This window comes from Halalkalibacter oceani (assembly GCF_040544555.1).
Lineage (GTDB): Bacteria > Bacillota > Bacilli > Bacillales > Bacillaceae_D > Halalkalibacter > Halalkalibacter oceani.
Genome location: NZ_JBEPKD010000018.1, coordinates 1 through 56,244, shown reverse-complemented (window position 1 = coordinate 56,244; position 56,244 = coordinate 1). Strand labels below are relative to the sequence as shown.

The 56,244-nt window shown below is 45.7% G+C and carries 63 protein-coding genes and 1 tRNA gene (1 of these 64 only partly in view); 19 read left to right on the top strand and 45 right to left on the bottom strand.

Annotated elements, in window-relative coordinates; genetic code table 11:
• The 5 genes from ABMB67_RS16970 to ABMB67_RS16950 all read right to left on the bottom strand — a co-directional run.
• On the bottom strand, positions 1–422 hold the 5' portion of the coding sequence (locus ABMB67_RS16970) for a M15 family metallopeptidase (protein ID WP_354572804.1). It extends 361 nt beyond the left edge of the window; 422 of the gene's 783 nt are visible here — the first part of the coding sequence; its start codon is at positions 420–422; its stop codon lies off the left edge, out of view.
• 159 nt (positions 423–581) lie between these two features.
• Positions 582–2,048, bottom strand: a complete 1,467-nt coding sequence (locus ABMB67_RS16965) for an MDR family MFS transporter (RefSeq protein WP_251221811.1) — start codon at positions 2,046–2,048, stop codon at positions 582–584.
• Between the two features lie 15 nt (positions 2,049–2,063).
• On the bottom strand, positions 2,064–2,945 hold the full coding sequence (locus ABMB67_RS16960; RefSeq protein ID WP_354572803.1) for a TetR/AcrR family transcriptional regulator: 882 nt from the start codon (positions 2,943–2,945) through the stop codon (positions 2,064–2,066).
• Between the two features lie 305 nt (positions 2,946–3,250).
• Positions 3,251–4,333 carry a calcium/proton exchanger gene (gene cax, locus ABMB67_RS16955; RefSeq protein WP_354572802.1) on the bottom strand — a complete coding sequence of 361 codons (1,083 nt, stop codon included), beginning with the start codon at positions 4,331–4,333 and terminating at the stop codon, positions 3,251–3,253.
• Between the two features lie 192 nt (positions 4,334–4,525).
• Positions 4,526–5,416 carry a DMT family transporter gene (locus tag ABMB67_RS16950; RefSeq protein WP_354572801.1) on the bottom strand — a complete coding sequence of 297 codons (891 nt, stop codon included), beginning with the start codon at positions 5,414–5,416 and terminating at the stop codon, positions 4,526–4,528.
• A 184-nt stretch (positions 5,417–5,600) separates the two neighbouring features.
• On the opposite strand from ABMB67_RS16950, the gene ABMB67_RS16945 reads away from it, so the two are divergent.
• Positions 5,601–6,497 (top strand): LysR family transcriptional regulator, encoded by an 897-nt coding sequence (locus ABMB67_RS16945; protein ID WP_354572800.1) that lies wholly within the window; start codon positions 5,601–5,603, stop codon positions 6,495–6,497.
• Between the two features lie 119 nt (positions 6,498–6,616).
• Here the strand turns inward: ABMB67_RS16945 and ABMB67_RS16940 are convergent, their stop codons facing one another.
• The 5 genes from ABMB67_RS16940 to cypC all read right to left on the bottom strand — a co-directional run bounded on the left by ABMB67_RS16940 (position 6,617) and on the right by cypC (position 12,851).
• A complete protein-coding gene (locus tag ABMB67_RS16940) occupies positions 6,617–7,813 on the bottom strand; it encodes an S-layer homology domain-containing protein (RefSeq protein ID WP_354572799.1) in 1,197 nt (398 codons plus the stop codon).
• Positions 7,814–8,649: 836 nt separating this feature from the next.
• Positions 8,650–9,042: an NAD(P)-binding domain-containing protein gene (locus tag ABMB67_RS16935; protein WP_354572798.1), complete on the bottom strand. Its 393-nt coding sequence runs from the start codon at positions 9,040–9,042 to the stop codon at positions 8,650–8,652.
• Between the two features lie 157 nt (positions 9,043–9,199).
• Complete coding sequence (locus tag ABMB67_RS16930; protein WP_354572797.1) at positions 9,200–10,669, bottom strand: aldehyde dehydrogenase family protein; 1,470 nt, start codon at positions 10,667–10,669, stop codon at positions 9,200–9,202.
• A 98-nt stretch (positions 10,670–10,767) separates the two neighbouring features.
• Positions 10,768–11,427 (bottom strand): GntR family transcriptional regulator, encoded by a 660-nt coding sequence (locus ABMB67_RS16925; RefSeq protein WP_354572796.1) that lies wholly within the window; start codon positions 11,425–11,427, stop codon positions 10,768–10,770.
• Positions 11,428–11,612: 185 nt separating this feature from the next.
• On the bottom strand, positions 11,613–12,851 hold the full coding sequence (gene cypC, locus ABMB67_RS16920; protein ID WP_354572795.1) for a CYP152 family fatty-acid peroxygenase CypC: 1,239 nt from the start codon (positions 12,849–12,851) through the stop codon (positions 11,613–11,615).
• A 392-nt stretch (positions 12,852–13,243) separates the two neighbouring features.
• Here cypC and ABMB67_RS16915 point away from each other — a divergent pair, with 392 nt between their 5' ends.
• A complete protein-coding gene (locus tag ABMB67_RS16915; protein WP_354572794.1) occupies positions 13,244–14,119 on the top strand; it encodes a cation diffusion facilitator family transporter in 876 nt (291 codons plus the stop codon).
• An 87-nt stretch (positions 14,120–14,206) separates the two neighbouring features.
• Here the strand turns inward: ABMB67_RS16915 and ABMB67_RS16910 are convergent, their stop codons facing one another.
• On the bottom strand, positions 14,207–14,527 hold the full coding sequence (locus ABMB67_RS16910; protein ID WP_354572793.1) for an ArsR/SmtB family transcription factor: 321 nt from the start codon (positions 14,525–14,527) through the stop codon (positions 14,207–14,209).
• A gap of 318 nt (positions 14,528–14,845) precedes the next feature.
• Between ABMB67_RS16910 and ABMB67_RS16905 the strand changes: the two genes are divergently transcribed.
• Positions 14,846–15,067 (top strand): hypothetical protein, encoded by a 222-nt coding sequence (locus tag ABMB67_RS16905; RefSeq protein ID WP_251224986.1) that lies wholly within the window; start codon positions 14,846–14,848, stop codon positions 15,065–15,067.
• Positions 15,068–15,167: 100 nt separating this feature from the next.
• Here the strand turns inward: ABMB67_RS16905 and ABMB67_RS16900 are convergent, their stop codons facing one another.
• The 5 genes from ABMB67_RS16900 to ABMB67_RS16880 form a co-directional block, all read right to left on the bottom strand.
• Positions 15,168–17,300, bottom strand: coding sequence for a serine hydrolase domain-containing protein (locus ABMB67_RS16900; RefSeq protein ID WP_354572792.1), 2,133 nt, complete (start codon positions 17,298–17,300; stop codon positions 15,168–15,170).
• Between the two features lie 322 nt (positions 17,301–17,622).
• Positions 17,623–18,306: a hypothetical protein gene (locus ABMB67_RS16895; RefSeq protein ID WP_354572791.1), complete on the bottom strand. Its 684-nt coding sequence runs from the start codon at positions 18,304–18,306 to the stop codon at positions 17,623–17,625.
• A 104-nt stretch (positions 18,307–18,410) separates the two neighbouring features.
• Positions 18,411–19,280, bottom strand: a complete 870-nt coding sequence (locus ABMB67_RS16890) for a YitT family protein (RefSeq protein WP_390189247.1) — start codon at positions 19,278–19,280, stop codon at positions 18,411–18,413.
• Positions 19,281–19,310: 30 nt separating this feature from the next.
• On the bottom strand, positions 19,311–19,736 hold the full coding sequence (locus tag ABMB67_RS16885) for a DUF4181 domain-containing protein (RefSeq protein ID WP_354572790.1): 426 nt from the start codon (positions 19,734–19,736) through the stop codon (positions 19,311–19,313).
• A gap of 86 nt (positions 19,737–19,822) precedes the next feature.
• Positions 19,823–20,656, bottom strand: a complete 834-nt coding sequence (locus ABMB67_RS16880) for an SDR family NAD(P)-dependent oxidoreductase (protein ID WP_354572789.1) — start codon at positions 20,654–20,656, stop codon at positions 19,823–19,825.
• Positions 20,657–20,767: 111 nt separating this feature from the next.
• On the opposite strand from ABMB67_RS16880, the gene ABMB67_RS16875 reads away from it, so the two are divergent.
• Entirely contained in the window at positions 20,768–21,733 is a 966-nt protein-coding gene (locus ABMB67_RS16875; RefSeq protein WP_354572823.1) for a helix-turn-helix transcriptional regulator, read from the top strand.
• Between the two features lie 57 nt (positions 21,734–21,790).
• Here ABMB67_RS16875 and fabF read toward each other — a convergent pair whose 3' ends face one another.
• Positions 21,791–23,026: a beta-ketoacyl-ACP synthase II gene (gene fabF, locus ABMB67_RS16870; RefSeq protein WP_354572788.1), complete on the bottom strand. Its 1,236-nt coding sequence runs from the start codon at positions 23,024–23,026 to the stop codon at positions 21,791–21,793.
• A gap of 114 nt (positions 23,027–23,140) precedes the next feature.
• Here fabF and ABMB67_RS16865 point away from each other — a divergent pair, with 114 nt between their 5' ends.
• Entirely contained in the window at positions 23,141–23,998 is an 858-nt protein-coding gene (locus ABMB67_RS16865; protein ID WP_354572787.1) for a helix-turn-helix transcriptional regulator, read from the top strand.
• A gap of 31 nt (positions 23,999–24,029) precedes the next feature.
• On the opposite strand, the gene ABMB67_RS16860 is transcribed toward ABMB67_RS16865, so the two are convergent.
• The 10 genes from ABMB67_RS16860 to ABMB67_RS16820 form a co-directional block, all read right to left on the bottom strand.
• Positions 24,030–24,998, bottom strand: coding sequence for an AraC family transcriptional regulator (locus tag ABMB67_RS16860; protein ID WP_354572786.1), 969 nt, complete (start codon positions 24,996–24,998; stop codon positions 24,030–24,032).
• A 14-nt stretch (positions 24,999–25,012) separates the two neighbouring features.
• Positions 25,013–25,825 carry an oxidoreductase gene (locus ABMB67_RS16855; protein WP_354572785.1) on the bottom strand — a complete coding sequence of 271 codons (813 nt, stop codon included), beginning with the start codon at positions 25,823–25,825 and terminating at the stop codon, positions 25,013–25,015.
• 228 nt (positions 25,826–26,053) lie between these two features.
• On the bottom strand, positions 26,054–26,659 hold the full coding sequence (locus tag ABMB67_RS16850) for an alpha/beta hydrolase (RefSeq protein ID WP_251225197.1): 606 nt from the start codon (positions 26,657–26,659) through the stop codon (positions 26,054–26,056).
• A 91-nt stretch (positions 26,660–26,750) separates the two neighbouring features.
• The gene (locus tag ABMB67_RS23460; protein WP_390189243.1) at positions 26,751–26,987 is read right to left on the bottom strand and encodes a VOC family protein; all 237 of its coding nucleotides are present in this window, start codon (positions 26,985–26,987) and stop codon (positions 26,751–26,753) included.
• Between the two features lies 1 nt (position 26,988).
• Positions 26,989–27,180, bottom strand: coding sequence for a VOC family protein (locus ABMB67_RS23455; protein WP_390189240.1), 192 nt, complete (start codon positions 27,178–27,180; stop codon positions 26,989–26,991).
• Between the two features lie 31 nt (positions 27,181–27,211).
• Positions 27,212–27,823 (bottom strand): flavin reductase family protein, encoded by a 612-nt coding sequence (locus tag ABMB67_RS16840; RefSeq protein WP_354572784.1) that lies wholly within the window; start codon positions 27,821–27,823, stop codon positions 27,212–27,214.
• A 5-nt stretch (positions 27,824–27,828) separates the two neighbouring features.
• Complete coding sequence (locus ABMB67_RS16835) at positions 27,829–28,785, bottom strand: ring-cleaving dioxygenase (protein ID WP_354572783.1); 957 nt, start codon at positions 28,783–28,785, stop codon at positions 27,829–27,831.
• Between the two features lie 33 nt (positions 28,786–28,818).
• A complete protein-coding gene (locus ABMB67_RS16830) occupies positions 28,819–29,439 on the bottom strand; it encodes a nitroreductase family protein (protein WP_354572782.1) in 621 nt (206 codons plus the stop codon).
• 239 nt (positions 29,440–29,678) lie between these two features.
• Positions 29,679–30,092, bottom strand: a complete 414-nt coding sequence (locus ABMB67_RS16825; RefSeq protein ID WP_251225193.1) for a hypothetical protein — start codon at positions 30,090–30,092, stop codon at positions 29,679–29,681.
• Between the two features lie 110 nt (positions 30,093–30,202).
• Entirely contained in the window at positions 30,203–30,406 is a 204-nt protein-coding gene (locus ABMB67_RS16820; protein WP_251225192.1) for an XtrA/YqaO family protein, read from the bottom strand.
• 213 nt (positions 30,407–30,619) lie between these two features.
• On the opposite strand from ABMB67_RS16820, the gene ABMB67_RS16815 reads away from it, so the two are divergent.
• Both ABMB67_RS16815 and ABMB67_RS16810 read left to right on the top strand, forming a co-directional pair.
• Positions 30,620–30,970 carry a helix-turn-helix domain-containing protein gene (locus tag ABMB67_RS16815; protein ID WP_251225191.1) on the top strand — a complete coding sequence of 117 codons (351 nt, stop codon included), beginning with the start codon at positions 30,620–30,622 and terminating at the stop codon, positions 30,968–30,970.
• A 156-nt stretch (positions 30,971–31,126) separates the two neighbouring features.
• A complete protein-coding gene (locus ABMB67_RS16810) occupies positions 31,127–31,633 on the top strand; it encodes an ImmA/IrrE family metallo-endopeptidase (RefSeq protein WP_251225190.1) in 507 nt (168 codons plus the stop codon).
• Between the two features lie 29 nt (positions 31,634–31,662).
• On the opposite strand, the gene ABMB67_RS16805 is transcribed toward ABMB67_RS16810, so the two are convergent.
• The 9 genes from ABMB67_RS16805 to ABMB67_RS16765 all read right to left on the bottom strand — a co-directional run bounded on the left by ABMB67_RS16805 (position 31,663) and on the right by ABMB67_RS16765 (position 39,801).
• The gene (locus tag ABMB67_RS16805) at positions 31,663–32,631 is read right to left on the bottom strand and encodes a beta-ketoacyl-ACP synthase III (RefSeq protein ID WP_251225189.1); all 969 of its coding nucleotides are present in this window, start codon (positions 32,629–32,631) and stop codon (positions 31,663–31,665) included.
• Positions 32,632–32,653: 22 nt separating this feature from the next.
• Positions 32,654–33,205, bottom strand: a complete 552-nt coding sequence (locus tag ABMB67_RS16800) for an NADPH-dependent FMN reductase (RefSeq protein ID WP_354572781.1) — start codon at positions 33,203–33,205, stop codon at positions 32,654–32,656.
• On the bottom strand, positions 33,202–34,746 hold the full coding sequence (locus tag ABMB67_RS16795) for a nitrilase-related carbon-nitrogen hydrolase (protein ID WP_354572780.1): 1,545 nt from the start codon (positions 34,744–34,746) through the stop codon (positions 33,202–33,204). Before ABMB67_RS16795 ends, ABMB67_RS16800 begins: the two co-directional genes overlap by 4 nt.
• Positions 34,743–35,705, bottom strand: coding sequence for an AIR synthase related protein (locus tag ABMB67_RS16790; RefSeq protein WP_354572779.1), 963 nt, complete (start codon positions 35,703–35,705; stop codon positions 34,743–34,745). The genes ABMB67_RS16795 and ABMB67_RS16790 overlap by 4 nt, the downstream gene beginning before the upstream one ends.
• A gap of 91 nt (positions 35,706–35,796) precedes the next feature.
• Entirely contained in the window at positions 35,797–36,720 is a 924-nt protein-coding gene (locus tag ABMB67_RS16785) for a methylenetetrahydrofolate reductase (protein WP_354572778.1), read from the bottom strand.
• A 19-nt stretch (positions 36,721–36,739) separates the two neighbouring features.
• Entirely contained in the window at positions 36,740–37,252 is a 513-nt protein-coding gene (locus ABMB67_RS16780) for an MSMEG_0572/Sll0783 family nitrogen starvation response protein (protein ID WP_251225185.1), read from the bottom strand.
• A 60-nt stretch (positions 37,253–37,312) separates the two neighbouring features.
• Positions 37,313–38,212, bottom strand: a complete 900-nt coding sequence (locus tag ABMB67_RS16775; RefSeq protein WP_354572777.1) for an amidohydrolase family protein — start codon at positions 38,210–38,212, stop codon at positions 37,313–37,315.
• Entirely contained in the window at positions 38,190–38,660 is a 471-nt protein-coding gene (locus ABMB67_RS16770) for an MSMEG_0567/Sll0786 family nitrogen starvation N-acetyltransferase (RefSeq protein WP_251225183.1), read from the bottom strand. Before ABMB67_RS16770 ends, ABMB67_RS16775 begins: the two co-directional genes overlap by 23 nt.
• 1 nt (position 38,661) lies before the next feature.
• Complete coding sequence (locus ABMB67_RS16765; protein WP_354572776.1) at positions 38,662–39,801, bottom strand: MSMEG_0568 family radical SAM protein; 1,140 nt, start codon at positions 39,799–39,801, stop codon at positions 38,662–38,664.
• A gap of 294 nt (positions 39,802–40,095) precedes the next feature.
• Between ABMB67_RS16765 and pdxR the strand changes: the two genes are divergently transcribed.
• Together pdxR and ABMB67_RS16755 are read left to right on the top strand one after the other, a co-directional pair.
• Positions 40,096–41,544, top strand: coding sequence for a MocR-like pyridoxine biosynthesis transcription factor PdxR (gene pdxR, locus ABMB67_RS16760; RefSeq protein WP_354572775.1), 1,449 nt, complete (start codon positions 40,096–40,098; stop codon positions 41,542–41,544).
• 115 nt (positions 41,545–41,659) lie between these two features.
• Positions 41,660–41,740, top strand: coding sequence for a putative holin-like toxin (locus ABMB67_RS16755; protein ID WP_354572822.1), 81 nt, complete (start codon positions 41,660–41,662; stop codon positions 41,738–41,740).
• 289 nt (positions 41,741–42,029) lie between these two features.
• On the opposite strand, the gene ABMB67_RS16750 is transcribed toward ABMB67_RS16755, so the two are convergent.
• The 3 genes from ABMB67_RS16750 to ABMB67_RS16740 all read right to left on the bottom strand — a co-directional run bounded on the left by ABMB67_RS16750 (position 42,030) and on the right by ABMB67_RS16740 (position 43,679).
• Entirely contained in the window at positions 42,030–42,524 is a 495-nt protein-coding gene (locus ABMB67_RS16750) for a GNAT family N-acetyltransferase (protein WP_354572774.1), read from the bottom strand.
• Positions 42,525–42,559: 35 nt separating this feature from the next.
• Complete coding sequence (locus tag ABMB67_RS16745; RefSeq protein ID WP_354572773.1) at positions 42,560–43,426, bottom strand: alpha/beta fold hydrolase; 867 nt, start codon at positions 43,424–43,426, stop codon at positions 42,560–42,562.
• Positions 43,427–43,547: 121 nt separating this feature from the next.
• Positions 43,548–43,679 (bottom strand): hypothetical protein, encoded by a 132-nt coding sequence (locus ABMB67_RS16740; protein ID WP_354572772.1) that lies wholly within the window; start codon positions 43,677–43,679, stop codon positions 43,548–43,550.
• 226 nt (positions 43,680–43,905) lie between these two features.
• On the opposite strand from ABMB67_RS16740, the gene ABMB67_RS16735 reads away from it, so the two are divergent.
• Complete coding sequence (locus ABMB67_RS16735; protein WP_354572771.1) at positions 43,906–44,403, top strand: spore coat protein; 498 nt, start codon at positions 43,906–43,908, stop codon at positions 44,401–44,403.
• A 287-nt stretch (positions 44,404–44,690) separates the two neighbouring features.
• A complete protein-coding gene (locus ABMB67_RS16730; protein ID WP_354572770.1) occupies positions 44,691–45,464 on the top strand; it encodes a hypothetical protein in 774 nt (257 codons plus the stop codon).
• Between the two features lie 374 nt (positions 45,465–45,838).
• Here ABMB67_RS16730 and ABMB67_RS16725 read toward each other — a convergent pair whose 3' ends face one another.
• The gene (locus tag ABMB67_RS16725) at positions 45,839–46,699 is read right to left on the bottom strand and encodes a manganese catalase (protein WP_354572769.1); all 861 of its coding nucleotides are present in this window, start codon (positions 46,697–46,699) and stop codon (positions 45,839–45,841) included.
• Positions 46,700–46,941: 242 nt separating this feature from the next.
• On the opposite strand from ABMB67_RS16725, the gene ABMB67_RS16720 reads away from it, so the two are divergent.
• The 6 genes from ABMB67_RS16720 (at position 46,942) to ABMB67_RS16695 (ending at position 50,005) form a co-directional block, all read left to right on the top strand.
• Positions 46,942–47,448, top strand: a complete 507-nt coding sequence (locus ABMB67_RS16720) for a DUF3231 family protein (protein ID WP_251224056.1) — start codon at positions 46,942–46,944, stop codon at positions 47,446–47,448.
• A 194-nt stretch (positions 47,449–47,642) separates the two neighbouring features.
• Positions 47,643–47,783, top strand: a complete 141-nt coding sequence (locus ABMB67_RS16715; RefSeq protein WP_251223945.1) for a hypothetical protein — start codon at positions 47,643–47,645, stop codon at positions 47,781–47,783.
• A 56-nt stretch (positions 47,784–47,839) separates the two neighbouring features.
• Positions 47,840–48,241, top strand: coding sequence for a DUF1259 domain-containing protein (locus ABMB67_RS16710; protein ID WP_251223946.1), 402 nt, complete (start codon positions 47,840–47,842; stop codon positions 48,239–48,241).
• A gap of 246 nt (positions 48,242–48,487) precedes the next feature.
• Positions 48,488–48,964: an immunoglobulin-like domain-containing protein gene (locus ABMB67_RS16705; RefSeq protein ID WP_354572768.1), complete on the top strand. Its 477-nt coding sequence runs from the start codon at positions 48,488–48,490 to the stop codon at positions 48,962–48,964.
• A 47-nt stretch (positions 48,965–49,011) separates the two neighbouring features.
• The gene (locus ABMB67_RS16700) at positions 49,012–49,311 is read left to right on the top strand and encodes a hypothetical protein (RefSeq protein ID WP_354572767.1); all 300 of its coding nucleotides are present in this window, start codon (positions 49,012–49,014) and stop codon (positions 49,309–49,311) included.
• Between the two features lie 556 nt (positions 49,312–49,867).
• Positions 49,868–50,005 (top strand): hypothetical protein, encoded by a 138-nt coding sequence (locus tag ABMB67_RS16695; protein ID WP_251223949.1) that lies wholly within the window; start codon positions 49,868–49,870, stop codon positions 50,003–50,005.
• Positions 50,006–50,993: 988 nt separating this feature from the next.
• On the opposite strand, the gene ABMB67_RS16685 is transcribed toward ABMB67_RS16695, so the two are convergent.
• Positions 50,994–51,536, bottom strand: coding sequence for an ATP-binding protein (locus ABMB67_RS16685; protein WP_354572765.1), 543 nt, complete (start codon positions 51,534–51,536; stop codon positions 50,994–50,996).
• A 268-nt stretch (positions 51,537–51,804) separates the two neighbouring features.
• On the opposite strand from ABMB67_RS16685, the gene ABMB67_RS16680 reads away from it, so the two are divergent.
• Together ABMB67_RS16680 and ABMB67_RS16675 are read left to right on the top strand one after the other, a co-directional pair.
• Positions 51,805–52,173: an ArsR/SmtB family transcription factor gene (locus ABMB67_RS16680; RefSeq protein WP_354572764.1), complete on the top strand. Its 369-nt coding sequence runs from the start codon at positions 51,805–51,807 to the stop codon at positions 52,171–52,173.
• Between the two features lie 86 nt (positions 52,174–52,259).
• The gene (locus ABMB67_RS16675; RefSeq protein WP_354572763.1) at positions 52,260–53,045 is read left to right on the top strand and encodes an SDR family NAD(P)-dependent oxidoreductase; all 786 of its coding nucleotides are present in this window, start codon (positions 52,260–52,262) and stop codon (positions 53,043–53,045) included.
• Between the two features lie 247 nt (positions 53,046–53,292).
• Here the strand turns inward: ABMB67_RS16675 and ABMB67_RS16670 are convergent.
• From ABMB67_RS16670 to ABMB67_RS16655, 4 genes are all read right to left on the bottom strand, one after another.
• Positions 53,293–53,365 (bottom strand) — tRNA-Val (locus tag ABMB67_RS16670).
• 106 nt (positions 53,366–53,471) lie between these two features.
• Positions 53,472–53,897 carry a PH domain-containing protein gene (locus tag ABMB67_RS16665; protein ID WP_354572762.1) on the bottom strand — a complete coding sequence of 142 codons (426 nt, stop codon included), beginning with the start codon at positions 53,895–53,897 and terminating at the stop codon, positions 53,472–53,474.
• 20 nt (positions 53,898–53,917) lie between these two features.
• A complete protein-coding gene (locus ABMB67_RS16660) occupies positions 53,918–54,589 on the bottom strand; it encodes a GTP pyrophosphokinase (protein WP_251224057.1) in 672 nt (223 codons plus the stop codon).
• A 446-nt stretch (positions 54,590–55,035) separates the two neighbouring features.
• A complete protein-coding gene (locus tag ABMB67_RS16655) occupies positions 55,036–55,581 on the bottom strand; it encodes a tyrosine-type recombinase/integrase (RefSeq protein ID WP_354572761.1) in 546 nt (181 codons plus the stop codon).
• Positions 55,582–56,244: the final 663 nt, after the last annotated feature.

Here is a 56,244-nt window from a genome sequence, read left to right as displayed (position 1 = left end):
TCATATGAACGGTAGGCCGAAACGCCAAGCAAGTTCATCCCATCTTCTTTTGCCGCGGCGAATAATTGCTCAATCGCTTCAGCTGCTTCCTCCCGCATTAAGCGCTTTTCCACTTTATCTTCAAATATAAATGGGATATCAGGATAAACCAAGTCATCCGGTTCATAGCCTTCCATCAGCTCATATTCCTCATTAACAAGCACCTCAACACTTTGCGGATCCGTCACTACCTCGATTCCCTGCTCCTCGTTCGACTCGGAATCCTGCTCCGCTGAGGCTTCTGCTTCCTTACTTCCCTCTGCTTGCTCAGTATGAGAGGAGAGCATCGAGGAATCTTGATCAGTCGTTGATTGCTGCTGATCGCAGGCTTGTCCGACAACCAAGCTGATAATCCCTATTATTACGATCATTGCCTTTTTCATAAGATCCTCCCTCACAATTTAAACTATATTCTATACTACCTCTTTTTTGCCTGATTTTAAACTCTCTATTCAAAACTCGTCCTAACAACCTAAAAAAAAGGTTATGCCAAAAGGTTTGTTTTCCGTTTGGCATAACCTCGAAACAGACTGCCTGTGCTTTTACCCTTCAGGAATCGGACTTTTCTTCTGACTTCTTTTCACTTGAACCGGTTTCCCCTTCGGCTGTTCTTCATCATGTTTTTTAATGAAAAAGGCAAGGATTAAACCGATTAGCGACAGCACCGTCGCTGCCATAAATGAGACATTAACTCCATGGATCATCGCCATGTCGACATCACCAGTTACTTGCGGATCAAGCGCCGACATCGTCATAATCGTAATCAGAACCGCCGTTCCGATCGACCCTGAAATTTGCCGCATCGTATTATTCATCGCTGTCCCATGCGGAATCAGTCTACGCGGCAAAACATTAATCCCCGCTGTAGTGACCGGCATCATTACCATCGCCAGCCCGATCATTCGCAGCGCATAAATGATCGTGAGGTAGGTAAAGCTTGTCGTCGTTGTTAAGTTTGAAAATAAAGCCGTGGTGACGAAAATGATCGCCAAGCCGCCAATCGACAACGCTCTTGCCCCGATCTTATCAAAAATCCTTCCGGTGATCGGTGACATCAGCCCCATCAAAACCGCACCCGGCAAGATCATCAACCCCGTATCCAATGCAGTGAAATGATGCATGTTTTGCATATAGATCGGCAGAATCGTCGAGCCGCCAATCAATGACATAAACACAACCATGCCGATGACCGTCGTCAAGGTGAAAACACTGTATTTAAATACACGAAACTCTAATATCGGCTGCTCCAGCTTCAGCTGTCTGAAAATAAACCAAACAAGCGAAATCACACCGATGACGGTTGGCAAAACGACGGAGGCACTCGTCCAGCTATGTGCTCCGGCATAACTAAAACCAAACAACAAGCCGCCGAATCCGAATGTTGACAAAATAATCGAAAGCATATCAACTTTCGGGTTGTGGAGCGTTGTTACATTTCTTAAAACGAAATACGCCGCGATCATATCGATCACAATTACCGGTAACACAATCCAGAACAGGATAGACCAGTGATAATGTTCTACGAGCCAGCCTGAAAGCGTCGGTCCTAAGGCTGGCGCAAATGAAATGACGAGACCGACCATTCCCATAGCGGCCCCTCTTTTTTCAACTGGAAAAATGAGCAAAAATACAGTCTGCATCAAAGGCATCATAATACCCGCCCCGGCAGCCTGAAGGACTCTTCCGATCATTAAAAAGGAGAAAGTAGGCGAAAGGGCGCAGACAAGCGTTCCTAACGCAAACAGGAACATCGATGTCATAAATAACTTTCTCGTTGTATACTTTTCAATTAAAAAAGCCGTAATCGGGATCATAATTCCATTTACAAGCATAAAGATTGTTGTCAGCCACTGGCCTGTATTGGCTGTAATCTGCAAGTCATTCATAAAATGAGGCAAGGCCGTTGTCAGCAAGGTCTGATTTAAGATTGCTAGAAACGAACCAACTAATAGGACAATAACTAATGGTTTTCTATTTATATTTTCCACTGATACTTGGGCTGTATCCATTCTTCTACACCTTCTTTAATTAAATCTCCGCTCTTCCACTAGCGCAAGAATCATTGGTATTTCCTGCTTAATCGCTACGCGGCTGTTAATAAACAGACAAAGCGCCTCGATTAAATACGGCTCAGGTTGCTCCACCGTCATTTTCTTTCTCAGCGAATCATACGCCGCTCTAACCTTTTCCATTTCCGTTCGATTCATCTCTGCCTTTGCGATCTTATCCTGCACGCTAATTAGCGCTTCGGCGATTTGCTGATCCGTTGATTTTGACTGCGCGCCGAGATGAATTCCTTCATAATCATACATAAGTTCCTGCGACAACGCCGGCTGCGGCTTTTCTTTATTTCTAATAATCTGATCAAGATTAGACGCGAGCAATGTCGCGACATCTTCTTTGTTAACCGGCTTTTGTTCATCCTCAAGCAAATGGATATACTCGCGAATGGCTCCTTGTAAAAGCATCACAAGGTCCCAAAGATACGGTTCCACCTCTTCCCCATAGGCTTCAAGCAGATATTCCCGGTGAAGATGAAAAAAAGTAGCTTTTGTCCGCTTCATTAAAGCCATGACACGCGGGTTTTGCTGGATCGGCATGACCTTGAAGATCAAATTTAAAAAAGCACGATACTGTTTGTTTTCTTGCAGCTCCACGAGAATTCTCTGTCGCAAACGCTCTTTTTTCGGCAACGAATGATCCAGTTGAATACTTTTAGCTCTTTCCACCATTTGAAGCAAGGTAAATTCAAACACTTGCATTAAAAGGTCTTCTTTCGACTGAAAGTATTTATATAGTGTTGCTTTCGACATCCCGCATTCCTCTGCAATCCGTTGCATTGATGTCGAGAAAAAGCCTTCATTGGAAAAACACTCAATCGCCGTTAAAATGATTTTCTTTTTCATTTTTTTACCTTCCTTGCTGTTGATCCTAAGAAAACCGTGCAACCAACGCTCCTCCTCGAATCCCTTTGAAAAGCAGGGTAACTTTCTCATCTCTCCAGCAAAAAACTGAACGGTTCCCAAAAAACCTTTTGGTTTTAACATGCTGATTATATAGGGAACCTCTCTTCTTGTAAAGCAATTGCATTCAAATTTTTATCGGCGACGACAAGAGAGCGCCGTTTATATACGGCTCTGTTTTCACCAGCTTTTTTCTTCGAGTTATGAAAAAGGAAGTTTTTCAGTGGCCTCCTGTTTTCCGGCCTGCATCAGAGCAAATAAAAGCCAATCCCCATAATGACGTACGCCGCGAGCAAGGTGGCTCCCTCAAACCAGTTCGTCTCCCCATCATTGGATATCACGGTCATTAATAATACAGACGAAGTCATCGCGATCAGCTCAGGCAGCGTGAAAACAAGCGGCATTTTTTCAGGCAAAAACAAAGAAATCAGGACGAGGACCGGTGCAACAAACATCGCGATCTGCAAAGTAGAGCCAATCGCAATCTCAACGGCGATATCCATTTTATTTTTGAAAGCAAAAATAATCGCGGAAGCATGCTCGGCCGCATTCCCGACAATCGCGACAATAATCACACCGATAAACAGCTCCGTCCAGCCGAATGTTTCCGCTACTTCTTCAAACGTATGAACAAGTGCTTCGGAGACATAAGCTACAGCGGCCGTCGCAAAGGCGAGAACAATAATCGCCTTCCATTTTTTCCACTCCGGCTCTTCATGCTCAATATTCCCTGACTCCTTTGGCTGATAAACCCCGCGATGGGTCACTAAGCGAAACATCAGGGCGGCCAAGTATAACATAATTAAAATAATGGAAATTCCGATACTTAAAGACAACGTTTTTGCCGGACTCATCGTCATCGAAAAAACCTCAGGAATGACAAACGCCACAATGACGGCAAACATTAGGAGACCTGAATTATGACGGGCGTCATACACATTGAAGTTCTGACGTTTGAACTTCAATCCGCCGATAAAAAAGGAAAGCCCGGCCACTAACAGAAGATTGCCAAGCACCGATCCGGTTAACGAAGCGAGGACAACACCAATTAAACCGGCCTTCAAGGCAAAGATCGAAATAATCAGTTCAACCGCATTACCAAATGTCGCATTAAGCAGTCCGCCAATTTGCGGACCTGATACAATCGCGAGGCTTTCCGTTGCCCTCCCCATATAACCTGCCAAGGCGACAATTGTAATACAATAGACGACAAACATCAGCACTGTTGGCCAGTGAAGGATATTCCCAATTATCGATAGTGGCAGGCCGACGAGTAGAATCAAGAAAAACACTTTATTAACCAAACCATTCCCTCCCTTTCGTCTCCTCATCTCAATTAGTATATAACCTGTACCCGCTTTTTTATCCGTTCGTGCAAGCTCCTCTCAAGAAATAAAAAAAAGACGCCTCAAAGGTCTGTTCACCTTAGAAGACATCTCCAAATAAAGAGTGTGAAGTCCGCTTTAAACGCAGCAAATTCTCCAGCAGTGTCCGGCTGTCTTGATGGACGGACACAGTGTCTGCTAGAGAGCTTTATCGATATTGGGGGGTGACACATTCAGTCGGTTTTCTTCAGGACTTTTCCGATTCACAACCCATATCCCGGCAAGTACGAGCAAAATTCCAGCTAATGTAACGATGCTTATCTGTTCATCTAAAAATATGGAGCCAGAGATGACGCCAACAATCGGGACGAGCAGTAAAGAAACGGATGCCTTGCTCGCTTCAGTCCGGCTTAATGCATGATTCCACATAACGAATGCAAGCGCCGAGGCCACTACGCCGGAAAACAGAATATACACAACCGGCATGACGCCCCAGTGCGATTCACCTTGCTCAAATAAAAGAGTGTACAGCAGTAATCCGACAGCTCCAATTGTCATTTGCCATGTCGTATATTGAACCGTATCACAATGCTTTAATTTCAATTTGAAAAGTAAGTTAGCGACAGCCCAGGAAATAGCTGAGCTTAACGCCAGCAACATAATCAAAAATGATCCCCCTGCATGAACATTCATTGCAAGAAATAAACCGGCTATCCCGATCATGATGCCAAATGTCTTGGCCGCAGTTAATCGTTCACCGGGAAGCCACTTATGCGCCATGATTGATAAAAAAAGTGGCATGCTGTAGGTCATGACTGACGTCAGGCCGGCACTAATATGGGTAAGCGATATTTGGATCGCAATATTAAAATAAGCAGTCTGAAACAGGCCGCATAAGACGAGCCACTTAACATCCGCTTTCTTCGGCAGCGCTATTTTTTTCAGTAAACAAATGCCGATCAGTACGAGAGAGCCGGTCAAAAATCGCAGCGCGGCAAACTCCCCGGGGGGAAAGGCGCCATTTCCCAACTTCATCACAACAAAATTAAACCCCCATATGAGACATAGCATAACCATCGTGGCATTCATTTGTGTGATCCTCTCCCCTCTCTCAATTTTTTTTGGAATTCCGAAGATGATCCTATCGCAAATTCTCAACTTGGCCGTCTTCCAGCTTTATAAAAAACTTTACATTGAGAACGAACTGGTGTCTAATATATAAAAAATGTGTTTTTAAGACGATAAACGACTTAATAAAAAGGAGGGGAATGGTGTGGAATTGCGTCAGCTTATCTATTTCACAGTTGTCGCCGAGGAGCTGAATTTTGGCCGTGCGGCAATACGCCTGCAGATGACACAGCCACCGCTGAGTCAACAGATTTTACAGCTTGAAAAAGAACTTGGTGTCAAGCTGTTTGAACGATCGAAAAGACATGTAGAGCTGACAAATGCCGGAACCGTGTTCCTGCAGGAAGTGCGTCACGTACTCACCAAATTAGATGAAGCGAAAGCAGCAGCGATTAGAGCCCAAAACGGGATGGCCGGTCGTTTAGTAATTGGGTTTATTGGTTCTGCTACGTTTGATATTTTGCCGACCATTGTTCGCGGTTTTCAGGAACAGTTTCCCGCGATCGACTTAATCCTTCACGAGATGCACACCCCAAGGCAAATTGAGGCCTTTCATAATAAGGAAATTGACATAGGCTTTGTCAGACCGCCCATTTTCGATCCACTTTTATCCCTTTTGCCCATCTACCAGGAGACCGGAATCGCCGTCGTGCCAAAATCACATCCTTTTGCCCAGCGGGACTCCCTTTCGATGAAAGAGCTGAGTTTGGAGCAATTTATTATGGTAGAGAGAGAGATTTGGCCGAGCTGGTACGATGATATTATCGCAAAATGTCACGCCGCCGGCTTTGAACCGATCACGCGTCAAGTCGTCAAGGAAATCCAAACAGTAATAGGCCTGGTCGCCTCAGGACTAGGAATCAGCATCGTCCCGCGATCCACCTCGAACTTTCACACGCATGATGTCACCTATGTAACGATTGAACAAGAAGCACCACGCGTAGACATGAGCCTGGCATGGCGCACAGATAACAATTCAACGATTGTAAAACAATTTCTCGATACGTCCACAAAGCTGATTAAAGTTAATGAGTTGCAATAAAAAAAGCCCTAATCGGGAAGCTGCTGAAAACGTACGATTTACTCTTTTTCAGCAGCTTTTAGAAAGGACTTTTTCCTGTTAGCTAATTATCCGTCAAAACTCACCAACTGCAGTTCAAGTTACTTTTTCACGCCGAACTGTTCCCAGCTGATTGTAAAAGACGGCATACCAACTGCATATGGAGCAATTTCATATTCGCTGAAATATATTGTCACCCCTTGATCGGATACATAAAACTGTTTTGTATCCGGGTCAATCCCATCAAAATCAAAAACATCATTAAATTCAAGCTGAAAGCCTGCATCCGTCACGCCTGCAGACACGGTTTCGTTAATAATCGCCAAATAGTCTGTACCTTCAGGGAACAGATCCTTTAATGCTACCAATTCTCCGCTTGCAGGAGTAAATGTATAAGCGGTTTGCCAGCTCCCACCATGCGCGCCTCCTGTATAGTGATAGCCCTCAAAGACAATGCTCAAGTAATCGGCATCATTCTGTTCAATCCGGTAGCTCTCACCAAACGCGTAACGCTCAGCGATCATTTGATCTTCTTCGGCTTCCGCACGCGCAAACAGCTCTTCTCTCGCCTCCACTGACCGACCTGCATGCTCGGCGAGCGTCTGATTGACTCGACCTTGACTTTCTTGATCAAGACCGGTCACGCGAGGAAAGTAGACATTTTCAGCGGCCCGCTGTGGAAGAACAGCGACCTCCTCACGAAAGGATTCCTCTTTTGCCCGCGCCAAGAAAACAGCGAATTCAGCCCGGGTCACAGGTTCTCCTGGACGAAAAGTCAAATCGTGATAACCGGTTGTCAGGCGATTTTCCGCGAGCTTGCTGATGCTCTCATACGCCCAATGCCCGGATGCCACATCGCGAAAATCAACAGGCTGGCTGCTCGTTAGCTGCGAAGAACGCGAAAGAATTGTAGCCATCTCAGCCCGCGTTAACGTATCATTCGGGCGAAACTCATTTCCATCAGCAAAAAATCCTGCTCCCACCGCTGCGGCAATGCCGGAATAAGCATAGTTCGTCGTCTCCGCTACATCCGTGAACGAGACAGGCTCCGGCTGTTCCATATCCAGCCCGTGCAGTCGCGCCAGCGTTACCGCGGCCTGCGCTCTTGTCACATCATCGCCAATCCCGAAAGCTCCATCCTGATACCCTAGCATCACGCCCTGCTCAGCCAAAAAGTGAATCTCCTCCACTCCCCAAAACCCATTTGAAACATCCGAAAATGCGACCTCAGCTTGTACGGGGCTGGCCACAACCAATAAAGCTGATATCCCGACCGCTGCCATGATCCTTCTCTTCATTGTAACCCTTCTTTCTTTCTATATTTATTATGTAACGTCCCCACCCAGTATAAAGTAACAAAGCGTCTCCTGAACAGCTTTTTACGAGCAGCTATTTCATGAAAAGAGAATTCCCGGCTAAAGTACCACATCTCGCTTTCAGCTTAGGTTCACGAAACGCTGATAAGGTAAAGTAACATTAATATTCGTATAATAATCAAGGCTTTGTATCCATGTACAGGTATTTGTTTATATTGTCCATAATGGGTAACCCGAATAGATAAAGTAGTCCCTCTAATCCGTCTGTTATCACTAAATTGCTATGAAAAGAAGGGAATCCCGCTGCTGAAATATAATTCCGCTTTCCACGGGAAGCTGGGGTGAGAAAGCAGGGAAAGTGGGAAGAAAAATGACGAAGAAAATGATATAACTAAAGGAAGCAAATTGAATAGAGTAGAGTGGTTGGTTGAGCCTCCGTTAATGGGAGGAGGTGATACTGACATGGTTACTTACAATGCAGCAATATTGACAGTCGGATTTGCAACACTATTGCTAACATTTATCATGGTTGTAATCATGATTGTACAAATAAAAAAGTAACTCACACTCTGCTTTTGGTGGGCTCAGTGTGAGTTACTTTAAACAATACTGCCGACCGCCATCTACGGAAGCAATTTGCTAAAAAGAAAAGTCTCGTGCGACCAACACGGGGCTTTTCTACATTAGTATGCGTACTTTATTTAACTCTTATCAGTATTATAACCAAGGATAATTTTTAAATCAAGCTTCGAAAGTAAACGTGTTAGCTATCATGGAGACGGTTATGCCTGCTCACAATAAATTGGGCAGGAATAAAATCAAGCCAGGGATGCACCACTTGGCCCCCCGCTAACTGGAGCTTCGATATAACGCAGTCCCTTCCTCTTACATCTCTTACTGGCGTCGATCGCTGTTTGAGGGTCTATTGTGCTCAAATCGATGACCAAAGGCTGATGAGCTTGATTAAATGGAACCATTTTTTCTGTCATCTCTTTTACTTGAACGGGTCCCGGTAAGCTCATAATTATCACGTTATGATCAGTAAGAGATTGATTACTATCTTCAATCGCTTCTGCTCCAATATGCTTCGCCCGATTGACTGCTTCATCAGATGGATCACTCACCGATACTTGATAGCCTTTTCTGATCAACGTTTGTATCACACCGAATCCCATTCTACCAGCACCAACAACAAGTACTTTATCTTTCATCACAACCACTCCCTATCATCATTTGATGTAACATTTTTTTCATTTTATTCAAATTAAAGCACTTTCAAAAGAAGTGAGATTTAATGTAAAGGCTGTAACTTACTCAATGCTGGATTTGCTACAGCCTTTACATAGTTAGCGATTCATTCTGAAAAAATTAATCATTGAAATCAATCATAATACTTTTCACTTGGGTGTAGCTGTCGAGCATTCCCTCTAAGGAAAATTCACGCCCGATTCCACTTTGTTTGTAGCCTCCATAGGAAAGGCCAGGCATTTGCGCGCCTCCCCGATTTACTTGAATCCAGCCTGATTCAATTTTGCCTGCTGTTCTTAACGCTTTCTTCGTGTCATTCGTCCAGACAAAAGCAGCTAACCCATATGAACTGTCATTAGCGGCCTTGATGACCTCTTCCTCGTCACTCCAGGACATAATTAAAAGCACCGGGCCAAAAATTTCCTCTTTGGCAAGTCTCGTCTTGTTATTTTGACAAGCAAACAAGGTTGGCTGATGATAATATCCTTCCGCCAACGGTCCTTCCTGAGGAGGGAGACCGCCGATGAGAAGCTCTAAATTGTCATCATTTATTCCTTCCTCTATAAACTTGGTCACTTTATCAAACTGCTTCTTATTTATCAGAGAGCCCATATCTGATTCCTCATCAAGTGGATGACCTACTTTAAGCTCTCCTAAGCGATTGACCAGCTTTTTCACAAATGAATGAAAAATAGATTCGTGTAAAAACAACCGAGTACCCGCGGAGCAGGATTGTCCTTGGCGGGCGAAGCGCATCGCAGAAATAATTCCTTCCACCACTTTGTCGTTATTTGCATCGGGAAAAACAATTTGCGGGCTTTTTCCGCCCAATTCCAAAGAGACTGGCACAATTCGTTCGGCTGCCTTTCGCATAATTGTTTTCCCTACGGCTGTTGATCCGGTAAATGTTAATTTATTGACTAGCGGATGACCCGTTAATGCTTCGCCGCATTCCTGACCAAAGCCTGTAATTACGTTAACGACGCCAGCTGGCAAGTACTCCGCACAAATTTTTGCGAGCTTCAGTACTCCTAATGGGGCATCCTCAGCTGTTTTTAATACGATTGTATTTCCTGCCGCCACCGCGGGCGCAATTTTTAGTGATGAGAGCTGAACCGGCGCATTCCAGGGAACGATCGCCCCGACGACACCATATGGTTCACGCTGCGTGTATGCCATTAAATTGTTGTCAACCGGGCATGTACTGCCCCGGATTTCACTGACAACACCGGCGAAGTAACGAAAAATCTCGATGACACTCTTCACTTCACCTCTCGCTTGCGTACGAATCGCATTTCCCGTTTCAGTCGCGATTGTTCTTGCGATATCCTCTGCCTGCTCTTCAACGGCATCGGCAATTCTCCATAATAGCTTCCCCCTTTCCTTTGCGGGAACCTCTCTCCAGGAGGCAAAGGCTGCATGTGCTGCTTTTACGGCAATATCCACATCTTCAGCCGAAGACCTTGGCACTTCCGCTATGACAGAACCTCTCTCAGCCGGGCTTTCAATTGAAAAAAACTCTGAGCTGACACTGGCTCGCCCTTCCCCATTAATAAGCATGAGTTGTTGTTCAACAGATACTTGTTTCATGCAAACACCTTCCTTTTCTTCATTATCTATAAATTCTTAGCGGGTCCATTGCTAGAAATGAGAAATAAACTCGCTAAGTCATTTACAAAAAGTCCTTCTTATGTGAATTTTGTTATGATGTTGTGGATCTCAATATAGCGCTGCAATGCATCCTCTACATGGGCTGCTGCTTTTTTGCCGGCGCTTTCTTTATCCTTCAGCAGGATATATTTCAGAATATCCCGATGCTCTTCGATCGACCTTTCCATTTGTCCCGGCAATGTCAGTGTTCTCACCCTCGACAAGTATGATTTTTGATTTAATAATTCAATAAATTTTTCTAATTCTTTATTCGTCGAGGCTTTCACGATCGCATGATGAAACTCCTGATCGAGATGGGTGTATTCTTTCACATCTTTTTTATCAATTGCTTTTTGCTGATTGCTGATGATATGTTCCAGCTGTTCACCCACTGTTTTATCAGTCGATTCACAGCATATTTCAACAGCAAGCTTTTCCAGTACCGCTCTAAGCTGTGTAATATCTTTAAAATCTTCAATCGTTAAATCTTTTATAAAAGCTCCTTTATAAGGAATAAATTCCACTAACCCTTCCATCGACAGTTGCTGTAGCACCTGCCTGATTGGCGTGCGGCTAACATTGTATCTTTCAGCAAGCTCCCGTTCAGGTAAACGTTGGCCCGGTTTAAGATCCTGATCGATAATATCCTGCTTGATGATCGTATATAAAGTTTGCATACTGCTCGACTGATCAGTCATATATGTACCCCCAGAATGGTATACCAAATTTATAAATTTAGAATACCATACTGTATTATCTTTGTATACCACTTTTATATAAAAATTCTGAAAATAAAATCTTCATTTCAATTTTGTGGCATTTTCAGCTCAGGCGAAAAAAGCTGCCCCCATGAATGGAAAGCAGCCTTCCTACTGAAACTCATTTAATGCAAAGGCTTTATCACAAATCCACTATTCGGTAGTGTCGGCATTCTGTTCATACTGTATTGTACGTCCTGCTCAGGGACTTCATAGCGCAAGTGTACGAGAAAGTCTACAGTTGCTTTCATGACTTCGATCGTAATTCCTTCACCCGGGCAGCGATGACCTTTTTCCGGTTCGCCCCCTCCTTGCGGAATGAAAGCAAAAGGATCCCCTGACCAATTGCGGAACCGCTCCGGATTGAACTCCTCAGGCCGCTCCCAAAGTCGCGGATCATGATTGGTTCCGTACATATCAAGCAGCACCAGCTGTCCTTCTTTAAAATCACACTGCTTCCATGTAAACGGCTTTTTCACCCGCGCCCCAAGAAAGGGTCCGAACGGATAATAGCGTCTGACCTCCTGAACAAACATTTCCCGGAAAGCTTCATCATCTTTCAGCTTCTCCCGATAAGCCGGATATTCATATAAAGCCAGGGCAGCAAACGTAATAAATGTCGCAATCGCAACAATCGGACGAAGCACGTTGATTAGTTCAACCGCGGCCATGTGAGCATCAAGCTGGTTCCCTTCATCATCTTTGTAAAACGCCAGCTGATAAAGAGCGGTATCTTTTTCAACGACTATCTTTTCGCCTCGCACCTTTTCAATAATGTCTTTGATCCATTCCTCTGCCCTCGTTCGCGCCCTTCTTCCTTTCCAATGACGCGGTCCGACCGCGCCAAAGGCGTCAACCATCGCAGTAAAGTCTTGCGCCCGCTCATCCAGCTCCGATTCTGCCAGCGGAATGACGGCCCAATCACAGGCGGCCCGGCACAGCACTCTTTCCGCTTCTTCAAAAAGGACGACCTTTTCTTTATCTTTCCACCGTTTCTGGGCGTGACGCCACTCTGTTGCGACCATGTCTGCCAGCTGCTTCTCATGGTCAGGCGTCATCAATGACATAAAGAGCAGCTTGCGATGAAGATGCTTTTGACCGTCCATTGTCTGAATCGCGTTGACGCCAAACAACGATTTCTGAATCCGCTTCGGGGCGGCTCCCTTCCGCTGAAAAAGCTCTGGATCATAAAAAAGCTGCGCCGCCTCTCTTCCGCTCATGCAGATGACCTTTTGCCCTAAGAGGCGCGCTTCAAACAAGTCGGACTGATAGCGGCTCACCCGATTTTTAATAAACAAATAGCCTTCCTGCATTAAGGCCAGGCTATTGTCAAGCGCTTTGTCCTGCGGGATGTTTGCATTCATCTTATCTTCTCCTTTGTCGCTCTCACTATGTTTTCTTTTCTACCTCTATTAACGAAAAACGTTCAAACGAAACCTGTATAAGATAAAGTATGGACAACACGGAAATAATTATGAAACACCAGCAGGAAATTCCTGAACGAACGCGCAGAAACACTCCTGAGGTCGATAGCCGCAGCAATCACCCTTCCAGCAGCACAACCTCATTATGTCCAGGCGTCCTGTGAAAATGGACGATTATCTTCAGAGACGACCAGACTCCCTCGCCACGCTGTCCTTTCTTAGCATCTCCCCCTGCAGGACAAAAACATTCATTAAAAGGCTTGCACTCCGACAATATTTTTGAAATAATCAATATATGAACATATAATCATATATTGAAGGAGGATGTTTTTATGGGACATTCACATCACAGCAAAAATAAAAAAGCCTTAAAGCTGTCATTTATGTTGATTGCGTCCTACATGATTGTTGAAGCTGTCGGCGGATTGTTGACGAACAGCCTTGCCCTTTTGTCAGACGCCGGTCACATGCTGAGTGATGCCGGCGCGCTCGGACTTAGCTTTCTTGCTTTGAAATTTGGTGAAAAAAAGGCGACCTTATCAAAAACGTTTGGCTACAGACGATTTGAAATTCTCGCGGCTTTTATTAACGGACTAACGTTGATCATCATCTCGCTTTATATTTTTTGGGAGGCTTACCGCCGGATTCTCGCTCCTCCTGACGTGATCAGCTCCGGGATGCTCATCATTGCTTTTATTGGGTTAGTGGTCAATATCGTCGCCGCCTATTTGCTTATGCGCGGAGACAAAGATGAAAACTTAAATGTCCGCAGCGCCTTTCTCCATGTCCTCGGAGACCTTCTTGGTTCCGTCGGAGCGATTGTCGCAGCGCTCCTAATTCTCTTCTTCGGCTGGAATCTTGCCGATCCAATTGCCAGTGTCTTCGTTGCCCTGCTCATTACAATTGCAGGCTTTCGCGTCATTAAGGATGCCGTGCATATTCTGATGGAAGGCGCGCCGCCGCAGATTGATGTCGCAGAAGTAAAGGAATCACTACTCGCGCTGAACGGTGTCCATCACGTCCACGATCTGCACGTCTGGTCGATCACGTCTGATTTTCCGGCCTTGAGCTGTCATCTTGTCATGAAACCCGCTTTCTCACAGCAGCAACTGTTAGCCGAGGCGAAAAAGAAGCTGCTTAACTTTCATATTCACCATACAACCATCCAGATTGAAACGGATAAATGTCAAGAAGACGCCTGCAATTAGAGGGACACTGAAACGCTTCGAAGAAAAAAGCTGCTAAAAAAGTGACACCGTACTTTTTCAGCAGCTTCGCAATTTGTCTTTTTCAGTTCATGTATGCCGGGCATGGTCAATCGTTTGCTTTAACAAATCGATGACATGCTTATCGTCATGGGAATAATAAATCGTCGTGCCCTCTCTCCGAAATTTCACCAGGCGGGTATTCTTTAATAAACGAAGCTGATGGGATACAGTTGATTGTAATAACGAGAGCTTTTCAGCGATTTCGTTGACAGAATGTTCGCCTTTTAATAATAAGTGAAGAATACGTAACCTTGTCGGATCCGAAAGAGCTTTAAAAGTTTGTGACACGATAAAAAGCGTTTCCTCGTCAAGCGACATGTTATGAATGTCGTTCTCTTTTTCTTCCATTCGCGAAAATCCCTTCTTTCCTGCTCCTCAAAGCTTATTTCGCTCACAACCAGCAAATTGGCCATTATACATTAGGATAACCGATGTTAATCTTTTTTTCGATCTTTTTATCCTGCGATCGATTTTCCTTTTATTCCGCTAAATTCCCTTCTCAGGGCATGACTTTATGCCATTGAGTTTTTCGCTCAACTTAAGACTTTTCGATCTCCCAGAGCACCAGGTTCCCTAAGGAATTAAACACCTGTCCTAATTGATTCGCCGTTTCAATGAGACAACCAGCAGCATTTAATGTATAAGCTTTCCAAGGAGGTGATCAACATGGGCAGATGTCCTCGACCAATTGTTTGTCCTACGCAGTATGTAGTCAACGATCAATTTCTTCGTCGTGAAGTTCCTGTTATCCATCCGGTTGTATTTGTCAACCGTCTCAATATCTTTGATGTACCACGTCATATTACTGCACCAGTGCGTAAAGATGTTGTAATTAACCACGGTTTCAGACCTTATGGCCCCGGAGCTTTTGGACCTTATGGTCGGTAAAGAATCGTTATCTCAGCGTCAAAATAGTTAATCATTTTGGCGCTGGCAAAAGAGAAGGCTGGAAAAAAGGTTGTTTTCACCTTTTGCCCAGCCCCTCGAATCAATCAACAATTGTTAATGACAACGCCCGCATTGCCGCTTCTGTCACAGGATCAAGCTCTGCTTGCTCGTCGCTTTGATCCGGGGCCAGTTCATCGGCAATCATGTAAGCCGGCACGGTTAAAAGCGACCATAAAATTGCCGCCTCTTCCTCATTTGTTAATGGTTTGGTTGCGAGATAATCCGCTCCGCTGTCCCCGACAACGACTTCGGGACCGTGATAGCCAAAGGCGACCATCATTTTAATAGCCGGGAGCGCCCATTCACTCACTTCCCCCGTTACGACAATATCAGTAAAAAGCTGATCCGGAAATTGCTCCCGGTAGCTTCTCCATAGCATCACGGCCGCTTCTTGCCGTGTAATTGCCTCATCAGGTCTGAAATTTCCTTGCCCATCCCCGTTGATTAACCCTAATTCAAAGGCCATCTGAATATAGGCGGCGCTTGGATGTCCAGCAATGTCGTTGAAAGCGAGCTGGTCTGTTTCACTGCCCGGCAGGTTGCTGATGACAAGAATGTTTTCGATGAACGAGGCTCTCGTCACCGGGCGTTGCGGGTCAAAGGTTCGAACCGCGTCATTTGGATAATAGGCTAATGACTGGAGCGGGAAAATATAGTCGGCATACGGATGATCTTCAGAAATATCACTGAATCCAACTGGCTGTTCCCCTTTTTGCGCATAGCCTAGCGGATTCAAGTTCGGTTCACTCAAATAGCTGACATCTCCAGCCTCATTTCCTTCAAAGCCAATCAATTGATTGGTTAATGAATCGACGAACAAGCGCTCCTCGACTTGAATAAGCGGTCTTGGACCGAGGAAGCTGTCGGAAATCGTTAATGCCCCATCCTCTCCCAGAGCGACTGTCGAGATCAAGATATTCAGGCGCAAGTCCTGATAAACGCCGGTAAACGCTTCAAGCTCATCTTGCGGCAGCGGCTCAAAGTCATCGAAATCGGCCGGCGCCACATATTGCGGGAAAAATGTACTCATGAATTGGCTATAAAACAACTCCCGTAATGCGCCGTTTTGATTGTAGGTCAAAAAGACACCGGTCTCCTCATCCGGAAGCATGAACAAATAGGAGCTAAAGCCAGTTAGATCCCCTGCTTTCGTAATGATGCGGCTGCTGCTGCCGGCTCCAGGAAGCTGCATCGGCGCTTCAAATCCGTATGTCGTATTCGGGATCAGCGGGTGAATGGCAGATTGATAGGTTTCCATCAGATTGATAGACTTTTCCGATAAAAATTCACCTTCGTCTGTCTTTCCGCCTTCAAGAAAACCAATCATAAACTTCCCAATATCCTCTGCAGTTGAAAGCATTCCGCCGTGTGGCATGATCGTCGGTGTCACGGTGTAAAGCGGGATTTCTCCACCGAGCTGGTCATAGCCTGTTGCCAGCTGCCCGATCATCCGGTCACTTAATTCATAGCTGCTGTTTTCCATCCCAAGCGGTTCAAACAGATGCGTTTGCATATACCGCTCAAATGGCTCTCCACTTACCTTTTCGACAAGCAGTCCTGCCAGGAGGGAGGCGAAATTATCATACATATACGAAGTGCCAGGCTCCCTGACAACAGAAGGCATATGCTCGTGAACATAGTCTTCCATTTCTACGATTCTTGTAAAATCCTCGTGTAAATCACTTGCCTGTGGATCACGAATTTCAAATCCTGTCGTATGAGTCAGCAAATGCGCCACAGTGACAGGGGTGGCATATGGATTCGCAAACTGTAGTTCCGGTAAATATGTACGAATATCCTCTTGAAGGTCAATTTTCCCCTGCTCGACAAGCTGCATCACCGCAACGGCCGTAAATGATTTCGAAACAGACGCGACTCTAAAGACCGTCTCTTCCGGATCAACAGCTGTTTCCGTCGCTTGATCAGCATAGCCGTATCCTTTCTGTCCAATCACCTCGCCGTCTTTCACAACAACGACCGAGGCGCCAATATAATGGGGCTGAACTTGTTCAGCGGCAAAAAATTGCTCAAGAAATTCATTCAAGCTTTCCTCTGTTAATTCGCTTCCTTCCGTTGATGTTTGTGCCGCTGCACCTGGTGCTACGCTAAGCGACAGCAAAGCCAAAACGAGCAGCACCCTCAGGTAAACTGCAGCAGTGTAGCTTTTTTTCATCGTCATTCCTCCTTATTCCATCATATACCAGAATATACGGACGAGATGACGAAAGGTTGCAGGTTAAAAGGTTTTTTTTCATCTTTTTCCTAGCGCCTAAGCTCTGTACGGAACCACCACGAGAGTTAAAGCCCGTTGTGTGTCGGATTCTCACAACGGGCTTATGGTGTATGATATGCTGACAGGTTTTGTCTGCCCCTTCCTTCTTTGAAGCATGAGTGGAGTCAATACCTTCCTCAATTCTTCCTTTCCTTACTGCTGAGAATGTTTATCCTTTCTTATAATCCGGTGGCGGACTCTCAGTTCAAGAGATCTGAGCGTGCTAAATCGTCCATTGATCCTGAATCATTCCGACGAGATACCATTGACCGTTCCACTTTTCAAACGCCATAATCAGGCTCGCCCAATCCATTCCCGCCAGCTCCTCCGAGCCAGGGAGATGAAATTCAACAAAATGAGCGTCAGGATACACCTCATCGGCATTGTGAAGCGTATTTCCCCTCTCGGTAAGCTGATCGAAATGGATGTCCTCAGCCCGGGCGAAATCTTTTTGATAAAGGAACCGTTCGTAGTATTCCGCCGGCGTTAATTCAATTGCGTGCCCGCTGCCGTCATACGTCCCCCAGAAATACACTGTTGAATCGTTCATCATTTTACTAACGCATTCCGGTGTGAAACTTCGATGAGCCTTTTTTACATAAGCATAGGGAGAAAAGCGGACACCCTTTTTCGGATGGACATAATCCGCCACAGTGGCGAAGTCTTTCTCAGCTAAAGCGTCCACGACCGTTTTGGCGTGCTTTGTAATCAATTGTTCTTCTGTTTCACGCGGCAGTGAGACCGATTGACGCGCTTCCTCGTCTCCCGCCATGCTTTGCCGGGCAAGAAAGCCAGATGCAGCCGGCGCGTACTCTGCAGCGATCACCGTCAGACCCGGTCCAACGATGAACAGGCAGGCGATGCCAAGACTCATCATTTTGCACAAAATTGGATTGACGTTTTTCACCGTAACCACCCTTTCAAAAGCTCGATTCATTAGTTTTCCTGTTTCCATATAAGACGCCGGAAGCAGGGAAAAGGTGGCAGCCAACGTGCGGATCGCTGTTTTTCCTAATGAATATTCCGCTTTTTGAAATTTCCACCCTTTACTTCAGCGACGTCATACACCATGACGAAAGCACGTTCATCAATTTCATGAATAATCTCTTTCATTTTGCTGTCTTCCAAGCGATTAATGACGCATGTAATTTCTTTAAACTGTTCATTTGAATAGCCGCCTTGCACGATATTGTACGTGGCGCTGCGGCCAAGGCGGTCACGAATCGTTTCGACCATTCGTTCAGGCTGACTTGTAATAATTTTAAACGTTTTTGAACCGCTCAATCCTTCTTCGACGATATGGATCACCTTTGAGGCGATATAATAGGCGATCGCCGAGAGAAATGCTCCCTGCAGACCAAAAACAGTCGAAACGAAAATAAAGACAAACATATTTAAAAACAAAATTAAATCACTTGTCCCAAAAGGCAATTTCCGCGAAAGCAGAACGGCCAGCATATCAATCCCGTCTAACGCCCCGCCGTTTCTGAGGGCCAGTCCCATGCCAAAGCCAATAATTATCCCGCCAACAACGGTAACCAAAAGGGTGTCGCCTTCAACGATCGGCGGAATATGATGCATCATCGTCGTTCCGGCGGCAAGCGAAACAATTCCGATCACGGAATAAATGGCAAAGCTTTTCCCCATCTGTTTATAGCCTAAAAACACAAAAGGGGTGTTAAGCACGGCGATTAACATTCCGAGGGGGGCTCCGCTTAGCTGTGAGCCGACGATGCTTACTCCCGTCACCCCTCCATCCGATACGCTGTTTGGAATTAATACTGCTTCCAATCCGTAAGCCGTAATAAAGGCACCAAGAATTACCGCCACGGCCCGTAATACTCTTTTTAGTCTGCGTTGCTGCTTTTGTTTGCTGCTCACCATTCTCTCCCCATTTCTTATTTTAACCATCTAGCCAAACCAGCCGAAGAACTCCGTTGAAATTAACACAGTAAATAAAAGAGCGAAAAAGACGAGTTCCCCGGCCGTAGCCAGATAAGCGTTGCGATTTTCGGCATACTTCCATTCCATAATCACCTGCACGACACCAGGGATAAAGATAACGAGAAGAAAGGGAAAGGAAGGCCCGAACAACAAGCCATTTTCCATAGTAAGCGTGATGATAAGCCAGATAATAGTCAAAACGACCGTGATCCCCCTGGTTATCCAATCTACTTTTTTATGCTTTTCATTCACATGCTGGTAGGAAAACCATTTTGGCTTTTCAACGTTCAACCATTTTCTCAGCAATGTTTGAAACAAAAAAATGAAAATAACAGTAACAGCAAGCAAGACGAGCAGTTTGATAACAAAACTCGCGTCAATCCCACTATACATCAATGGTCCCCCTTTCCGAAAAAGGTAGCATGACTCTGCTTCATGTCATGTAATCATAACATTTATTTCCTTTTCATCGAGAACCATTATAGTATAAACGGAGGAATATAGCGACCGTCAATATCGGTAAACTGGTACTCTTTCGCCAAGTCACCGACTTTCACGACCCGCCCGCTTTTTTTCATCACATCAGGATCCATCGCCAACGCTTTAATGCCCCGCCCAACATAGTATGGTGTTTCCGATGCCTGCAATTCTTTTATTTCCTGCCAATGCGCTTCGTCAGTCTGGAAATGCTGCAACACAAGCTCGGTTCGCATAAACCCCGGAGATACAGCGACCACGGCAATGTTATCCGCTTTTACTTCAAGCGATAATCCATATGCCATGCGAATCAGGGCGTTTTTCGCCAAATCGTAATAAAACTGCCCGGTGTATTTATCATTATCCCAAAAAGTCGTATGAACAATCAGCGCTTGATTATTCTCACGCAGCAATGGAAGCGCAAAATGATTTGTCGCCAGCTGGGCCCGGACACCTGCGTTAAACATCGTATCCCAATGCTTCAGCGGCAATTCCCAGAACGCCCCAGGCTCCACACCAAGGTCATGAGCGCCCCAGACGTTATTGACGACGATGTCAAGCTTTCCTTGCTCACGTCGAATTTGTGCAATCGCTGCTTCCGTTTCCGCATCGTTCGTATGATCGCAACGAATTGCGCTCGCTTTGCCTCCGGATGCTTCAATCTCAGAGACGGTTTCATCAATCGTCCCCGGCCACTGATTCGTTGTATTCCCGCTCGTACTGCGCCCCGTCACATATACGGTCGCTCCGGCTTTCCCCAACTCAATCGCGATCCCGCGGCCTGCTCCTCTGCTTCCCCCTGTGACGAGCGCTACTTTTCCGGTTAATTGTTTCATTTGTTTCATCCTTTCCTCGTTGAAGTTCTTTCATTATAATGACCCATTGTTGACATCTATTGTCATCTTTCCTTAAATTAAATGTAGCGAAAATCAGAAAGGGTGAGTACAATCAGAGCGGACCGTTTACTATCGATCCTTTTACTATTGCAATCTCAGCGCCAACTAACCGCAAAAGACCTCGCGGAGAAACTCGAAGTTTCCAAGCGGACAATTTACAGGGATATGGAAGCGTTAAGTGGCATTGGCATTCCGGTATTTTCTGAGCGCGGACAAAACGGCGGCTGGTCATTAGTAGACGGCTTTCAAACCAGCTTAACAGGGATGACGGAAACAGAACTACGTACGCTGCTTGTTTCTCCTTCTGTTCAGTTGCTTGATGACCTCGGGCTGACTCGCTCTTCCGAGGAAGCGAGGCAGAAACTGCTCGCTTCCCTGCCCTCGGCCAATCGGGAAAAGGCGAAGGATGTCTGGAACCGTATTCATATTGACACGAGTGGCTGGCGTCAACGAAAGGAAAAGGTCACAGCGTTTGATGTCTTGAAAGAAGCCATCTGGAGCGATTACAAATTAAACATCATTTACGAGCAGGCAGACGGGAAAACAGCTGAACGGGTTGTTTCTCCACTTGGACTCGTGGCGAAGGGAGAGCGCTGGTACTTAATTGCACAAAAAGATAATGGCGCCATCCGCAATTACAGAGCCTCGCGCATTCATTCCGCGGCCTTGGCTAACGAATCATGTAAACGGCCGGAGAACTTTGACCTCGCCAACTACTGGAAAGCATCGACAGCCGCCTTTCTGGCAACATTGCCGACATATGAAGTCACCGTTGAGGTGACAGCGGCGATATGGCCCAGGCTGCGTTACAGCGGGCGGTTCGTTCGCGTCGTCGAGCTTGGAACAGAACGAGAGCAGGATTGGATTCCCGTCAAGCTCTCTTTCGATACGAAAGAAGAAGCAAGAGGATATATTCTCGGATTCGCCGATCAAATAAAAGTAATTGAGCCAAAAGAACTGATCTGTGACATTCTTCAGCAGGCCGAAGCTGCCGTCGCCTTTTATAAACAATTATAAAAAAGCGGCTGAAAAAGTGAAACTCATCCTTTTTCAGCCGCTTCCTCTTTGGACTCTCTACTCAAATTTTTTTAAAATAATCGTGGAATTATGACCGCCAAATCCAAATGAATTGGATAGGCCAATGGAGAGCGCCGCCTGCCGCGCTCCTTCTGCGACATAATCTAAATCACAGCTTGGATCCGGATTTTGCAAATTAATCGTTGGGGGAATGAGATTTTCCTGCAGACTTTTGACGAGGGCAATTGCCTCGACTCCTCCTGCCGCGCCGAGCATGTGGCCGAGCATCGACTTATTGGCTGTGACCGGGATTTGATAGGCTGCATCGCCGAACATCTGCTTGATCGCCTTCGTTTCCGCCAAATCACCCGCCGCTGTACTTGTCGCATGAGCGCTAATCAGATCAATATCAGCCATGGCTACCTTCGCTTTTTTCAGCGCGCGCTTCATCGCTAAATAAGCGCCCTTTCCTTCAGGATGCGGCGCGACCATATGATGAGCATCCGAGCTGGCTCCGTAGCCGATCACTTCAGCCAAAATCGGCGCCTGGCGTTTCAACGCATGCTCATAGGATTCCAGCAGCAAAATGCCTGCTCCCTCGCTCATCACAAAGCCGTCTCTGTTCGCATCAAACGGCCGGCTGGCGGCCTCCGGCTCCTCGTTTCTCGTTGATAGCGCCTTCGCATTTCCGAAACTGGCCAACGATAAATTCGTAATCGCCGCTTCCGTCCCACCGGCAAGCATCATATCCGCATCATCGTTTTGAATCGTATGATAGGCTTCTCCGATTGCTGTATTGCCGATTGAGCACGCGGTTACCGGCGACATGGACGGCCCATGCGCGCCAAACCTCATGCTGATTTGCGCCGCAGCCGCGTTGGCGATCATCATCGGCACAAGCTGCGGACTGACCCGTCCGGCCCCACGTTCATTTAATAGATTGACATTGTCTATAAACGTCTGAATCCCGCCAATTCCTGAGCCAACAAAAACGCCAAAACGCTCACGGTCAACCTCTTCCGGCTCGAACCGTCCCGCCTCCAAAGCGGATTCAGCTGCTGCGAGGGCAAACTGCACAAACCGGTCGAGCCGCCGCGCTTCTTTTCTTCCCCAGCGTGCTTCCGGATTGAAGTCACGCACAAGGCCGGCAATTTTTGTTTTCAAGTCAGCCACATCAAACGTATCAATCGGTGAAATGCCCGATTTCCCTTCCACTAAGTGCTTCCAAAACGTATCGACATCATGACCAAGGGGCGAGATGACCCCCATCCCGGTAATCACAACTCTTTTCATTTCCCAGCCTCCCATTGCGTTTTCTTTAGTTTAACGTGCTCTCATCCTATTACAAGTTGTTATTTATCATAGTATAATAAGTACTATCATAAGCAAATGGGGGAGGGAGCGACGATGAATCGTGAAACGAGACTCCAAGCATTATCTGATTTTTTAAAAGGAAAACGGGCAAAGCTGAATCCGCAAATGGTCGGACTGCCAACAGGCATTCGCCGCAGAACTCCAGGATTGCGGAGGGAAGAGGTTGCCCAACTGGCAGGCGTTAGCACGACGTGGTACACATGGCTTGAGCAGGGACGGGACATTCATGTCTCCACCTCTGTATTAGAAGGTATTTCAGCGGCATTGCAACTGAATAAAGACGAAAAAAAATATTTGTACGGCTTGGCCCTGGATGAAGGAACGGAGCGCCCCGCTCCCGCCCCGGAAGAGATTCAGATCAGCCCCCCGCTGCAAAAGATTCTACAGGAGCTTAGAAACTGCCCTTCGATCATCACCGACCGCCGTTGCTTTATCGTCGGCTGGAATGAGGCTGCGGCCAATGTGTTCCTCGATTTCGCCCAAATTCCACCAGCGGAAAGAAACTTGATCCGGCTGCTTTTTGCACGCAAGGAATTCAGAAGCCTGGCAGTCAACTGGGTCGAATTCGTCAGAGGGTTTATCGCGATTTTCCGGACGTATTACGGGCAATATGTTGCTGATCACTGGTACATTGATTTCATTGAAGAAATGGAAAACGACTATCCGGAGTTCCGGCAATTGTGGAATGAAAGCGAAGTCAGCTCGGCCCCGGACATTCAAATTGAATTCCGTCATGCCAAGGCCGGGAAAATGGTTTTCAATCTGACCTCTTTGCAAGTCCAGGGCCATCATGATGTACGATGCAGTGTCTACACCCCTGTTGAAAACACGGGAACCGAGAAGAAGCTGAAGCGCTTGATGAATGGAAATGACCTTGCCGCAAAAGGCTGAGAATGGCCTTTGCGGGACAAGCTTGTTACGACTAGCGAGGCAATCGGTATTCAGAAAGTGTTTTTCCCGTCCATCTTTTGAAAGCACGGACAAATGAATTCGTGTCCGCATACCCAAGCAAGTAGGAGATGTCATCTGTCGTCAAGTCGGATCGCTGCAAATAATGAAAAGCTAATTGCTGCTGCACTATTTGAAGCTGCTTCTGGAATGTCGTATTTTCCGCCGCCAAATTCCGCTGCAGCGTCCGGACGCTGATTCCCATTGATTTGGCGACATCTTTGACTGTAAAACTCCCGGTCGGAATCGCTGAGAATAATTTCGCCTGAACGTTTTGCGAGAACGTTTTTTCCGTGGAAACCTGATAAAGTCTTTTCGTAAATTCCGGCTCTAAATACCCCCACATCACATTGTTTTCCGTAAGAAAAGGCTGCATCACATCCTCTTTCTTAAACACGAGCCGGTTTTTCACGTTTTTCGTTCCACTTACCCCGAGCCACTCTTCGATTTTCGCTCCATATGAATACGGACCTTCAATCATAAGCGGCATCACGTTTTCTCCCGTCCCCGTCCGTACTAAACTAACGAGCAATAATTGCTCTGCCAACAGAGCGAACCGGGGGAGCTCCTGATTTACTCGGACAAATGAAAACGTAATGCTCAGTGTTTGTCCGGTCTCGATGACATTCATTTCCATTGGACCGATCAAACGTTTATATTTCTGGAGCCGCTGAATGCCTTCATATCCATTTTTTGCTGTCAGTGCCGCAAACAGTGGCGGGATAAACATGTTGAGGTTTTCAATTTGACTAAAGACGACGAGCTGCTCATCTGTTAACAGCTGATCAAGCTCCTGAAGCAAATTGACATAGTCAAGATCACTGATCGTCAGCGTATGCTGCCAGCGTGCATCGGCGATATTCGCTTTTTTCTGCAGAGCATCGATTGAAATTCCCAATGATTCAATAAACAGTTGCATTTGTTTTGTCATCGTTATTTTCACAGCTACGCCCGCCCTCACAACATATTTTTCACCAGTTTATCATAAACGTGGTCAGGGAGAAGTCTTTTCATCAAAAGAATCGGCTTAGCGCCAAATCCGATTAAATAGCGTGTTTTAGGACGTTTTCGGTCAACAGCCTTCGCGATTACTTTTGCAATCCTTTCCGGCTTTGAAAGCAGGTTAGACGTGTATTGCTTCCTTATACTTTCCGCTGTTTTGACCGCCATTTCCTCATAGGCGCCGCCTTTGCCGCTTGCTAATAGATGATCGGCGGCGATGCTCCCCCATTCTGTTTTGATCGCTCCTGGTTCAATTAATACAACGTCAATCCCAAATTCCGCCACTTCCATCCGCAAGCAGTCGTTGAACCCTTCCAATGCAAATTTCGTAGCGTGATACCAGGCTCCAAATAATGTCGTGATTTTTCCGCCGACAGAGGAAATCGAAATAATTTTTCCCGCTTGTTGTTTTCTCATCACCGGTAAAACGAGCTGTGTTAAACGGGCAACGCCAAATAAATTCACCTCAAACTGTTTGCGTCCTTCTTCAAGAGAAACATCCTCGACTGCGCCATACGACCCGTACCCTGCATTGTTGATGAGCACATCTATTTTCCCTTCATTTTCGATGATCATTTTGACACAGCTTTCCATCGATTTCTCGTCCGTCATATCAAGCTCAACAGGAATGACGCCCCACTTTTGCAATGGCTTCATCCTTTTCACTTGGCGGGCGGCGCCGTATACTTTGCACCCTCGCTGCGCTAAAAGCTGCGCTGTCTGATACCCGATCCCGCTGCTTGCTCCTGTTAGTAAAACGACTTTCATTGTTCATTCCTCCTTTTACTATCTCAAAGTGTAATGGAATTCGGCAGCGTTCACGACAGCTTTTCGTGCCAAATGACAGGCAATTGGCGCCATCTCCTGCTGGAATAAAAGTAACTAGAAAAAGGGGAACTCGTACTTTTTCAGCAGCTTTCAGAGAAAAGCGGGGGTGACAAACATAAAGGCGGGCCAAAAGGTAGAAAAAACAACCTTTCGCCCAGCCCTAGCTCCCTACGATAATTGCTGATACCACTGAGCGGCGGCTTCCACTTCAGCGGCGGTTAATTGATGACCGCGATCCTCCCAATGAAGCTTGACCGACGCATTGGCTTTCTCCAACAATGCCTGCAGTTCAGTCGATTCTTCCGACGCACAAATCGGATCATTTGTCCCGGCGGCGATGAAGATCGACGTTCCGCTCAAGTCGGGCAGCTCGATTCCTCTTCGCGGCACCATCGGATGGTGAAGGATCGCCGCTTTCAACGCATTTTGATAGTGAAACAGTAAGCTCGCGGCGATATTCGCTCCGTTCGAGTACCCGATCGCGATCACATTTTGCCGGTCAAAGCGATACTGCTCCGCTGAATCATCAAGAAATTGCTTTAGCTCCGCCGTACGGAAAATCAAATCTTCCTCATCAAAAACGCCCTCTGCCAATCTGCGAAAAAAACGCGGCATGCCGTTTTCCAGCACATTCCCCCGTACGCTTAGCACAGACGCATCCTCATCAACCATTCCGGCTAGCGGCAGCAAATCCTTTTCAGTTCCACCTGTTCCGTGCAGCAAAAGCAGTGTCGGCTTTGACGGATCTTTTCCTTTTTGAAAAATATGTTTCATCCTGTTTAGCTCCCTTCCCATTTCCGAATCGTAAGCGGAGGTAATCTTTGTTCCAGTTCTTCTCGTTTTTCTTCCAGTCATGCAGGCAGCATCAGCCTCTCACCAAGCTTATCCATTTGCTCATCAACAGCAAAACCCGGGGATAGTCAGTGGCGATTTCGAACAAAATGCCACCATCCTCATGAAAATAAAGGGATGTAAAATAAGTGCGGTCATGAACCTCCGTCGGATGATAGCCTCTGTCGTCAAGTAGCGTCCGCCAGTCATTCAGCGCATCTTCATCCCAGGCAAGATGATGAATCGTGCCGGCGCCCATCAGTCCACGCACTTCAGGCGTCAGCTTGATGGAAAAAATGTGAGAATGCTGCCGGGATCTCCTGTCTCATTTCCAAAATAAAGATGATAGCCGTCCGGCCGGGCATAACAAGCCTTACTCCTACTATCCCCGCATAAAAGGTGACCGTCCGCTGTGCATCGTTGACCATTGCTGATATGTGATGAAGTCCCGCCATTTCTAGCATCATACCCACTCCCGCTCCATTCAGACGACGATTATTGCGGTCGTTTCAGCGAAAACATCTCGCCAATCTTCGCATAATCATGCCCGGCCAAGCGGCTAACAGCGCCCAAGCCGTGCGGATCAATTCGGCCGTTTTCATAAATTTCTTCCGCTATATGAAAGTGGACAACCTTGCCGATGATGAAGTCACAGCCTGTCGTCCCCGCCTCTCCTTCAAGCTCCAGCCGATGTTCCAGCACACACTCCAGCCTCATTTTTGCTTCTTTCACGCCCGGAACGGCAAGCTTTACGCTATTTACCGGTGTCAGCTTTGCCAGCTCAATTTCACTTTGATCGGACGGCAGACTTGCCGCTGTTTGATTTACTTGCCCAACATTTTGCTGATCAACAAGATGGACGACAAATTCACCAACAGCTTCTATGTTTCTTGCTGTATCCTTCTGCTTCCCTGCCATCCGCTGAATCGCCAATGAAATCCGCGGCGGGCTTGATGAGACAACATTAAAGAAACTAAACGGCGCCCCATTGACCGTCCCCTTCGGCGATCGTGTCGTCACAAAGGCGATCGGCCGCGGAACAACACCGCCTGTTAACAGCTTATAATTGTCTTTCTCACTATTTCCTGCTGGATCAATTGAAAGCAAAACGATCAGTCCTTTCGAAAAATGAAATCTACCTGCCTCACGTTAAATGGTAGCACAGTTTGTTCGATTTTCTCCCGGTCGGGCTCATACTGGGCAGGCAGCATTAATTTCTCGCCCATCGTCTCGAAAGACTCGTCATGGGCAAAGCCCGGCGGATCAGTGGCCATTTCAAATAAAATGCCGCCATACTCCTTGAAATAAATCGCGTTGAAATAATGACGGTCCCGTACCGGCGTGACCCGATATCCGGCGCGTTCCAGCTGCTTCTTCCACTCAAACTGATCCTCGTCATTAACGGCCCTCCAGGCAATATGGTGGACCATCCCTACTCCGATTTGTCCCACAGGGGCGACGCTCTTTCTCAGATCAATGATATTGCCAATTTCAGCAGTTGAGCGGAAACGAATGAATTCTCCCTCTTCAGCTGCTTTTTCCAGTCCCATCTCACACTCAAGCAATTCGGCTGTCCGCTCCGGCTGCTTCGACAATAACGTCGCGCCGGCAAATCCTTTAATCGCGACCTCCGGAGTGACGTCGCCAAACTGCCACGTATTGCTCGCACCTCCTTCTCTTTCCACTAATTCTAATTGAAGTCCATGCGGGTCTTCAAACTGTAAATACAGTTCGCCAAAGCGTACCACTTTAGAAAAAGCAATGTTGAACGCCTCAAGTCTCTTTTCCCAAAATGCGAGCGCGCCCTGCGGCACGGCAAACGCCGTGACACCAACCTGTCCCGCGCCAATTTTTCCTCGACGGGCATTCGGCCACGGAAAAAAGGTCATAATCGTTCCCGGATTCCCACCTTCATCGCCAAAGTACAAATGATACGTCGCCGGATCATCGAAGTTCACTGTTTTCTTTACTAAACGCAGCGCTAACACGCCCGCATAAAAATCAACATTTTCTTGTGGATGGCCGACAATCGCCGTGATGTGATGAATCCCTTTTGTTTTTTTCGGCATACCTGCTCACTCCAATTTCAATTTATGATTTTGCTATATGTAACTCACGAATTCACTGACCGGCTTACGGTAGCCGCGGGGTCTGCGGCTTTCTGTTTTTTCTTTTCCTATTGTAACCAGCATGACTACCTCGTATTGATCGTCAATGTTCAGTACGTCTTTCACTTGCTTGGGGTCAAAGCCAATCATCGGACATGTATCCCAGCCTTTTTCCTTCGCCGCCAGCATGAACAGCATTGCGGATAACGAGGCATTGCGGATCGCTTCATCCCGCAAGAACGTTGTTCCTCTCGTTTCATAAAACGAAACTGTATCCTGAACCATATGCTCGTATTCCTGCTTGCTGACAATGCCTAGCAGCTTCAAGCCTTCGTAAATTTCCGACGCCTGACGGAACGCCTGCTTATCACCAAGAACAGCAATCACAGCAGAGGAACTGATCACTTTATGTTGCCCATACGCCGCCTGTTGCAGCCTCTCTTTCGTCGTCGGATCAATCACGGCGACATAATTTGTATGCTGAAGATTAAACGCGGAAGGTGCCAGCTTCACTCCATCAAAAATCGCGTCCAATTCCTGCCTTGTAATCGGATGCCCCGGCAAAAAATTACCCGCAGAACGTCTTTCCTTGACCAACTGAAGAAAATCTGTCATTTTTCCCCTCATCCTTTCATCTGCCTCATCTGCCTCATCTGCAATTTATAACAAATTAATATATTATCAATTCGAGATATATAGCTTTAAAAATGCTTTTTAGTTGGAATGCTCTAAACTCCTCTTTATCTCGAATTCGAGATAAGTATATAACAGATAGATTTCTGCTGTCAACTTTTTTATTCCTCTAAAGGGGGATTGCTCAGGGGCGAGGGCTAAACACCCTTTTGCCCCTGTCCTTAACGGTTAAGCAAGCTCTCAATCAATAAATAGATGACCCCTCCGCTCCTTAAGAGAATGCCAATCAGCTTTAAGGTCTGCTGTTGGGAGAATCGTTTATGCTCACGCTCGCTCAGGTCATTTTTTACCAGGTCATACAGCAACCGTTGAGGAAGCTCCTGCCGAGTACTGCTTTCCTTGACCCTTGCTACCTCCTGCTTCAACTCCCTGTTTAATCGCTTCTGCTCCTGTCTGTCTTGTTCAAGGAACCTCAGGCGAGATTCATGAACACGGATGACCTTTTTCAGCTTCTCTCTTTCTTTTTTCTCCAGCGAGGTTGGCGTCCTGCCTCGCAGCAGCAACGGACAAACCTGCCGATCCAAAAGCCAAAGACAGCTGCGGCAATACTCAATGGATCGTTTCTGCTTCTTCATCATTACTCCTCCTTTTAAAAATAAAAGAGGACACCATGTGATGAATGCTTCACCACATGATGTCCTCCAGTGTACTGGTAGAACAAATGATAGAAATAAATCTGCTTTATTTAAAAGTCTTCCCCTTCATCAAACTTGACTCTTTTCACCTTGCCTTGATAGGTTACAACCTTCGTTTCCCCGTGATCCGGAAGCACGGTCATCCGCGCGCGTCCCTCTGAAACAACAATTACGAACGGCTTGTCCTGCTCCTCAACATTGATCAGCAGCTGGCCGCCAGACAATGAATCCGTTTCAACCGGTTTCAGCCTCATTTTCTTCCCTCCCATGCTTATTTTCACTGAAATTAACCTGGTGTTAACAATAAGTATAGTTAACGTCCAGTTAACTGTCAATCAGAAATTTCCTGTAATGCTAAACGAATCCCTTTTCACGCTGAAAATTATCCTTTTCCCTGATTCCCTTTACGTTAACAGTAAGTTAATTTATAATAAGAATGAGATTATTGAGTGAGAGGAAGAATCCAGATGATTCCGCAGAGGTTAAAAGCATTGCGTAAAAGCAAACAGCTGACCCAAGAGCAATTAGGAAAGGAAATCAACGTCACAAAAGTATCTGTGTCTGGCTACGAAAATGGCAACAGAACTCCCGACACGGCGACCTTGCAGCGAATTGCCGACTTTTTTGCAGTCTCGGTCGATTACTTGCTTGGCCGCACCGACAAGCCGACAAGTATTCTGACTCCGGCCTCAAGCCAGGAAAATTTATTTTTTTTGGATGAGGAGAGCATTACACCAGAAGAAGCTGAAGAGCTGAAAAAGCATCTCGAATTTTTACGCTATAAGGCAAAAGAAGTGAATAGAGAAGAAATGGAATAAGCGTTTACCTACAGAGAGCGTGTGACAAATGAGTCTTAGCCTAAAGGCTAGTAAGCCAGAACGCAGCCACTCTTTTTCTATGAGTAGCTGCCCGTTCTCTTTTTTTATTTACAACACGAACATATGTTTGTATAATTGGCACAAGAGGTGACGTTGATGAACTACTATCCAACGCCGTTAGAAAGCTGGATCTCCAAGCTCTATCTCTCGCTTGGTGTTAATGAACCGGCTGATATTGAGGTGAAAAGGCTGGCCCGCTTTTTCCGTGTCTTTCTTTACTATAAAGAGGTAAAAACGATGTCCTATGAATTAGGCCGGTTTCGCTCGATTACGATCGATTCCCGTCTGTCCGCCCCGGAGCAGCATGAGGCGTTTTTTCATGAGCTATGCCATCTGATTCGCCATGCCGGCTGGCAGGCGGGGATGATGCCGGCAGCCTTCCAGGAGCTGCAGGAATTTGATTCTCGCAATTTCACCCGCTATGCGGCGATTCCTTATCATATGCTGCCGGCATTTGATCTGCGTGATCCTGATATTATCGTCAATCTCGCTGACACGTTTCGCGTAACCCGAAAGCTGGCACAGGATCGGCTGGAGCGGATCAGCTACAGCTCAGTTGCAAGAATTAGAGAGAGGGGCCCGGAGTTTGACTATCTTGACTAGCACACCTTTCTCCAAACGATTGAGTACCTTTAGAATTCCACAATCGCCGCCCCCCAGATGAGTCCTGCACCGAACGACAGCATTGCCAGCCTGTCTCCGCGTTTGATCCGGCCGTCTTTCACCGCGGTATCAAGCGCAATCGGAATCGTCGCGGAGCAGCTGTTGCCGTAGCGGCTTACTGTGTTAATCACTTTTTCCATCGGGATGGCGGCCTGGCGGGCGACAGCTTCCATAATCCTCAAATTAGCCTGGTGCGGGATAACCCAGTCGATTTCCTCCTTGCTTAGTCCAGTGGTAGTAAGGCTTTCAATCAGCGCGCTGCTCATCGATTTCACTGCTAATTTAAAAATTTTCTGCCCGTCCATCACCATTTTATTTTTATGCTCTGCTGAAGCTGGCCGCCTGCTTCCTCCGCCGGGAACATATAAAGATTGAAAGTGCCGGCCGTCTGAATGAAGAACGGTCGCCACGATCCCTTGCCGCTCCTCCGCTCTCGAAAGAACGACCGCCCCCGCCCCGTCGCCAAACAGAATCGCGGTTGATTTATCGGTATAGTCGGTAAGCCTTGTCAGCGTATCGGCGCCGATCACGAGCACATGCTTATGCGCACCGGTTTTAATATATTGCTCTGCGATTTGCAGCGCCGAAAGAAAACCGACGCATGTGTTATGAAGATCGAGCGCCGGAATCGGTCTGCAGCCGAGACGATGTTGAAGTTGACAGGAGAGAGGAGGCAGGATGTGATCGGGCGTTTCCGTCGCTGCCAAAATCAAATCAATCTCCTCAGGTAAAAGTGAGGCATCTTGAAGTGCCCGCAAAGCAGCGGCGTAGGCGAAGTCAGATGTCGCTTCATCCTCTGCGGCCACCCTTCGTTCTTCAATTCCGGTACGGCTCACGATCCACTCTTCTTCCACGTCGAGCATCTCCGCCAGCTGACGACTGGAGAGCTTTCCTTCAGGTACACAGGAGCCAACACCGCTTATTTTTGCCGGATACATGACGCGCCCCCTCCTTCTCTGCTTATTTAACCTGAGCTTTGCGTAACGCTTTTGTCATCTGCACAAGCTGGGTACCTAATCCCTCGATTCTGTCCTGGACATCCTTGTCGATCACCTCATTATGCTCATTAAAATGATCGCGATGAGCATACACGAATTCCGGTGCGACATAGCCTTTAAAATAGCTGATAATCGGCTTCATCTGGTTTTCAACGACTAAAAAATGCTGATACGTTCCCCCTGTCGCCACAAGTCCGACGACTTTTTCGCGCAGAGCGGTAACAGGCAATAAATCAAATAAATTTTTTAACACTCCTGTTAAGGAAGCTTGAAAAATCGGCGTGGCGATCAAGCAGCTGTCGGCAGACTCGACCGTTTTAATGACATGCTGTGTATTGCCGTTATAATGCGCAACGGGGCGCCCGTCACAAAACTCAAGTTCGTATTGACGCAAATCAATCAGCTCAATCTCAATTGTCGGATCAGCTGCTTTCGCCGCTTTCAATATTTGTTCAACGAGGACGGCTGGTTTTGCTCCGATCACCGTTCCTGAAATCCCTACTATTTTCATCATACACCGGCTTTCTCTGTAATTTTTGTTACAAGTCGTTCATATAAATGTGGTTTTAATCGTCTTAAAAAGGGCCGCCCGCCCGCTTTTCTGAGCTTTTCCACCGTAAAGGTTTCCGTCATTGTTTTCATATCCCCCGCGCTTTGCTCAACCTGACTGTGCAAAAACAGGACAGTTTCTTTTAAGCCAGGAGGCGTGCTGACAGCGAGGATACTATCATTTTCATAGGCCCATATTTTATACATCCAGCTTTCTGCCTGACTTTTCCCACCTGCCGACAGCGCAATCAGATCCGCTCCCTGCTTCGCGAGCACGCGGTATGATTCCGGCAAATCGCCATCGTGATCCGTTAACAGCCCGACTCTGGCGAACGGCAGCTCAACAGTTTGAAAAGCTCCCTTCACCCTTTGCACCGCTTTCTCTGGATGAACCTCGTCGTACGAAGCGACCACGCCTTGCGGGCCAAATAAATAGCATGTTTTTCTGTCTGTCTTGATTGTCACGACAAGATAAAGCTCGTAACAAGCTGTTATTTCCGCGAAAGCCGCAATGGTCGACGAACGATCTTCAGCCTGCACTTCTGAGACGACGACTAACCGGTGCTTCGATGTGAACGCGTTAGACTGTATGTGCCTATGCAGGTGCGCCTGAATCGCGCCGCCATCCGTCAGCCTGACTGTCATGACATCAAACGCCTCTTTAACGGCCACTGCTCTTGTTTCCCCTTCCTTCCACAAGTATGGATGGAGCAGAAGATCGTGGTATGCTCCGACCTCCCTCTTCTGCAAGTACGTCTCTCTCCGGCTTCTGTCCACTTGCCACTTGCCATACACGATGCCATCCCCCGCTACGAGCTGATCAAGCACCTCTCCCAGCGGACTGATAATTGCCGTTCCCCCGGTAAATTGCGCTCCTTTTTCTGTTCCCCAGCGGTTCGACGCCAGCCATAGCACACCATTTTCCTTTGCACGCAAGCGCCATGTTTTACTTGGCGGTTTATTGCCCGCTCCTACCCAATTCGTCGGAAAGGCAACGATATCGGCTCCCTTTAACGCGGTAAGCCGTGCCGGTTCAAAATACATCGCATCCATGCAGATCAGCATCGCGATATTGCCAATTGGCGTCGGGAAAACAGGGATATCTTCATTGCCTTCACGGGCCCACTTTGGATCGGCCGCAAACAGATGCGTTTTCCGATAGCGACCGATGACTCCGTCAGGACCAATTAAAACAGCTGTATTATAATAACAATCTGTCTCCTCATCCTTTTCCGGCAATCCGATGACGAGATAGCAGTCGTATTGTGCCGTTATCGCTGACAGAATCGTTGTCGTCTCACCCGGCACCGTTTCGGTAAAGGGAGCAATCTCCGCCCGGCTCTCCCAAATATAGCCGCTCGTTGCCATTTCCGGGAACACAATCAGCCGGGCGCCCTGCTCCGCCGCTTGAATGGCGAAGCGGATAATCTCGCTCCTGTTCCGCTCGACTTCGTTCCACCTTGGCTCAAACTGGACTGCCGCCACTTTTATTATTCTGTCATTCATTTCGTTTCCACCACCAAATTGTTCTCTCTGAAATCCCAGAAAACCGAGCTTTCTTCGTCTGCTGTGACGATCACATATGCTTCATTTGTCAGCTTGCCAACGACGTTTGCCTGAATCCCTTCCCATTCAAACGCCCGGATAACCTCGCTCTCTTTCGATGGGTCAACCGCCAATACAAATCCATAACCAGGGTACATTTGCAGCCATCTTTCCCACTCAATCCCGGGAGGCTTCGGAATCTTGCCGAGATTGACTTCCGCCCCGCACCGCCCGTTTTCAGCAAGCATCACGATCGTTCCGAGAACACCCGCGTTGCTGATATCCCTTGCAGCATGCGCCAGACCGGAACTGGCCAAAGCCGGTAAAACATTGAATTTCCGCTGCAGTTCCTCAGCTGACAAAAAGCTTGTGCTGTTCCATTGAAGGTAGTCTTTGTACGGCTTTCCGACAAGATCGAGCGCGACGATTAAGGAGTGCCCTGCTTGCCCTTTTGTCGCATCAAGTACTTTATCCGCTCTGCCGATAATGGCTGTCGCCACCCCCTCTGTTTCATGAGGGAAAAAATGCCCGCCGACCATCGGAACAGCCAGTTTCCGGCACCCCTCGGCCATCCCTTCGGCAATTAAAGAAGAAAGCTGCTCATCCGGCGCGCTCAGCATATTGACAAGCGCGAGCGGCTTCCCACCCATCGCGTATATGTCACTTGCGCTGACAAGGACCGCGCAAAAACCGGCCCAATACGGCTCCTGCTTGACTAAGGCTGGAATAATGCCGTCACAGGAAAATAGCAGATAGTCTTCCCCCACTTTCATAATCGCTGCATCATCGCCAATCGGCGCTTCCGTATGACCAAAGTTCCAAACATGCTCAAACGCTTGGAGCGGCGCTGAAATTGCTTTTTTCCGTTCCAATGCCTGAGAGCGCTTCAGCCGTTTCATTAATGAGTGAAACCCTTCCATCGCACGCCTCCCATTTCTTGACTAAAACGAGCTTAGGGGCTGGGCAAAAGGGGGAAATAACCTTTTGCCCGACCGAACGAAGCACGCTCCGTTAAACGCCGATTACCGTTTTCTTCAATGGCGCCAGATTCGCTTTCGCGACAATCTTGCCGACACTGTCATCATTGCCGCCGATCGGCCGAATATGGACGCCTTTCATCCCTTCAATCGTTTGCAGTTTTTCAATAATATCTGTGGCGATTTGGAGGGCTTCCTCTTCGGTATCATTTTCTGAAAGCCTGTTCGTAACCCATTCCGGAATCACGATGCCCGGTATTTGCAATGCTTTCTCGACATGATCCAAATTTTTCAGCGGCAAAATACTGGCCATGATCGAAATACGTTCATGCAGGCCGCGGCGACGGGCTTCCGCCATCCACTCTTCAATTAAATCAATATCGAAAACGAGCTGGGTGCGGACAAAGTTAGCCCCGGCCTCGACCTTAGCTTCAAGACTGTCAATCAATTCCTTAATTGGCTTGCCGGCAATATTCTCGACAATCCCAATCGTCATTTGCGGCGGCTCCTCCATCATCGTGCCGTCAAACAGCTTTCCTTCCTTAATAAACCTGCACACATATTTGACCAGTTCCATCGTCCGCAGATCATATACTTCTTTCGCTTCCGGTTCTGTTCCGACACGGGCCGGGTAGCCGCCGAGAATCGTAATATTTCGAATACTTAACGCCGCAAGTCCTAATAAATCACTTTGAATGCCCATCCGGTTGCGATCCCGTAAATTAATCTGCACAATCGGATTTATCCCGATCTGCCTGAGAAAAAAAGCACAGACGGTTGGCGACATTCTAGCGACGGCCAGCAGGTTGTCACTTATATCAACCGCATCGACCAAGCCGCGATAGCCCGCAGCCTGTTCAATTATCGGATATGGATTCCAGTCACGTGGCGGAACGAGTTCCGACGTCACCGTAAAATGGTTGCTTGGATCAACATCATTGCCAAGATAGATAGACATCTGTTTCTCTCCTCGTTTTTTAGATTTGGAACGTGCTTAAAATAAACGCCCCGCTGTTATGGTACTCAATCAAACAATCTTGAAGATCCAACGGGTGACAAGGAATCGTTCCTTCAATTAAATCCTCCTCACGCATGCCGTGCAGGCCGAGTCCAAAGCGGCAGACGTACACTTTCCCGCCTTCCTTAATGAACTTTTCAATCCCTTCATTCATATTCAGTTCTCCGCCAAACGCCGCTTTTCCCGTCGTCGGAAACCCTCTCGTTGCCATCGCGTTAATCGCCCCAGTGCCGTAAAAATAAATGGCTGCATCGAAGCCTTTTCTTTGGGCGCGAATCGCCTGGAGAACCGCGACATAAGAGAGCGACGATTCATGGGCAATCCCGTGTACAAGAGCAAGAAACTTGTCTCCTTCATTCGCCTTGTAATCCGGGAAAACTTTCGTCTCGCCATACAGCTTGCTGCCGGCAGGAAGAGAAGGATGCGCGATTTCATTCATTGATTTGATTTCATTTTCCGTAAAGTTAGCCATTGTAAACCCTCCAAAAAATTTATTTTTTATCGTGAAAAGAGCATCTGCTCTTCAGCACCCTTAATGAAAATACTGCTCCTCGGCATTGAGCCAAAAAACGCGCTCTTTGATTTCATCGGAGACAGCCACTCCTTGAATTTTCCAAAACTCGCTTTCAAAGTCACTCCACGGCTCATCGCAGCCAAACAAAAACCGGTCGACGCCGATGCCTGTTTTGTCGATTTCCTGCAGAAGCCGGCGCGGGCCAAAGCCGATCGCCCAGCTAGAATCGACATAGATTTGATAGCCGCCTTCCATTAATTCCTGCCAATGGGTGATTAAACGGATATGACCACTCGTTCCTCCACCCATATGAACGAGATGGATTTTGTTTTCTTTTCCGTATCGTTTAATCAGCTCAAAGTATTCGGTAATATCTGAGCTGCCGCCGGATCCGGTATGAAAATGAATCGGAAAATTCCGTTCGCGCGCCTCTGCAAAGATTCTTTCATGAAGCACGGTCGTTTCCTGATCCCACTTTTTCGGATTTGGAGTTCCGCCAAGTAAGTAGCTCATTTTCAGCGCGCGTATGCCCGGTTCATCCAGCAGCGTAAAAGCTTCCTCGTTTCGCTGCTTGTTTTGCGAAAGACCGGAAACCCATAAGGCTCCCGCCACCCTGCCCCCTCCTTCCTTAGCCATTTTTACGACAAGCTGATTATGGGAAAATGGCTGCTCCTGCTTCGGCACGCCGTAATTCGGCATCACGAGGCTCTTTTCAATTCCTTTGCAATCCATAAACGCAAGCAATTCTTCTGTCGTCTGTGGTGCAGGATCCATTGGTGAAATCGGCTCTGCCGCTTCATAGAATGGCCAAGGCTCGAGGTAACCGACATGGCTGTGAATACTGCTCACTTTCCGGCCGAAGTTGACTTTATTCATCGGCTTCTTCCCACCCGCTTCAGGTTGCTTTTGCCTGTTCATATAACTTCATCTCCATTGTTTGATGGGGGACACCGTACATCAGCAGTCCTTCTCCACAGGGCACCCATCCTAATTTACTGAATAATCTGATATTTTCTTTTTGAACGGTAGCAAGAAAGCGCGCTGCCTTCTGTTTCGTCACCTCGTCAACAGCGGCGCGAATCAGATAAACACCGACCCCCTTTATCCGAAACTGCTCTTCGACCGCCAGCCTTCCCCCCCACCAAATTCCGCTTTTCTCCGGGTCCTCGTAACAGCGGACGGTCCCTGCCAGCCGATCGGCTTTTTTCGACCAGGCATTAATGAAAATGGCTTTCTCATCGTGCTCATCTTGATCCGATTGGGGAAACAGCTTTTGTTCCTTTACGAACACATCATTCCGTAAGCGAAGGGCTTCGCGAATTTCCTCAGCTGTTTCTGCTACTTTAATCTCATAATTTTTTCGCATATCAGTTCGCTCCCGATGCCAGCTTTTCAAAGAATGGCAGGGCTGAGCAGGCTCCGCATTTCGCACAGCCGGCCGAACTTTTCGCGGAAGATAGCTTTTCCTGAGCGAGAATCTGTGACACGCGCTGATACATCTCATTCATCACTTCACTTGTCGGTGGATTTGCGTCGGCGAGCATTGTCCCACTCAGTGGTCGGAGTGGGACAACGAATGGATAAACGCCAAGCTTCGCTGCTTTCGCGCAGCCTGCGACAGTTGTTTCCATATCCTCTCCGAGACCGATGATGACATAGGTGCTCACTTGATTTCTGCCGAAGACAGCGACTGCTTTTTCAAATGCCTGAAAATAAGTCTCAAGTGAAATACTCGATTTCGACGGCATCATTTCCTTCCGCACCGTCTCATCAAACGATTCAACGTGGAGGCCGATTGTATCAGCCCCTGCCTTCTTTAACATTTGATAGAAACGGTCATCTTCCGGAGGCTCGCATTGCACTTGGATCGGCAGCTCGCTTACTTTTCTAATTTCCTTTACACATTCCGTTAAATACAGTGCTCCACGATCAACCTCATTTGGTGTTCCGGTTGTCAATGTAATATGTTTGATTCCATCTAACTGCTCAGCTGCTTGAACGACCTCGGCCAGCTGTTTTGGCTGTTTGCGGGCAATCGTATTCCCACTTTCCAATGAATGACCAATCGCACAAAACTTACATCTGTTTTCCGGTGACCAGCGGATACAGCTTTGAATGACCGTGCTCGCCAGCACATCGGCTCCATGTAAAACAGCGATCTTATTGTAGGGTATCCCGTCTTCTGTTTGCAGATCGTAGAACTTCGGCCGCTTCACTTCCTGCAAAAAAGCGGCGACAGGTGAAGGCATTCCTTCATTTTTCAGCGCATAACCTGAATCGTTTTTTTCCAATGAATACGGTGAATACTTGGCAGGTTCATTGAGCGTCGGCAGCATCACCGCTTGACCATTTAACAAAAATGCCTTGTCATCTGTCGGACCGGCTCCCCCTCTTCTGCCACTCAGCTCCACACCATTTGTCCGGATTCCCCGATTATGCAAATCAACAAGAAGCGCTTCTAATGATGCTTGTGCCGCTGTATGTTTGACCTCCTTGCTTCCACTCATTGATTTTCCCTCCTATTTGTTTGTGTCAGATTTTCTTCCGTCTTTCATCCTTTCAGATCGTTTTTTTTATAGACTTAGCGTAACCCCTCTTTACAACTCGAATAGTACACCTGTTTATTTGGAATGTAACCGACCACTCACCGGGAATTTTTTCAACCACCCATTACACCGCATTGTATAAATTGCAAAAAACGCTTTCGTATCAACGGTTTGCCGAACTATCAATAAACAGCAAAAACCATGTTAGATATCCTGACATATTTTCTGTTTTGTTCCAAAAAGGAGGAATGTTCAATGGAGTGGAAGCCGGACAAAAGCAATGAATTTCCGCTATATAAACAGATTTCTAACTTCTTTGAAGCGCGGATTTTAAATGGAGAACTTCCTCCGGGGAGTAAACTTCCATCAGAACGAAATCTCGCTAAATCGTTCCAGGTGAATCGGAGTACGGTGAACTCCGCACTTGAAGAATTGAAGGCTATGGGATTAATTGAAACGCTCGTCGGAGCAGGAACGGTCGTCAGTGACCATTTAACGAGGGAGCAGGGACGCCTTCCTAACTGGAGTCAATATATAAACGAAGGCTTTTATCAACCGAATAATCCGGTAAATCAAATGATTAATCAGCTGATTCAGACGGATAAAGACATGATCAATTTCGGAATTGGCGAATTAAACAAAGACCTGCTGCCAGTTGACGTGTTAACTCATATTCATCGTCAGATCACGTTTGATAATGACCTCGGCTATCAGCATATCCAGGGCAATATTAAGCTGAGGGAAACCATTTCATCCCACCTGAAAGATTATCGCAACATCGAGACATCCGCTTCATCGATCATTGTCACATCAGGAGCCCAGCAGGCGATTCATCTAATTATTCAATGCCTTTTAAGCCCGGGGGATTCCGTTGCGATTGAAGATCCATCTTACGCCTATTCTTTACCAATCTTTCATTCTGAAGGATTGAAAACTTATTTTTTACCGGTTTATGAGGACGGGGTTGATCCGGAGGAAGTCCTCAGCCTATACCAGAAACACCGGATTAAGATGATCTTTTTAAATCCGATTCATCAAAATCCGACCGGGCACACGCTGAGCATTGAAAAACGGCAACGGATGATGGAAATTTGCAGTAAATACGGGATTGCGATTGTAGAGGATGATCCGTACAGCTTAATCGGCTATCAGGATAACAATCTTCCTCCCCTAAAATCACTCGATTCGCACGGTCTTGTGTTATACATTAGTTCTTTATCAAAAGTGCTTTCATCCGGACTTCGAGTCGGCTGGATCGCCGGTCCGCAGCCCGTTATTCAGCGCATCGCCGATCTTAAGCAACAAATCGACTTTGGTCATCCTAACTTTTCACAATTGTACGCCACCGAATTGTTGCGTTCCTCTCAGCTCGATGACCATCTGATCTCATTAAGAAACCGTCTAAAAGCGCGAAGAGACGTAACTGCAAAGGCGCTCACGGAACTGCTTCCTGATGAGATTTCTTTTAGCCTGCCGGATGGCGGGATTCATTTATGGTGTAAGCTTACAAATCAGAAGATAGATTCTCACTTGCTATTTAAACATGCCATTAAGCAAGGGGTTGTCTTTGCACCGGGCAAAACGTTAGGCTCAGAAAAACATTACATGCGCTTCACCTTCAGCCGACCCGATTCAGACTTAATCAAAAAAGGGATTGAACGGCTGGAGCAGACCTTGCGGAAATATCTTAAAAGCCGGTCATAGCATTGGAAATGTTCGCCAAAAAAGGGGGGCTTCGTGGTATACTATTTCTTGTACAATAGGATAGGCTCTCTCAAGGGCGGTCTGGCTCATCCCCTGCCGAAAGGGGGTGAGGCCAATGACAGTATACGAAGCACTTACATTGATGATTGCTTTTGGCGTTCTCGTCGCCATACTGTCGCAAGATAAACAGAAATAGACCTCCCTTGAGCCTCAGAAACTTACGGGATGGTCTATTTCATCAGATTATGGAGCCAGCCGCTCTTTACGGAGCAACTGTTGTACACGACCGGAAGTGTTCGCGCACTTTCGGTCTTTTTTAGCTTTCTCTTAATTACCGCCATTATAACATATTCCACCAATTTCCCAAAGTCAATTATCACCCTTTACTAAGATATTCCTGTACAAGGGCGCACCCCGGATTATGTATCATAGTATACGAAAGCCTCGAGGCTGCGGGTTCAACGTTACCACTTTCTTCCTCCCCTTCAGGAAAACTCCAAGTGGTAAAACAATTTATCGACAGGCAGCACTGGAAATTTTTCAGGCAAATCATCAGGAGAAACACGTGTAAAGCCATTTTTTTCATAAAAACGATGTGCAGCTAAAAACTGGGGCGTTGTCCCAAGATAAATTGCCTTGATTTGCCGTTCTTTCGCCCATGCGATGGCCGTAGCCAATAACAAGCTTGCCGTCTTATATGTTGATCCTCTGAATTCTTTTGCGACAAACATTTTCCTTAACGCAACCTGCTTGTTCCCTATATCTAAAAGACTGATTGTGCCGACAACTTTTCCGCCATACATCGCAACCCAAAAGTTTCCATCCCCTGTTTGATAAAACTCTTCAACCTGAAACAAATCAGGCTGGTCATCTTTTGTTATCGCAATTTTGTATTCTTCTTGTTGAATGTGCACAATTAATTGTACGACTTCAGCTTGGTTTTTGCTGGAGTATGGCTTAATGATCAGGCTATTATTCATTGTTCCCACCACCATTTTTCTTTCATTCTTTAAAGTTAGGATCGTTGTTTTGACTGTAAGAAGGCAATGACCGTTTCATCGGTGAGAGCTGACGATGCCCCCAGCCAAATTAAGTGACCCCATGATTCAAGTATACAAAGCTTTGAGCCAGGAATCTGTTCTTGCGCGTAGTGAGCGTGATCCAAAGGGACAGAACGATCATGCTTACTGTGCATTATGAGAGTCGGGCAAGTAATTGCACGCAAATCATCACTCGTAATCGCGTTCACCTGAGCTAAATCGAGAAGGAAACCAAAGCCTGAGCGTTGACGGTTATTCATCTTCCGAATCGCATCGACATCATCCTCGCTTATTTGACCTTTTGCTTGAGCATACGTTAATTTGCTGAAGGAAGGCAACATTTGTTTAAAAATAAACCGTGGAAACAGATTGCTCAGCGCGGCGACCAACCGCCATGTGACTTTTTCCGTTTTAGGATGAAATAATGCCCGCGCCACCTTGTATTCTTTATCTGGCGGCTTCAGCCATTCCTTCGTAACAGGCGATTGCAGCGTAAGCGTACTAATGCGCTCTGGATAATTCGCAGCTAACCAGATCCCGCTCGGACCTCCGGCGGAAATCGCCAGTACATGAACGTTCTTCAGTTTTAAGTGATCCAATAATTTTACATAATACTCACATGCCTTGGCAAGATCTTTCCCCGCTTCTTTTGAAGTTCTCCCATATCCCGGTCTTGACGGAGTGATGACAGTAAAGCCGTTCTCAACTAAAGCCTGATAGCCAAATTCCTCGTTGCAATTTGAATGCCCGCCATGCATCACAAGAACCGGCTCCCCTTCACCAATCAGTGAATACTCAACCGTAATGCCATCAAACGAAACGGCTTCGACTTTTCGTTCCATTCCTCATCCCTCTTTCAAATCTTTATCACTCGTCCACCAAAGCAGCCTTCAATATTTATATTTATTATCCTCCATGCTTTTATCAATTTCCTTTTGAAGCGGTGATTTGTCAGCCTCTTCTTCAATCCCATATTTTTTTCTGTAAAAAGATTCCAAGTCGTGATTCATTTATTCCATTTCTTATCGCGCTTTTCAAAATGAGATAAAAGATAATAAGCAAAACAACTGAAAAAATAAACTCCATAACTTCCATTTGACTTCCTCCCTTGTAAGTTCCAGCATTCTTCACCATATTAAGCTAAAACGAAAAAGAATAGAAGAGAAAATGTTACTGGCGCGCGTTTTTCCTTATTGAACAGGGAGTTTGTTACTGCTTACCTGATGGCAAACGCGTTACACCGCCCAAAAACCATTAGACAAATTTCCCATTAACAGCAAGTGGAATAGGTTATTCTGAATGTGAAAGGGGAGAAAATATAATGGAAAACAACAGTGCACCAGAACATCTTGCTTGGCACGAAACGTTAGACATGCACGAATTAGTCGCTTCTCAATCAATTGGTTTAATGAAGATAAAAAAGACATATCCCGACATAACAGACCCCGAATTAAAGCAGCTTTACAAAGAAGCAATAAACGGACTATCAAATAATGTGGCAGAACTGCTGGAATTCTACCCGCTGGCCCCCCGCTCTCCAGAAGAGGATGACTTTCGCAACGACCAGCTCCCTTTTCATGCAGGCGACTTATTGGCCCTCTTTAAGTCGGGTGTCAGAAATTACTCAATCGCCATAACCGAGACGGCAACCCCGTCCCTCAGAGCCGTTCTAAAAAAACAGTTAATCCAAGGAATCGATACCCACGCGAAAATCTTCAACTATATGTACAAAAACGGCTTTTACCCTGCTTATAATCTCGAACGCCTGCTGCAAAACGATGTAAACCTTGCTTCCAAGGCGTTAAATGAACCATTTTAACTGATCATCTTTCCAAAGGCTTGAGACAAAACTAGCATTGACCAAGGGCTGGACAAAAGATTTTAAAATAACAATCTTTTGTCCCTCCCCTTTACCAATACGACAATTGTGCTAAAATAGTAACTAATGATTTGTAACAACACTGTAGAAAAGATCACCAAATTTTGACTATCTCCCCTGCTCGGCAACTCTCCTTTAAAGTCCCATCCGTAAAACGTGAATCCCTAAACCTTATGACAAGAAATAGTAGCAGAGATAGGCATATTTCAATAATAAGGAGGACACTTATGAGCGAACAATTGCTCCATCAGATTTTATCCAAACTGGATACTGTTTCAACCGACATTAACGGACTAAAAATGGACGTGACCGAACTAAAAACTGATGTCTCCGGGCTTAAAACGGACGTCGCCGACTTGAAAACCGATGTTTCCGGACTTAAATCAAATGTCGCTGACCTCACTTCCGATGTCTCCGGGCTTAAAACGGACGTTGCCGATCTGAAAACCGATGTTTCCGGACTTAAATCAAATGTCGCCGACCTGACCACCGATGTCTCCGGGCTTAAAACGGACGTCGCCGACTTGAAAACCGATGTCTCCGGACTTAAATCAAATGTCGCTGACCTCACTTCCGATGTCTCCGGGCTTAAAACGGACGTCGCCGACCTGAAAACAGATGTTTCCGGACTTAAATCAAATGTCGCTGATCTCACTTCCGATGTCTCCGGACTTAAAACAGACGTCGCCGATCTGAAAACCGATTTCGCCCGGATGGATTCAAATATGGTCGGTCTTACTTCTGATGTCTCTGGACTTAAAACAGATGTCACCGATCTGAAAACCGACGTCTCCGACTTAAAAGTGGATTCAACTGAAATAAAAGAAGTTGTCTTCCGCCTTGAACAAAAACAGGAGATTATTTATCTCCATACAGGAAAACTATCCGAATATCATTCCACTATCATATTCCGTCTAACGAATATTGAAGATCGGCTTGCCTTCCAGACTCATAAAATAACAGAGACAGAACTTGAGCTATTCAAATTGAAAAAAGAGTAAAAATGTTTTTAGGGGCTGTTTATTTCCTAGCTCAAACTAATACAAGAGTAAGCCAAAGTGCGGTGCCAGTCGGAGAGCATTGGTACTTCGTTTAGACTAAAGGTTAAAGATTGCTTAATTTTCCTTAAGTTAGTTGTGAACAGCATCCTTATGTATATAGAAACTCATAAACTGGATTTCTGAAAAACAGCGTTGTAGTAGCAGATAAAAATCGGCCATTCATATTGAAGCGCCTTTCAACATTGAGAGAGGCAATTCTTTACGCATGGCCGAACGGGACTTCAACTCACTTTATCATTTCTGCTTCTTTTATGTTCTTGTCGCCCAGGAATGATAAAAGAGGATGAACATTCATTTTCTTACTAGCAGGAGAACTAATATAAATGAGGAGGAATTTGTCTGTCTCTTCCTGCTACCACAGCTGGTGGCGTATCGAAAATATAATCAGGAGCAGGGTTTAATGTAGGTTTCTCAGCAAAAGGGACAGGGTTTTCTACGTAATTAAATGTGCCTAGACCATCCATGCTTGGACCAGAAGCCCAACGCCCTTCAGCACTTTCATTTCCTTGTGAGAGATTAAATAATGTATACGACACTTCTTGTTTTTCAAGCTCTTTCGGGAATGTGCTTGGAACGACAACGTTCTCTTTCTCCTCCAGCTCACAAATCGCGGCGATCCATTGATTTTGGTGCATTGTGTCTCTCGCAATCAGCCACGAAAGCATATCTTTTACCCCACGGTCATTTGTAGCGGCATACAATCTCGCGACCTGAAGTCTTCCTTGTGATTCAGCATTCAAATTGGCTCTGAAGTCAGCTAGTAAATTTCCGCTGGCAATGATATAATCTGCTGTCCACCTATTCCCGTTGCTGTCAGCCGGCAATGCCCCTAATCCAGAAACAATTGCATGTTGTGGATTCATTCCTCCAAGGATGGCACCCACAATCGGATCTTGCGCGACACTCTCTAAGTCCCCTACAGGAGCTCCGTCTAACAAACGGGCAATCATTGTCGCCAACATTTCAATATGAGCCAACTCTTCTGCCCCGGTATCCATTAACAAATCCTTATATTTACCATTGCCACGGACACTCCACCCTTGAAACATATATTGCAGTGCAACGGAAATTTCTCCAAATTGCCCTCCTAATACTTCCTGTAATTGACGTGCAAATATCGGGTCAGGTCTTTCCGGTTTTGCATGGTACTGTAATTCCTTGACATGATAAAACACTGACACCCCTCCTTTTAATACTTTCACTTCAGTGTATTTACAAACTGATTTTAGGTGCCCGTCTAGGCTCAATTAATGTGAAAAATCGTCGTCAGATAAATTCAGCAGGTTCTCCCCTAAAATATCTGACAAATATTATTGAGTAATCCTGAATAATCCAGTCCCACATATTAAATACTAATTTTCGTATTACCTTTCTTAAAGGAGAAAAAACGATGAACGTTCAAACAAGGAGTGTTGTTATGGGTATTTTAAGCGGTAATCCTCAAGATGAACCTTTGCATTATGGAGAAGTATTTACTGTATGGTCAAATGTATTAGGAAATAATGGAATGATTTCTGCGTATCAAGCTTTTTATCACCATGCAGGTGACGAGGATCTAAAGAAATTAATTAAAGAAGGCATTGACGGTTTGCAAACTGAGAATCAGCAACTGCAAGAAATACTTAAAGCAAATGGTGTTGCTCCTCCACCGGCCCAAGCGGATCGCCCTGTCGCCAACTTAGAAGATATTCCAGTCGGGGCAAGATTTATCGATCCTGAAATAGGGGCTGCTCTTTCAAAGGATGCAGCGGCCGGATTAGTCGCCTGCAGTCAGGCTATGGGGCAATCCATCAGGGAAGATATCGCCATGATGTACGGACAATTTCATACAAGTAAAGCACAATTTGCAGCTAAAGCTTTAAAACTCAGCAAAGAAAAAGGCTGGTTAATACCTCCTCCTTTACATCCAAACAAAGGAGAATAGCAGGGACACTTTGCCCCTTGAATCCCTTTCTTTTCAGATGAAAGCAAAGAACCGAAAAGTCGGCGTCCCCCCCTTTTTCACTCAAATCAAATGACCAACAAATGGTGCGGGCCCTTTTATACTTTACATTCATTTACATCTCTCTTTATCTGCTTTATTGTTAAGAAGAAGAGTGGATAAAGGAGATGTTTGAAATGGACTTATTTGGTTTGTTAACTTTCATCGGGGTTTTTTGTGTGTTTGACGCGATTCGCAGGTTAAATAATAATGTGCTGAACCAGACCGAAGAAATAAGAAAATTACGGGAGGACTTGAGACAGGGGAATAAAAATTAGCCTTTGAAGCCGTTCTACCGTCACTCTTCATTCATATACTGTTGAATAAGAGTGAGGTGAATGAAGTGGATTATTGGCAAAACCTTTGTCAGCAATATGCTCACACCGTGAATGGCAAGCCTAAAATGGAACAGGGCGTTTGTTCAGTGGAAATCGGGCGCCATCTTCATGTCACGATCCAGGGCCGCATAAGCCGTAGTGCGGTTCCGGCCGGGATCACGTTTGAATCACTTGATCATGAAGGCAACGCCCTTAACCTCGGGGAAGTCGCCGTTCTGCAGGAGGAACTACCTTTATTTATTCATATGCTTGTCAAAAACAATCTGGTCGTCAGCGCGATTCATAATCATTGGATTTTCACCGATCCGCCTATTCTGTACGTCCACTTTCAGTCTGTGGAGCCACCGCTGTCCTTCGCGCAAAAAACGGCTGAGGCTTTTACAGTATTAAAGCAGTAGAGCTGTCTCAAGAAGCGTCCATCCATGCCTCTTGAGACAGCTCTTTATCTGCCTATCCTTCCTCCATCCTACACTATATTCAAAAAAATAACTCCTTAGTCATTTTATACAGTACGATTATACTGCTATAAAACCGCCGGACTGTAAATCATTTCATCGTTAGAAGGATTGGCACGCTTCTTTGTTGAAAGTACTGAATAAAGGAACATGAGTCGAGAAAGAAGCAGGTGAAAAAGGGGCGATAACATGAGCAGGGTTGACTTTTCTCTGTTCTATCTGGCACTAAGCTTACTGCTCTTTTCAGGGTGCGGAAGTGATAATAGAGAGACAGCTGACTGGGAACGGAGCCAGATTGAAACCGTCAACAGCATAGACGGGGTAACGATGAAGGCGAAGGAAGGAACACTCTCCTCTACTGGTTTGACAGTTACATTTGAAAACAGCACCGATAAACAGATGATCTATGGGGAATACTTTTTGCTTGAGAAGAACATCAATGGAAGCTGGTATGAAGTTCCAGTCTCCATTGGCGACAATTATGGATTTGATGCTATTGGCTATAGGTTAGATTCTACAACTGTCCTCGATTGGCCGGTTGATTGGGAGTGGCTCTATGGCAGCCTCGATTCGGGCCATTACCGTATTATAAAAAATATACTCGATTTCAGACAGCCAGGAGACTATGATAAATACGATTTGGCAGCGGAATTCACCATTGAATAGCGAACCAAACTTGATAGCATACAGAGAAAAAGAAAGGGGAATGACTGGTGTATTACAATAAAAAGCGTTTAGAAGAGCTGCGAAAAGAAGGCGAAGAAAAGTTTGAAGAAATGGAAAGAGAAAGAAAACGAAGAGCGATCGGGCAAAAATATAAAGCAAATGAAATCGAGATAAGATGTGTCCACTGCAAGCATGACAAATTTGAATTAGATGAGACATTACTCAATACAAGAGCCATGACTTTTTTTGATGTAGAGTGGCTTAATGACGCAGCAAAAACGTTAATCTGTAAAGAATGCGGCTACATTCACTGGTTCGCGAAAGAGGTCGTGGAAGTGAATGAATGAGTTCTCAAACGAAAAACTCACTCTAACCCTTGCTGATGTGGACGGGGTTTTTGCGCTTCCAGTGGCCTCCTAATTATCTGCGCTTCTCTTTTAATAGTTCTACCCATTTTCATCATAATCTGCCATTATCATGTTCATCGCCCGATTTACCATAGGAAATAACCCTCTCCTTATATTTTATACTATATTACACTTCAACCTCATACTCCATCCCCTTCAACTCTGCACCACATATGAACTCATTCGTATACCTTAATTTGACTTCCACCCTCAACTGTGGTAACCTTAATCAAATCCTTTAATGAATTTGTAGTCCTCTCGTCAGTGGTCGCCACTTCTTTTCCACACCAAGAACTCACCTTCATTTTCAGCAGCTTCACAAAGCATTTTTCCTTTCGTTATCCTGCTAAGGTAGTAAACATCTGGATTATCTTTTTTCAAACTTACCTGCCGGATTCATTAAGTCAGTAAGAGGGCAGGGTCGATTTCTTAATTGAATCGATGGAATATTTAACCTTATCCGCCAAATTTTAAGCTCACCAAAAGGAGGGATTTAATGGGATTATCTCTAACTCTGATTTCATCCGGTCTTATCATCGGATACATCAACTATGAATACACCGGCGCTTTAATCGGTTTGTTCGCAGCACTGCTGATCGGCATGTTATTTAACACAAGAAAATCCACAACGTAAGCTACAATTGCCACGTGGCTCAAAAGACAAAAAGAAATAGACTTTCCTAAGCTTTCGACTTAAGAGGGGTCTATTTCATTTCGGTTGACTACACTCATTCCTTTTTCGCGCATCAAAATCTGCCATCAGAGAGAAATCGCTTGAATTCTCCAGTTTGCTCTCTCAAGCTACCTTTAAGCCAATTTTGAACAGCAAAATAATTTCGATTCGTTCTCAAACGAGTACTAACGGAGAAGCTCTATTTGCTAGAAGCAAGTAAATGATTGAATTTGTCGTAAGCTTATACCGAAATACACCCATCTAAATCCATTCCAACGCCACCCCGCAATAGAGTTTCGACCGACAAAGATTGGATAAAACCAAAATTGCTGAAAGCCTCTTAACCATACGTACGTAAACCGGAATAAACATCTTCTAATGCCCCCCGGATCAACTGCGAAAGCTTCTATTTGTTGTGTCTGTGCAGGAACGGTTGATGGCGGTGGCGTTTGTGGTGGTCCACTTGCTTGGCCTTGACTCGGAGGTCCAAACGGAGGTTGGAGACCAGGCATCCCTGGTGGCAATCCTATTGGAAGAAACCATTGGCCAAATTGTCTTTCATCAACATCTCCGCTGTAAGTCATGTTCTCTTGAAATGGACTTGAAGAAAAAGAAGCATCCTGACCATAAGGAGCTTGATAATACAGATTTCCATGACTTGGATACAAAGCTGCACTTCCTCTCTACTTTAAGGTTACCTCATAGTATTCTTTAGTCATTTACCTAGCAGCTTGTATTTTCAGAAATGTGTATTTGCCTAACTAAGGATTTCTTCGTCATACACACAGCCCATCCCAATTGTCAGTATGATTGTTGTTAAACTCGCCTTAAAAACAAAGCAAAAAACCCTTGAATATCGAAGCTGCTGAAAAAGTGGAAATCGTCCTTTTTCAGTGGCCTCTAACTATCATATTAAAAACCAAACCTTGCTTAGCTGTTCAAACTCATACTAACACGAATTAGAGCTTAAGTACTCGAGGACACTATTAACTCGTTCCTTCACTGAATAATCCCCTTCAATTCTTACTACCGGACAAGACAAGCTTGCCAACCAACTTTCATGCAACGTCTTACTTCTAACTTCCATTCCAGCACTGTCATATAAAGCAGCCCACTCTAAAAATGCCTTATATTGTTCATGTTTGCTGCCACCAGCTACTATTTCATTCCCATAACGCTGAAATTCTCTCTGTTTTAGCCTTTCGAGTCTTATATCTTGCGGAATCCATAAGAAGACAACAAGGTCAAAATCACTTCTAAAATGATCTCCCCAGCCGCATAATGCACCAGAAAGAATCCAATTTTCATTTTGCGATAAATCCTTTTCAAGCATCCTTCTTCTATCAGGAATGTCCCTTTTTTTAGTGAATTTAGTTGCCCAATAGTAATCATCGGTATCAAAATAAGCATGAGGCAAAACCTCTGCTAATGCAGAACCCAGTGTTGAAGTACCTGCCCCTGAAGCTCCCATAATGTGAATGTTATTTTTCATAGTTCCTCCTCACTTCCCTTTTCCACTCTTCTGCATCGTTTGTGTAAGTATATCAACCTTCAGATAAACAGAACAAGTCAACTCACTTTAGGTTTAGTGAAGATGAAACTTTCTTATCCGTCATTGGTTAGACGTGTTTTCAAAATACAAATGCCGTCCCCTTCAAATGTAATCATCTATTTAGAATCCACCATTGCTTTTTTAAAAGCTATCTGCTATATTAAAACAAATAATCAAACACTTAATCATTTGATCTAGGGGTGATGGGTTGAAGGAGCGAAGCCAAAGCGTATTGTTAGAAAAGAAGCAAGCTCTGCTAGATGAAATTCGTAAGTCCACAGATATTTTCAAAGCGCTTGCGGATCCCGTAAGACAGGATATTTTAATGATGTTTATGATAGCTAAACGAATGAACGTTGCACAAGTTGTGGAGCAATCTCATTTGTCCAGGCCGGCCATATCTCATCATTTAAAAATACTTAAACAAGCAGGCATCTTAGACTCTGTGAAGGAGAAGACGGAGGTTTATTACAGCTTAACGCTTGAGAACTCAGTGATAGACCAGCTTAAAGCAATCATTCATGCAGCCGAAAGCCTATCGGATGACCCTGCTAAATCGTTTGAAGAACATCCATGACTTTCTCTCCAAAATGAAGAAAGTCTTTTTTTGAAATAAACGTTCAAATGTTTAATCATTTAAAATAATTGTTGGAGGTAATGCAAATGAATTATTCAAAGAAGACGGCCTTGGTAACAGGTGCATCATCCGGAATAGGGGAGGTTTTCGCAAACGAACTCGCTAAAAAAGGATGTAACTTACTATTGGTCGCCCGGTCAGAGGATAAACTTAAACAACTCGCACATAACCTTCAGGACAGGTATTTGATCAATGCAATTCCTCTTTCAGTTGACCTTTCGTCAATTACCGCTGCACAGAAATTAGGTCAGGAAGTTGAAAATTTAGGAATAACAATCGACATTCTTATTAACAATGCGGGGTTTGGAACGATGGGTGTTTTCAATCAAATCTTGTCCACTCGTATTCATCAAGAAATTCAGCTAAATGTTCTATCCTTAACTGAATTAACTCATCATTTTATTGGCTCCATGATTGAAAGAAAGGAAGGGATAATTATCAATGTCGCTTCAATGACAGCATTTCAACCGACACCGTATATGGCGGTATATGGTGCGACGAAAGCTTATGTCCTCTCCTTCACGGAAGCATTATGGGCTGAATACAGAGATAGCGGCATTCAAATCGTTGCATTATGCCCCGGAGAAACGAAGAGTTCATTTCATGCAGTATCCGGTACAGATAGCTTGAAAAGTAAGCGCATGGAACCGATAGATGTCGTAAACGCAGCATTTAAGGCTGTAGAAAAGGGTCGTAGCCATACAATCGTTGGGCGAAATAATTTTATTATGGCTCAATTGCCACGTTTCCTGCCCCGGAGCACGGTCGTGAAATTCGCTAAAGCTGTATTTCAATCAGCTTTGAACAAGTAACACCTCTAAAGGAAGATAGCTACATTTTAAAATTAAAAAGTCGGAAAACCCACTGCTCTTTTGGTTGAAAAGCGCACAGCAGGAAAATTTGATAAGTTCGCCCGGAATGAAAATCACACTCCTGCGCAACTCCATTTAAAAAGAGTGAAATAGTTCGTCCCCACTTTGTCCCCAAAGGGGTCCCGACAGAGATACTGGTCTAAATAGACAAAACAAAAAACCCTTGACTATCAAGGGTTTTGCGGGATGACCTGTACTGGGCTCGAACCAGTGACCTCCACCCTGTCAAGGTGGCGCTCTCCCAACTGAGCTAACAGATCGCATATGTAATTTGCTTTTGAGGATGTCTGCCCTGCGACATTTATAAATATACAGCAAATTCTTCAGGTTGTCAACATTATTTTTTTGTATAGGAGGGACTGGCGGTCAACGGGGCTTCGGATCGGCCAGTCCTGGCAGTTCGATATGTGGATTGATCGCCGTAACGGCTTTGATAAATTCGTCTTGCTGCTGTGGCGAGATTTCGACGAGAGAGTAGCCTGCGCCGTAATGAATGATGATTCGTTTCAGGGAAAGCCCTAAAGAAAAGGTCGTAACAAGCGAGCTAGTTGCTTCTATTCGTCTAATTTCAGCGATCTGGATGCGTTTGCGAAAAGGGCCGCAGCGAATCCGGATTTCGTCGTGCTTGAGCGTGTAGTCTGTTTGAAACCAGCACCAGAGCAGCAGGGTGCAAATCGGTGCGAGAATGAAAAAGCTAATTAGTTCCCTTGTGAAAAACGGGATGATCATCAAGCTGGCGGTCAGCCAAATGGTAACGGTTGTGACGGTGTCTCGTCTCGACTTAAAGTTCATTTGTGCACCTGCCGGCAAGATTAATCGTTAAACAGCGAGGTCAGGAAATTTGACGGGAGATGGATTTTTTCGTTTTTGTTGATCATTTTTTCAATTTCATCGGCGTCGTCCTGATCTTTCAGTTCCCCGACTTCTTTGTGCAAATCCTCCATTTTTTTATCAAGAACCGCAGCGAGGTCGGCGGCATTTTTCAGTTCCAGGAGGAGGCGCTCTGGGATTTCTTTGTTGTATTTGTAATAGATTTTGTGTTCCAGGCTCGCCCAGAAATCCATAGCGATCGTCCGAATTTGGACTTCGACACATACACTGCTTTGGCGGTCGGACATGTAGACCGGGACCTCGATGATCAAATGGAGGCTGCGGTAGCCGTTTGGCTTCGGGTCGCGCAAATAGTCCTTCACCTCAAGGACTTTGATGTCTCCCTGCTTCTGGATCATGTCGCTCAGCTGATAAATATCGGTCAGAAACGAGCATGTGATTCGGATGCCGGCAACATCTTTAATGTTGTCCTTAATACTTTCCAGAGTGATGGGATAGTTTTTGCGGTGAAGCTTTTTTAAAATACTTTCTGGTGATTTTAAACGCGAGCTGATATGCTCAATCGGATTATAATCATGAATCAGCTGAAATTCTTCTTGTAAAATTTTAATTTTCGTATTCATTTCGTCTAAAGCAAACTTATACGTCATCATAAAACGAGTGGCTTCAGTACGATAGGCTTTTAATCGTTTTAAATCAATTGTTGTGGCGGGATTCACGTTATTCCTCTCCAGTTCAATATGATAGTAGAACTCACTTCTTATTGTGAGCGATTGCGTAGAGAAAGTCAATTTCTAAAAAGGAAGGTTTGATGACCGAAACGCAGCACCGTTCTACTACTACCCGGTTTCTCCCACTGCAAAACACGGCCGACCTTCTGGCGTATTTGCATTATTATTAGAAAATACAAAAAAAGCCTTTCTTCCAAAAAGGAAAAAGGCTTTATAATATGTACATTTGGCACGCCTAGTAGGACTCGAACCTACAACGCGAGAACCGGAATCTCCATAACGAAGCTTCGTACGGGAGTCTACCCGTGAAACGGACGTCTCTTCTCGTATATACATTAGTATAGCACGAGACAGTTACGTTTACAACGTCAAACCTCAATCGCCTCGTAAGCCGCGTCAATTTCATCCCGTGTAATACCGATATATTTCAAAGTCATGGCCGGTGTGCTATGGTTAAGGATCGCCATGATCCGGGTGACATCGATGCCCTGCGTATATAATTTGAATCCGAATGTCTTCCGTAGACTGTGTGTGCCGATGGCTCCGATCTTATCCGCAATGCCCGCTCGTTCCGCTGCCTCGTTTAATATACGGTAAGCCTGAACGCGGGAGATCGGCTTATTGCCGCCCTGACGTGAGCGGAAGATATATTCGTCGTCTGCTCCCTCTAGCTTCTTCACTTCCGCGATAACCGTTTTACTCAATTTGATACGGCGGGGCTTCTTCGTCTTCGTCTCGGTAACGACTAGCTCCGTTTTGCCGCGGACATCCCCGATCTTTATTTCGAGTAAGTCGGATATACGTAGTCCAAGCGATACACCCATGACGAACATAAGTCGGTTACGTCCATGTAGAGCCGCTTTCATTTTCGCAATATCCCGGTCAGATTTTATCGGATTCACTTCGTTAGACATCGGCTTCCCTCCGTTAGTGTAACGTTAATTTTATTTTGTTACAGTTATTATAACGGAGGATATTTCTCGCGTCAATCTACTTTACATGGCGATTCACTTTACACCGAGATTTTAAAATTTTGTACGCAACTTTCACTGGCCAGAATAGGGGATTACGGAGGCCCCCGGTTGGGGGGTCGACCGTGCCAAAAACAACCGTCAAATGATCGTTTTTAAGATGAATAACGAATACATTTTAACGAATAAACAGCGTAACATTTGTATGTTTTGTTACGGTAGCGGACGCGTAGAAACGTTGATACGACGCATGTTACAGCGGTTATATACCGTTCTCTATTCGTCACTTACTTTATTCATCGCGAAACCCTTGCCGTATAAGCATCGCGGATATGATCGAATGCTTAACGTTATGTATAAAAACGTGCATAAACACACATTACCACGTTAAAGTGCGAATGTGACACACGAACCGACCCCGGGGTTTCCGCGGCCCGCACGCGTCAGGGCGGTGTCGCAGATATGTAAAGGGTGGGAAAGGGACGAATCCCCCTCCGCCTACTCGATCATACGGTTCAACTCGTCTACCGCATCGGTTAACTCTTCGCGGCTCATACGTGGTTCGCCCGAGGCGTATACGTGAATGTCCGGGGAATCCTTAGCGAG

Excerpts from the sequence above, each read along its gene's own strand:
- ABMB67_RS16930 (WP_354572797.1), bottom strand. The coding sequence starts at position 10,669 with ATGAAACAAGTATCTGTTGAACAACAACTCATGCTTATTAATGGGGAA.
- ABMB67_RS16810 (WP_251225190.1), top strand. The coding sequence starts at position 31,127 with ATGAACTACTATCCAACGCCGTTAGAAAGCTGGATCTCCAAGCTCTAT.
- ABMB67_RS16660 (WP_251224057.1), bottom strand. The coding sequence starts at position 54,589 with ATGATGACGTATAAGTTTGCTTTAGACGAAATGAATACGAAAATTAAA.
- ABMB67_RS16935 (WP_354572798.1), bottom strand. The coding sequence starts at position 9,042 with ATGAAAGATAAAGTACTTGTTGTTGGTGCTGGTAGAATGGGATTCGGT.
- ABMB67_RS16770 (WP_251225183.1), bottom strand. The coding sequence starts at position 38,660 with ATGCGAAAAAATTATGAGATTAAAGTAGCAGAAACAGCTGAGGAAATT.
- ABMB67_RS16835 (WP_354572783.1), bottom strand. The coding sequence starts at position 28,785 with ATGCCGAAAAAAACAAAAGGGATTCATCACATCACGGCGATTGTCGGC.
- ABMB67_RS16790 (WP_354572779.1), bottom strand. The coding sequence starts at position 35,705 with ATGGAAGGGTTTCACTCATTAATGAAACGGCTGAAGCGCTCTCAGGCA.
- ABMB67_RS16720 (WP_251224056.1), top strand. The coding sequence starts at position 46,942 with ATGGGTATTTTAAGCGGTAATCCTCAAGATGAACCTTTGCATTATGGA.
- ABMB67_RS16780 (WP_251225185.1), bottom strand. The coding sequence starts at position 37,252 with ATGGCTAACTTTACGGAAAATGAAATCAAATCAATGAATGAAATCGCG.
- ABMB67_RS16730 (WP_354572770.1), top strand. The coding sequence starts at position 44,691 with ATGAGCGAACAATTGCTCCATCAGATTTTATCCAAACTGGATACTGTT.
- ABMB67_RS16795 (WP_354572780.1), bottom strand. The coding sequence starts at position 34,746 with ATGAATGACAGAATAATAAAAGTGGCGGCAGTCCAGTTTGAGCCAAGG.
- ABMB67_RS16925 (WP_354572796.1), bottom strand. The coding sequence starts at position 11,427 with ATGACTGATCAGTCGAGCAGTATGCAAACTTTATATACGATCATCAAG.
- ABMB67_RS16825 (WP_251225193.1), bottom strand. The coding sequence starts at position 30,092 with ATGAAGAAGCAGAAACGATCCATTGAGTATTGCCGCAGCTGTCTTTGG.
- ABMB67_RS16850 (WP_251225197.1), bottom strand. The coding sequence starts at position 26,659 with ATGAAACATATTTTTCAAAAAGGAAAAGATCCGTCAAAGCCGACACTG.
- ABMB67_RS16915 (WP_354572794.1), top strand. The coding sequence starts at position 13,244 with ATGGGACATTCACATCACAGCAAAAATAAAAAAGCCTTAAAGCTGTCA.
- ABMB67_RS16750 (WP_354572774.1), bottom strand. The coding sequence starts at position 42,524 with ATGAATAATAGCCTGATCATTAAGCCATACTCCAGCAAAAACCAAGCT.
- ABMB67_RS16735 (WP_354572771.1), top strand. The coding sequence starts at position 43,906 with ATGGAAAACAACAGTGCACCAGAACATCTTGCTTGGCACGAAACGTTA.
- ABMB67_RS16885 (WP_354572790.1), bottom strand. The coding sequence starts at position 19,736 with ATGTATAGTGGGATTGACGCGAGTTTTGTTATCAAACTGCTCGTCTTG.
- ABMB67_RS23455 (WP_390189240.1), bottom strand. The coding sequence starts at position 27,180 with ATGCTAGAAATGGCGGGACTTCATCACATATCAGCAATGGTCAACGAT.
- ABMB67_RS16815 (WP_251225191.1), top strand. The coding sequence starts at position 30,620 with ATGATTCCGCAGAGGTTAAAAGCATTGCGTAAAAGCAAACAGCTGACC.
- ABMB67_RS16865 (WP_354572787.1), top strand. The coding sequence starts at position 23,141 with ATGAATCGTGAAACGAGACTCCAAGCATTATCTGATTTTTTAAAAGGA.
- cax (WP_354572802.1), bottom strand. The coding sequence starts at position 4,333 with ATGAGGAGACGAAAGGGAGGGAATGGTTTGGTTAATAAAGTGTTTTTC.
- ABMB67_RS16765 (WP_354572776.1), bottom strand. The coding sequence starts at position 39,801 with ATGAGTGGAAGCAAGGAGGTCAAACATACAGCGGCACAAGCATCATTA.
- ABMB67_RS16950 (WP_354572801.1), bottom strand. The coding sequence starts at position 5,416 with ATGAATGCCACGATGGTTATGCTATGTCTCATATGGGGGTTTAATTTT.
- ABMB67_RS16910 (WP_354572793.1), bottom strand. The coding sequence starts at position 14,527 with ATGGAAGAAAAAGAGAACGACATTCATAACATGTCGCTTGACGAGGAA.
- ABMB67_RS16820 (WP_251225192.1), bottom strand. The coding sequence starts at position 30,406 with ATGAGGCTGAAACCGGTTGAAACGGATTCATTGTCTGGCGGCCAGCTG.
- ABMB67_RS16940 (WP_354572799.1), bottom strand. The coding sequence starts at position 7,813 with ATGAAGAGAAGGATCATGGCAGCGGTCGGGATATCAGCTTTATTGGTT.
- ABMB67_RS16960 (WP_354572803.1), bottom strand. The coding sequence starts at position 2,945 with ATGAAAAAGAAAATCATTTTAACGGCGATTGAGTGTTTTTCCAATGAA.
- ABMB67_RS16695 (WP_251223949.1), top strand. The coding sequence starts at position 49,868 with ATGGGATTATCTCTAACTCTGATTTCATCCGGTCTTATCATCGGATAC.
- ABMB67_RS16705 (WP_354572768.1), top strand. The coding sequence starts at position 48,488 with ATGAGCAGGGTTGACTTTTCTCTGTTCTATCTGGCACTAAGCTTACTG.
- ABMB67_RS16965 (WP_251221811.1), bottom strand. The coding sequence starts at position 2,048 with ATGGATACAGCCCAAGTATCAGTGGAAAATATAAATAGAAAACCATTA.
- ABMB67_RS16855 (WP_354572785.1), bottom strand. The coding sequence starts at position 25,825 with ATGAAAGTCGTTTTACTAACAGGAGCAAGCAGCGGGATCGGGTATCAG.
- ABMB67_RS16775 (WP_354572777.1), bottom strand. The coding sequence starts at position 38,212 with ATGAACAGGCAAAAGCAACCTGAAGCGGGTGGGAAGAAGCCGATGAAT.
- cypC (WP_354572795.1), bottom strand. The coding sequence starts at position 12,851 with ATGAATGCAAACATCCCGCAGGACAAAGCGCTTGACAATAGCCTGGCC.
- ABMB67_RS16715 (WP_251223945.1), top strand. The coding sequence starts at position 47,643 with ATGGACTTATTTGGTTTGTTAACTTTCATCGGGGTTTTTTGTGTGTTT.
- ABMB67_RS16740 (WP_354572772.1), bottom strand. The coding sequence starts at position 43,679 with ATGGAAGTTATGGAGTTTATTTTTTCAGTTGTTTTGCTTATTATCTTT.
- fabF (WP_354572788.1), bottom strand. The coding sequence starts at position 23,026 with ATGAAAAGAGTTGTGATTACCGGGATGGGGGTCATCTCGCCCCTTGGT.
- ABMB67_RS16675 (WP_354572763.1), top strand. The coding sequence starts at position 52,260 with ATGAATTATTCAAAGAAGACGGCCTTGGTAACAGGTGCATCATCCGGA.
- ABMB67_RS16665 (WP_354572762.1), bottom strand. The coding sequence starts at position 53,897 with ATGAACTTTAAGTCGAGACGAGACACCGTCACAACCGTTACCATTTGG.
- ABMB67_RS16880 (WP_354572789.1), bottom strand. The coding sequence starts at position 20,656 with ATGAAACAATTAACCGGAAAAGTAGCGCTCGTCACAGGGGGAAGCAGA.
- ABMB67_RS16655 (WP_354572761.1), bottom strand. The coding sequence starts at position 55,581 with ATGTCTAACGAAGTGAATCCGATAAAATCTGACCGGGATATTGCGAAA.
- ABMB67_RS16785 (WP_354572778.1), bottom strand. The coding sequence starts at position 36,720 with ATGTCTATCTATCTTGGCAATGATGTTGATCCAAGCAACCATTTTACG.
- ABMB67_RS16905 (WP_251224986.1), top strand. The coding sequence starts at position 14,846 with ATGGGCAGATGTCCTCGACCAATTGTTTGTCCTACGCAGTATGTAGTC.
- ABMB67_RS16805 (WP_251225189.1), bottom strand. The coding sequence starts at position 32,631 with ATGTATCCGGCAAAAATAAGCGGTGTTGGCTCCTGTGTACCTGAAGGA.
- ABMB67_RS16685 (WP_354572765.1), bottom strand. The coding sequence starts at position 51,536 with ATGAAAAATAACATTCACATTATGGGAGCTTCAGGGGCAGGTACTTCA.
- ABMB67_RS16745 (WP_354572773.1), bottom strand. The coding sequence starts at position 43,426 with ATGGAACGAAAAGTCGAAGCCGTTTCGTTTGATGGCATTACGGTTGAG.
- pdxR (WP_354572775.1), top strand. The coding sequence starts at position 40,096 with ATGGAGTGGAAGCCGGACAAAAGCAATGAATTTCCGCTATATAAACAG.
- ABMB67_RS16830 (WP_354572782.1), bottom strand. The coding sequence starts at position 29,439 with ATGACAGATTTTCTTCAGTTGGTCAAGGAAAGACGTTCTGCGGGTAAT.
- ABMB67_RS16900 (WP_354572792.1), bottom strand. The coding sequence starts at position 17,300 with ATGAAAAAAAGCTACACTGCTGCAGTTTACCTGAGGGTGCTGCTCGTT.
- ABMB67_RS16800 (WP_354572781.1), bottom strand. The coding sequence starts at position 33,205 with ATGATGAAAATAGTAGGGATTTCAGGAACGGTGATCGGAGCAAAACCA.
- ABMB67_RS16755 (WP_354572822.1), top strand. The coding sequence starts at position 41,660 with ATGACAGTATACGAAGCACTTACATTGATGATTGCTTTTGGCGTTCTC.